Below are 57196 nucleotides of genomic sequence, written 5' to 3'. Positions count from 1 at the left end.
GTGTCGATGTCCTCCTCGGTCGCCACGCCCTTGGCCACGGCGTCGTGCGCCAGGTCGACGATCCGGGCGACCGTGCGGGCGACGATCATGCCGGGGGCGTCGCCGATGACGCTGACGTCCTTGCCGAGCGCCTGGAACAGGCCGGTGGCCTCCGCCAGGGTCTGCGGGGCGGTGTCCTGGGAGGCGGACAGGGCGATGCGGGTGGCCCGCCGGTAGTCGAGGGCGAGGTCGAAGTACACGACGTCCCGGAACTCGACGGAGGTCTGGCCGTCCGCGAGCACCAGCTGGCCGCCGCTGGGCAGCACCAGCCGGGTGCCGTGGTCCTCGTCCTCCTCGCGGACGGGGATGCCCGCCTCGCGGATCAGGCCGAGCACCTCGGACGCCGGGCCGAGATCGCCCTCGGCGACCACGTACGCGGGCGCCTGGGCGCGTTCGGCGGTGTGCGGCTCGGAGCGTTCGGCGTCGTCGGCGTAGTCGTACCAGCCGTGTCCGCTCTTGCGTCCCAGGCGGCCGGACTCCACCAGCCGGCGCTGGGCGAGCGAGGGAGTGAAGCGGACGTCCTGGAAGAACGACTGCCACACGGAGTGGGTGACGGACTCGTTGACGTCCTGCCCGATGAGGTCGGTCAGCTCGAAGGCGCCCATGCGGAAGCCGCCGGACTCGCGCAGCACCGCGTCGATGGTGGCCGGGTCGGCGGCCTGGGCCTCGTAGACGGCGAAGGCCTCGGCGTAGAAAGGGCGGGCGATGCGGTTGACGATGAAGCCGGGGGTGTCCGCGCAGGCGACCGGTGTCTTGCCCCAGGCACGGGCCGTCTCGTACGCGCGCGTGGCCGACGTGACGTCGGTGGCGAACCCGGAGACGACCTCCACCAGCGGCATGAGCGGAGCCGGGTTGAAGAAGTGCAGGCCGACCAGTCGGCCGGCGTTGCGCAGCCCGCCTCCGACGGCGGTCACCGACAGCGACGAGGTGTTGGTCGCGAGCAGGCAGTCGTCGCCGACGACGGACTCCAGGTCCCGGAACAGCTCCTGCTTGGCGTCCAGACGCTCCAGGATCGCCTCGACGACCAGCGTGCAGTCCGCGAGCTCGGCGAGGCTTGCGGCGGGCAGCAGGCGGGCGCGGGCCGCGTCCCGGTCGGCGCCGCCGAGCCGGTCCTTCTCGACGAGCCGGTCCAGTCGGGCACCGATCGCGGCGGCCGCCTCCTGGGCGCGCCCGGGCTGGGCGTCGTACAGCCGTACGGGGTGGCCCGCGACCAGCGCGACCTGGGCGATGCCCTGGCCCATGGTGCCGGTGCCGACGACGGCCACGGGGCTGCTGAGGTCGAGTGCTGTCATGAGCGCGATCCTCCCGCACGGGTCTTCCACAGATGCGGCGGACCCCCTTGTCCCGACCGATCGTTCGGTTACTCTAACTCTGTCCGCCTGTTCCTGCCCATGGTTCTGCCAGGTCAAGAACTCGAAGAAGAGTTCTCAAGACGAGGAGTTGGTCCCGCATGGCCGCCGAACTGACCGCGCACGAGCTGATCGCCAGGCATCGGCCCAGCCTGGACCAGGCGCTCGAGGCAATCCGCACACGCGCGTACTGGTCCCCGCACCCCGAGCACCCGAAGGCCTATGGGGAGAACGGCAGCCTGGACGCGACCGCGGGCAAGGCCGCCTTCGACGCCCTCCGGGGCACCCGCCTCGACCTCGGCCAGCCCGGCACGGACGACTGGGTGGGCGGCGAGGTCTCGCCGTACGGCGTCGAGCTCGGTGTGACCTACCCGCACGCGGACCTCGACGTGCTGCTGCCCGCCATGAAGGCCGGTCAGCGTGCATGGCGGGACGCGGGCGCCGAGGCCCGCGCCGTCGTGTGTCTGGAGATCCTCAAGCGGATCAGCGACCGGACCCACGAGTTCGCCCACGCGGTCATGCACACCTCCGGCCAGGCGTTCATGATGGCCTTCCAGGCGGGCGGTCCGCACGCCCAGGACCGCGGCCTGGAGGCGGTGGCGTACGCGTACATGGAGCAGGTGCGCACCCCGGACACGGCGGAGTGGACCAAGCCCCAGGGCAAGCGCGACCCGCTGGCGCTCACCAAGCACTTCACGCCGGTCCCGCGCGGGATCGCGCTGGTCATCGGCTGCAACACCTTCCCGACGTGGAACGGCTATCCGGGCCTGTTCGCGTCCCTGGCCACGGGCAACGCGGTCCTGGTGAAGCCCCACCCGCGCGCGGTACTGCCGCTGGCGCTCACCGTGCAGGTCGCGCGCGAGGTGCTCGCCGAGGCGGGCTTCGACCCGAACCTGGTGGCCCTGGCCGCCGAACGCCCCGGCGAGGGCATCGCCAAGACCCTGGCCACCCGGCCCGAGATCAAGATCATCGACTACACGGGCTCGACCGCGTTCGGCGACTGGCTGGAGGCCAACGCCCGCCAGGCGCAGGTCTACACGGAGAAGGCCGGCGTCAACACGGTGATCGTCGAGTCGACGGACGACTACAAGGGAATGCTGTCCAACCTGGCCTTCTCGCTGTCCCTGTACAGCGGCCAGATGTGCACCACCCCGCAGAACCTGCTGATCCCGCGCGACGGCATCCGCACCGACGAGGGCGCCAAGTCCTTCGACGAGGTGGTCGCCGACCTCGCCAAGTCGGTCGCCGGTCTCCTCGGCGACGACGCCCGGGCGAACGCGCTGCTCGGCGCGATCGTCAACCCGGACGTGAAGGCCCGCCTGGAGGCCGCGGCCGGTCTCGGTGAAGTCGCGCTCGCCTCCCGCGAGATCACCAACCCGGACTTCCCGGGCGCGGTCGTGCGCACCCCGGTGATCGTGAAGCTGGACGGCGCCAAGCCGGACGCCGAGGCCGCCTACATGAACGAGTGCTTCGGCCCGGTGTCCTTCGCCGTCGCCGTCGACTCGGCGGCCGACGCGGTGGACCTGCTGCGCCGCACCATCCGCGAGAAGGGCGCGATGACGGTGGGCGCCCACACCACCGACGACGAGGTCGAGCAGGCGGTGCGGGAGGCGTGCCTGGAGGAGGCCGCCCAGCTGTCGCTCAACCTCACCGGCGGGGTGTACGTCAACCAGACGGCCGCCTTCTCAGACTTCCACGGCTCGGGTGGCAACCCGGCGGCCAACGCGGCCCTGTGCGACGGCGCGTTCGTCGCCAACCGCTTCCGGGTGGTCGAGGTGCGCCGGGAGGCGTAGCGCCTCCTCAGGGCGCGCGATGCGCCCCCTCGGTCGCACTCCAGTGGTACAGCGTCATCGCCACACTGGTGGCGAGGTTGTAGCTGGAGACCTGGGGGCGCATCGGCAGGGCCACCAAGTGGTCGGTGCGGGCGCGCAGTCCGGCGGACAGACCGCTGCGTTCGGAACCGAAGGCGAGCACGGCGTCGTCCGGCAGCTTCAGCCCGCGGATGTCCTCGCCCTCCGGGTCGAGGGCGAACAGCGGGCCGAACGGCAGCTCGTCGAGGTCCAGCCGCTCCACCGCGGTGGCGAAGTGCAGTCCCGCCCCACCACGCACCACCGTCGGATGCCAGGGGTCGAGGGTGCCGGTGGTGACGACCCCGGTCGCCCCGAACCCGGCGGCCAGCCGGATCACCGCCCCGGCGTTGCCCAGGTTGCGCGGCTGGTCCAGGAGCACCACGGGCGCCGTACGCGGCCTGCGCGCCAGAACCCGCAGGTTCGCGTCCCGGGAGGGCCGTACGGCGAGGGCGGCCACCGCGGTGGGATGGGGCCGCGCAACCAGGGACGCGTACGTCTCCTGCGACACCTCGGTCAGCAGCGCGTCCAGCGTGTCCCGTACGTCGGGAGCCAGCTCGTCGGCGAGGGCGAGCGTCGCCCCGCGGTCGGCGGTGACCGCCACCACCACCTCGGCACCGAAACGCACGGCGTGCTTGAGGGCGTGAAAGCCGTCGAGCAGCACGGAGCCGTCCGCGCACCGGCGCCAGGTGGATACGGGATCGGTCATGCCGTGAAGCCTACGTGGGCGGGCTCGCTGTCCTCGGGAGAGCGTGGGCGCCCCACCCGGGCCCTCTGAGCGCGCGGAGGCAACCGGTCACGCGTGCGTGCCACCCAGGAGCCGGCACGGCGCAGGAACGACGTCGGCAGGAACACCGCGTCCGCCGCGATCATCGCCAGGGAGAAGAACGGCAGTCCCAGAACCACGGCGATCACGGCGTGCTCGGTCATCATCGCCGCCAGCAGGACGTTCTTGACGCGCCGGTTGAAGAGCGTGAACGGGAAGGCCACCTGCACGATCACCGTCCCGTACGTCACCAGCGTGACGAGCGTGCCACTGGCGGACAGCAGGCCGGCGAGCGCCGGCCAGGGTGAGAAAGAGGCCAGGTGGAGGGGGTAGTAGACCGCGGTACCGTCCTGCCAGCGGGAGCCCTGGATCTTGTACCAGCCGGCCGTCGCGTAGATGAGGCACGCCTCGGCCATGATCACGAACAGTGCGCCGTTGTGCGCGATGTTGGCGACCACGTCGAGCAGGATGCGCGGCTGCGCGGATCTGGCGCGCCGCCCGACCAGCCACCACAGGGCCGGCGCCAGCCACATGCCCCACAGGAGTGCCGGGACGAACCACTCGCCCTGCATCCGGCCCGCCGCGGTCACGCCCGCCAGGACCAGGCCGAGCACGCACCACAGCACGGGCCCCGTCCGGTCGCGCACCCACTCCCCACGCGCGCGTGCCGCCTCCGCGCGCGCGGAGCGCCGCGCGTCCAGTGACCACACCTGGCCGCAGCGCGTGAAGACCAGGTAGAGAGACATCAGGTGCAGGACGTTGTCACCGCCGTCCCCCACGAGGACGCTGCGGTTCTGCAGCGAGAGGACGCCCACCATGAACAGCACCGACATGGTGCGGGTGCGCCAGCCCAGCATCAGCAGCAGGCTCGACAGGACGGCCAGCGCGTAGACGGTCCCGAACCAGGCCTGGCTCCTGAACCACATCAGGACCGTGAAGGCGCCGTTGTCGGCGGTCAGCTGCTGGGCGAGGTCCCAGCTCCACGGCCCGTCGGGCCCGTACAGCTCCTGGCGGTGGGGGAACTCGCGCAGCAGGAACAGCAGCCAGGTCGCCGAGAGGCCGATGCGTATCACGGCCGTCTGGTAGGGGCCGAGGGCCGCTTCGGTGACCCGGGCGATCCCGCGGGAGACAAGGAGCGCAAGGCGGTTCACCGCACTCCCCCCTCGGCCTCGTCGGTCGGAACCGTCCACCACGGCAGCTCGCGGTACACGGGCGTGTCCGGCACCTTCTCCTCGCTCCACCTGGGCGGGGGAACGTTCGTGATGCGGCTGCGGAGCTGGACACGTTCGAGGACACCGCCGGGGGCGGCCGCGTGGTCGCGGTCCAGCCGCAGCACGACGATGCGGCGCAGATACTGCTCCGCCAGTGCGCCGCGCAGGCCCGCCGGGCGGTTGTCGCCGTCGTGGGTGGCGGTGAAGAAGTCCCAGGCCCGGCGCACCTCGTTCTGCTGGGTGTGGCTCGGCAGGAGATTGCCGTCGATGGCCCGGCCGTCCTCGGCGGACAGGTCGTACCAGCCGGTGGTGCGGGTGCTGCCGTCCGTCCCGCTGACCTCCGCTCGCGCCTGCACCGAGATGTTCTGCTGCAGCGGGTTCGGCGCGAAGAGCTTCCAGTTCTGCTCGAACTCCGGATAGACCCAGTCGTCGATGGCCTTGCCGTGCTGCTTGGTCACCGTGTTCGACGGCGCGACGTGGAGGAAGACCATGCCGAGGTGGACACAGGCGGTCACCGCGACCACCGCCAGCGCCAGCGCCGCGCCGACCTGGTAGCGCGGGGAGAGCGCGGCGACACCGGTCCGGCTCCCGGCCCGCGAGCCGTCGGCGCCGAACGCGGGCACGAACGAAGGCACGACAGGCGTGGCAGGCCCACCACTCGGCCTCGCGGACGCGGCAGGCCCACCACTCGGTCCCGCAGACGCGGCAGGCCCACCACTCGGTCCCGCAGACGCGGCAGGCCCACCACTCGGTCCCGCAGACGCGGCAGGCCCACCACTCGGTCCCGCAGGCCCAGGGGGCCCGGCACTCGGTCCGGCAGGTGCGGGGCCAGTGCCGGGCTGACCGGCAAAGGCCGGTCCGCTCTCGGGGTGTGCGTCTGCCGCCCGGCCGCTGCTCGGCTGCCCGGTGGACGTCTGTTGCGATCGTCGCGATGCGGGCCGACCGGCGGACGCCGGTCCGCTCTCGGGCTGCGCGGAGCTCTCGGCGGCGGCCGGCCCGTCCGGCTCGTCGGTGCCGTCGGGGGCGTGCTGCCCGTCGGGGGCCTGCCGCCCGTCGGGGGCGTTCGGGTCCTCGTCGTACGCGTCCATTCCGCCCCGTTTCCCGATCCCGTCTCTTCCTGCCGCCCGGCCGCAGGGCGCCGCACGCCACGGCCACCGGTGTCCCGGCGCCGCATCGGAACGGTACTCAGGCCCGCCCGCCGGGCACACCCCTGGCAGCCCGGTCGCTTCCCGAGCGGGGGCCGTCCGTCGTACCACCCGGCCGGTCCTCCCCCGGACGGCGCTCCTCGCGGCCCCCCGGCGCCGTACCGCCCGGGCCACGGCGTGGGGGACCCGGAGGCGCCGCAGGTCAGCCCCGCGGATGCGGCGGGAACCGGCCTGAGCGGGCGCACGGCGGTTTGTCCACAGGTGGCTCCGCCGGTTGTCCACAACGGTTGACACCTTACGGCGCCGCGGCCACCATGGAATCGCCGGACCGAACGATCGGTCGGGAGATGGGAAAGAAGCCGAGGTCGAGGGGGACCGCATGGCGACAGCAGCCGCCGACCGCACGGCCCGCACCCAGGCGTACGACGCCTCGGACGCGGCCGTGGACACCGACGACGCCCAGCAGCGTGCCTTCGACGCCGCGGTGGCCGCCGACGAGCGCATCGAGCCGCGGGACTGGATGCCCGACGCCTACCGCGCGACGCTCGTCCGGCAGATCGCCCAGCACGCCCACTCCGAGATCATCGGCATGCAGCCGGAGGCCAACTGGATCACGCGCGCACCCTCCCTGCGCCGCAAGGCCATCCTCATGGCGAAGGTCCAGGACGAGGCCGGCCACGGCCTGTACCTGTACAGCGCGGCCGAGACCCTCGGCACCGGCCGGGACGAGCTGCTCGACAAGCTGCACAGCGGCCGCCAGAAGTATTCCTCGATCTTCAACTACCCGACGCTGACCTGGGCGGACGTCGGCGCCATCGGCTGGCTGGTGGACGGCGCCGCGATCACCAACCAGGTCCCGCTGTGCCGCTGCTCCTACGGTCCTTACGCGCGCGCGATGGTCCGTATCTGCAAGGAGGAGTCCTTCCACCAGCGCCAGGGGTACGAGCTGCTGCTGGCCCTCAGCCGCGGCACCCCCGAGCAGCACGCGATGGCGCAGGACGCGGTGAACCGCTGGTGGTGGCCGTCCCTGATGATGTTCGGCCCGCCCGACGACGAGTCGCAGCACTCGGCCCAGTCGATGGCCTGGAAGATCAAGCGTCACTCCAACGACGATCTGCGTCAGCGCTTCGTCGACATATGCGTCCCCCAGGCCGAGTCACTCGGCCTGACCCTGCCCGACCCGGACCTCAAGTGGAACGAGGAGCGGGGTCACCACGACTTCGGCGTCATCGACTGGACGGAGTTCTGGGAGGTCCTCAAGGGCAACGGTCCGTGCAACGAGCAGCGGATCACCCAGCGCCGGCGGGCGCACGACGAGGGCGCGTGGGTACGCGAGGCGGCCGCGGCCTACGCGGTCAAGCACACCGGTGAGACAGGAGCGAGGCGAGCATGACGAACACCGACTGGCCACTGTGGGAGGTCTTCGTGCGCTCCCGGCGCGGCCTGTCCCACACCCACGCCGGCAGCCTGCACGCCCCCGACGCGGAGCTCGCCCTGCGCAACGCCCGCGACCTGTACACGCGGCGCGGGGAGGGAGTGTCGATCTGGGTCGTGCCGTCCTCGTCGATCACGGCCTCCTCGCCCGACGAGAAGGACCCGTTCTTCGAACCCGCGGCCGACAAGCCCTACCGGCACCCGACCTTCTACGAGATCCCGGAGGGGGTGAAGCACCTGTGACGACCACCGTCGCCACAACCGCCGCCCTCGCCCTGGGCGACGACGCCCTCGTGCTCTCCCACCGCCTGGGAGAGTGGGCCGGTCACGCGCCCGTCCTGGAAGAGGAGGTCGCCCTCGCCAACATCGCCCTGGACCTGCTGGGCCAGGCCCGGGTACTGCTGTCGATGGCCGGGAACGAGGACGAACTGGCGTATCTGCGCGAGGAACGCGCCTTCACCAATCTCCAGCTGGTGGAGCAACCGAACGCCGACTTCGCCCACACGATCGCCCGTCAGCTGTACTTCTCCACCTACCAGCACCTTCTGTACGCGGAACTGGCCGCCGGCGCGGGCGACTTCGCCCCGCTCGCCGGGAAGGCCGTCAAGGAGGTCGCCTACCACCACGACCACGCCGAGCAGTGGACGCTGCGGCTCGGCGACGGCACCGACGTCAGCCACGAGCGGATGCAGCGGGCCTGCCAGGCCCTGTGGCGGTTCACCGGTGAGATGTTCCAGCCGGTGGAGGGTCTGGACGTCGACTGGGCGGGGATCGGGGCGGCCTGGCAGGAGTCGGTCGAGGACGTCCTGCGCCGGGCCACGCTGACGCTGCCCGAGGGCCCCCGGTCCGGGGCGTGGTCGGCGGGCGCGGGCCGGCAGGGCCTGCACACCGAACCGTTCGGGCGGATGCTCGCCGAGATGCAGCATCTGCACCGCAGCCACCCGGGGGCGTCATGGTGACCACCACGACCACGGTGGAGGCCGAGCTGCTGCGGCTCGCGGGCTCGGTGCCCGACCCCGAGCTGCCCGTGCTCACCCTGGAGGAGCTGGGCGTGGTCCGCGCGGTGCATCTGCGCGGCGCGGACGCGGTGGAGGTCGAGCTGACCCCGACGTACACCGGCTGTCCGGCGATCGAGGCGATGTCGCTGGACATAGAGCGGGTGCTGCGCGAACACGGTCTGCGGGACGTCACCGTCCGCACGGTGCTCGCCCCGGCCTGGTCGACGGACGACATCACGGCCGAAGGGCGGCGCAAGCTGCGGGAGTTCGGCATAGCGCCCCCGCGCAGCGGCGCAGCCTCAGGGCCGGTCCCGCTGGAACTCGGCCCGACGCGCACGCACGCGCCGGTCCCCGTCCACTGCCCGCACTGCGGATCGGCCGACACCGAACTGCTCAGCCGGTTCTCCTCCACCGCCTGCAAGGCACTGCGCCGCTGTCTGGCCTGCCGGGAACCGTTCGACCACTTCAAGGAGGTGTGATGGCCCGCTTCCACCCGCTGCCGGTGACCGCGGTCGACCGGCTCACCGACGACTCCGTGGCCCTCACGTTCGCGGTGTCGCCCGAGCTGCGCGAGGAGTACCGGCACGCGCCGGGTCAGCACCTCGCACTGCGGCGCGTGGTCGACGGCGCGGAGATCCGGCGGACGTACTCGATCTGTTCCCCGGCTCCGGAGCCCGACGGCGACGGACCGCGGACGCTGCGGGTCGGGGTGCGGCTGGTGGAGGGCGGCGCCTTCTCCGCGTACGCGCTGAAGGAGATCAACGTCGGCGACGAGCTGGAGGTGATGACCCCGGCGGGCCGCTTCACGCTCCAGCCCGCAGCCGGTCTGTACGCGGCTGTGGTCGGCGGCAGCGGCATCACGCCGGTGTTGTCCATCGCCGCCACCCTGCTGGCACGCGAGCCCGAGGCCCGCTTCTGCCTGATACGCAGCGACCGGACGACCGCCTCGACGATGTTCCTGGAAGAGGTCGCCGACCTGAAGGACCGGTACCCCGAGCGGCTGCAGCTGGTCACGGTGCTCTCCCGGGAGGAGCAGCAGGCGGGACTGCCGTCGGGGCGGCTCGACCAGGAGCGGCTCTCGGGGCTGCTTCCGGCGCTGCTCCCGGTCACGGAGGTGGCCGGGTGGTTCCTGTGCGGGCCGTTCGGGCTGGTGCAGGGGGCCGAGCGGGCCCTGCGGGGACTGGGGGTGGCGCGTGCCCGGATCCACGAGGAGATCTTCCACGTGGACGCCGGTGCGGCAGCCGGCACGACGGCCAACGCCCCCGCGCACAGCACGGTGACCGTCCGGCTCGACGGCCGCGGCGGGACCTGGCCGGTCCAGGACGGGGAGACACTCCTGGAGACGGTCCTTCGCAACCGGCCGGACGCGCCCTACGCCTGCAAAGGCGGCGTGTGCGGGACGTGCCGGGCCTTCCTGGTGGCGGGCGAGGTGCGCATGGACCGCAACTTCGCGCTGGAGCCGGAGGAGACCGATGCGGGGTACGTGCTGGCGTGCCAGTCGCATCCGGCGACGGAGACGGTGGAACTCGACTTCGACCGCTGAGGCGGTGGGACCGAGGTATCGGTGACCGAGGTACCGGTGGCCGAGGTACCGGTGCGGGCGCTTGACGGGTCGGGCCGCGAGGCCGCTGAGAGCGCCAACCGGTACGGCCGCCGGGACCAGTGCCGGTACGGCCGCCGGGGCCGGTGCGCCCCGGGCCGTTCCCTTCTTCTAGAACCTGTTCTATCTTGACGCCCCGTCAGGTCAGCTCAGGCGCCGGGAGGACAGGGTCGTGGACTTCACCTTCACCGAGGAGCAGCAGGCGGCGGCCGAAGCGGCCATAGGGGTGTTCTCCCAGGTCACACCGGACGCTGTGCCCAGCCCGGCGCTCACCCCGGGTGCCGTGGCCGAGGACTTCGACCGTGTGCTGTGGGCCCGGCTCACGGAGGCGGACCTGCTGAGCCTGCTGCTCGACGAGGAGTTCGGCGGGCCGGGGCTGGACGCGATCGCACTGTGCCTGGTGCTGCGCGAGTCGGCGAAGGTGCTGGCCCGGGTGCCGCTCCTCGAACACAGCGCGGCCATGGTGACCGTCCAGGCCCACGGAGACAAGGAGTTGGCGTCGCGTCTGCTGCCCCGGGCAGGCCGGGGCGAGGCGGTGCTGACCGTGGCCGCGCACGGCAGCACGGGCCACGATCCCGCCGAACTCGCCGTCACCGCACGGCAGGACGGTGACGAGTGGGTGCTCGACGGGATGCAGACGGCGGTCCCGTGGGCGTACGGCGCGGACGTCGTTGTCGTTCCGGCACACACCGGAGCCGGCCGGAGCGTGCTCGCCCTGGTCCCCCGCGGCCACGACGGCGCGCTGCTCGCCGAGCAGGTCTCCACGTCCGGTGAGCGGCTCGGCGAGCTGCGGCTGGAGTCCGCGCGCATCCCGGACCAGGACATGATCGACGCCAACGGGGCCTGGGAACGGCTGCGCGAGCTGCTGACCACCGGGACGTGCGCGCTGGCACTGGGGCTCGGGGAACGTGTGCTGCGCATGACCGCCGACTACACCGGCAAACGGGAGCAGTTCGGTTTCCCGATCGCGACCTTCCAGGCGGTCGCCGTACAGACGGCGGACCGTTATATCGACCTGCGTGCCATGGAGGCCACGCTCTGGCAGGCCGCGTGGCGCATCTCTTCGGGCACGCAGGGCGCGCAGGGCGCACTGCCCGCCTCCGGCGACGTGGCCGTGGCCAAGATCTGGGCCTCGGAGGGGGTACGGCGGGTGGTGCAGACCGCGCAGCACCTGCACGGGGGGTTCGGCGCCGACACCGATTACTCCCTGCACCGGTACCACGCCTGGGCCAAGCACCTGGAACTGTCACTCGGCCCGGCTGCGGCCCACGAAGAGGCCCTCGGGGACCTGCTGGCCGCGCATCCGCTGGGCTGACGGGCGTCCCGCCCGCCGGACCGGCCGCCCTGAGCGGCCAGGAGCGACCTGCAGCGGGCCTGAAGCGGCCTGCTCAGAAGGTCACAGGACGTGGCCGGGCCGGCCCTGGTCCGTCACGACGGGCCGGCCCGAGGCCGCCCACACCTGCATGCCGCCGTCGACGTTCACCGCGTCGATGCCCTGCTGGACCAGGTACATCGCGACCTGCGCCGACCGCCCGCCGGAGCGGCAGATGACATGGACCCGTCCGTCCTGCGGCGCGGCCTCGGTCAGTTCGCCGTACCGGGCCACGAACTCGCTGATGGGGATGTGCAGCGCCCCTTCGGCATGACCCGCCTGCCATTCGTCGTCCTCACGGACGTCCAGCAGGAAGTCGCCGTTCTTGAGGTCCGTGACCCCGACCGTGGGCACACCAGCTCCGAAATGCATGACTCCGACGCTACCCGAAGACGGCGCCGCACCCGTGGGCACGGGCAGGCCGGGTCACGCCTGACCCAGCAGCACCGCCAGTTCCGCCTCCCGGGCCGCCACGTCGTTGCGCAGCTGCTCGGCGATCTCGTCGAACAGGCGGTCGGGGTCGTCGGGAGCGAGGCGGAGCATCGAGGCGATCGCGCTCTCCTCCAGGTCCTTGGCGACGAGGGTGAGCAGTTCCTTGCGCCGGGCGAGCCATTCGAGGCGGGCGTAGAGCTCCTCGCTGCGGCTCGGCCGCTGCTCCTTCGGCCGTGGACCCGCTGCCCACTCCTCGGCCAGTTCCCGCAGTTCCTGCTCGTCGCCGCGGGCGTAGGCGGCGTTGACCCGCGTGATGAACTCCTCACGCCGGGTGCGCTCGTCGTCCTCCTGCGCCAGGTCGGGATGGGCCTGGCGGGCCAGCTCGCGGTAGAGCCTGCGGGCCTCCTCGCTCGGCCGCACCCGCTGCGGGGGCCGCACCGGCTGGTCCGTGAGCATCGCGGCGGCCTCCGGGAACAGTCCGCTGCCGTCCATCCAGCCGTGCAGCAGCTCCTCCACGCCCGGGATCGGCTGCAGCCGGGCCCGTACCTCCTGTGCCCTGCGCAGGTCCTCGGGGTCGCCCGTGCGCGCGGCCCTGGCCTCGGCCAGCTGCGCCTCCAGCTCGTCGAGCCGGGCGTAGAGCGGGCCGAGCCTCTGGTGGTGCAGCCGGGAGAAGTTCTCGACCTCCACACGGAAGGTCTCCAACGCGATCTCGTACTCGATGAGCGCCTGCTCGGCGGCCCGTACGGCACGCTCCAAGCGCTCCTCGGGCCGTGCCGCAGCGTCCTCGGACGTCGCCCGGTCCGCGCCGGCGACGCCACCGTTCTCAGCTTCCGGGGTCGTCACGCGAGACAGCGTAGGCCACACGGGCGGTGCCCTCACCACGCCGAGGGCCTCGGCTGCGGTGCCGCTTGTGTCCGGGGCCCGCCGTCACACCCCCATCTCCGCCGCCACTCTCCCCGACCGCACCGCCGCCAGCAGGTCCGCGTGGTCCGCCTCCGTGCGGTCGGCGTAGGTGACCGCGAAGGCGGCGACGGCCTCGTCCAGCTCCTCGTTCTTGCCGCAGTATCCGGCGATGAGGCGCGGATCGGCGCTGTGGGCGTGGGCACGGGCCAGGAGGGCCCCGGTCATGCGGCCGTAGTCGTCCATCTGGTCGGCGGCGAGTGCGGCGGGGTCGACACTGCCCTTGCGGTTGCGGAACTGGCGTACCTGGAAGGGGCGTCCCTCGACCGTCGTCCAGCCCAGCAGGATGTCGCTCACCACCTGCATGCGCTTCTGGCCGAGCACCACCCGCCGCCCCTCGTGTGTCACCTCGGGCGTCTCGAAACCGGCCGTCGCCAGATGCGGCACCAGGGCGGAGGGCCTGGCCTCCTTCACCTGCAGGACCAGCGGCTCGCCGCGGTGGTCCAGCAGCAGCACGACGTACGACCGCGTGCCCACGCTGCCGGTGCCGACCACCCGGAAGGCGACGTCGTGCACCGCGTACCGGGCGAGCAGCGGGAGACGGTCCTCGGAGAGCGTGGCCAGGTAGTGCTCGAGCGACGCCGCCACCGCCGCGGCCTCGGCGTCCGGCACCCGCCGCAGCACCGGCGGCGCGTCCACGAAGCGGCGCCCGCCGTGCTCACCCGGCTCCGTCGACTTGGCCGCGAAGCGTCCGCTGGTGTTGGCCCGTGCCTTCTCCGAGACCCGCTCCAGCGTTCCGAGCAGGTCGTGGGCGTCGGTGTGGGAGACCAGCTCCTCGTCCGCGATGGCGTTCCACGCGTCCAGGACCGGAAGCCTGGCCAGCAGCCGCATGGTGCGCCGGTAGGCACCCACCGCGTCGTAGGCGGCCTGACGGCAGCGGTCCTCGTCGCAGCCCGCCTCCCGGCCGGCCAGCACCAGTGAGGTGGCGAGCCGTTTGAGATCCCACTCCCAGGGGCCGTGAACCGTCTCGTCGAAGTCGTTCAGGTCGATGACCAGACCGCCGCGGGCGTCGCCGTACAGGCCGAAGTTGGCGGCATGGGCATCTCCGCATATCTGCGCGCCGATCCGGGTCATGGGCGTGCGGGCCAGGTCGTGGGCCATCAGCCCCGCCGAGCCGCGCAGGAACGCGAACGGCGTCGCCGCCATGCGGCCCACCCGGATCGTGGTGAGCTCCGGTATCCGGCCGAGGTTGGACTCCTCCACCGCCGTCACCGCGTCGGGGCGGAAGGCGTCCACGTCGACGGCGGCGTGCGCCCTGCGCGGCACCCGGCGCCGCAGCGCCTTCCCCTCTTCCTTGGGCGACCCCTCGACGGGCCACTGCGCGAACCCCCGCACCCGGGGCAGTCGGCGCGTGCCGCCGGCGTCCGCCGCACACCGCTGGACCGGCAACGGCTCCGCCGCTTCCGCACCGACCGCACCTGCCTCGGTCACGCGACCGCCTCCCCCGTACCCGTACGAACATCAACTTCAGCCGACCGTACAGCCGAAGACGAAATCGCGTCAGACCCTGTGGACAACTCCGCCGGTTGTCGGGATCACCACGGCCATCACCAGGGCAGGGCCCGATGCGGCTGCCGGCCTTCGGGGCGGGAGTGGGCGAGCCAGGAAGTCGTCAACTGGCCCGCGCAAGGCGGCCGCAAGATCAGGGAACGGGCGGCACAACGCGGACAGGCCCCGCCCGTGAGATAGTTCACGCGCCGGGGGCCTGCCGTCTGTCTTGACCATGTTGTGCGATGTCTCACAACCGCCGGGCAACACAAGAAACGGGCCCCTGCTGTGACTTCCGTCACCTGCAGAGACCCGTTCTTCGCTGTGCGCGAGGGGGGAGTTGAACCCCCACGCCCTTGCGGGCACTGGAACCTGAATCCAGCGCGTCTGCCTATTCCGCCACCCGCGCATTGGGTGTGTCCTCCGGCTCCTGCCCCTTGGGGCCGGCGCCTTCCGACATCCAGAACATTAGCACGCCGGAAGGGGTGGGTTCACATCCCTTTCCCCGGGGCCGGGCACGGCCCACCCCTGCGACCTGCACCGGAGGCCCTCGTTCCGTATCGGTGTGTGTGCCTGTTCACGTATCGGCGTGTGTGCCTCTTCACGTCTCGACGTGTGCCTGTTCACGTATCAACCTCGTACCGGTCCCGCCCGTCTCCCCAGGAGCCGGGCGAGCTCCACAGTCAGGTGCGGGACACTGGTCTGCGGCCGCCTCTACGATCCTGGGCAGAAGTACGCGTGGGAGTACTTCCCGAACGAGTTCGAAGAGGAGCTCCGCAGGGAACCTCGGAGGCAGCCTTCGCAGGTGACCGGAGGAGGCGTCGACACCGGTCGACGGGGCCGACAGGGGGAACCAGCCGATTTACCGGCGCGTGGATACGATCAGTAAGCAGTACCAGGTAAACAGCACACAGCAGCACGACGTAAACGGCACACAGCAGCACGACGGCAAGACCCGCAGGGACGGCAACGACGGAGGAGGTGCCCCATGGGAGTCCTGAAGAAGTTCGAGCAGCGCCTCGAAGGTCTGGTCAACGGCACCTTCGCCAAGGTCTTCAAGTCAGAGGTCCAGCCCGTGGAGATCGCGGGTGCGCTGCAGCGCGAGTGCGACAACAACGCGACGATCTGGAACCGCGACCGGACCGTCGTCCCCAACGACTTCATCGTGGAGCTCAGCGCGCCCGACCACGAGCGCCTGAGCCCCTACTCCGGCCAGCTCGGCGACGAGCTCGCCGGCATGGTGCGCGACTACGCCAAGCAGCAGCGCTACACCTTCATGGGACCGATCAAGGTCCATCTGGAGAAGGCGGACGACCTCGACACCGGCCTGTACCGGGTCCGCAGCCGTACGCTCGCCTCCTCCAGCAGCCAGCAGGCTCCCTCGTCCCCGTCGGCCGGCCGGTCCGGCCCCGGCGCTCCCGGCGCCCCGGGCGGATACGGCTACCCGCCCGCGGCGGGGGCCTCGGGGGCCCCTCCGATGCCGTCCGCGCCGCCGCCCGGCGGCTACGGCTACCCGCAGCCCGCCGCCCAGCGGCCCGCGGCCGCTCCGTCGAGCGGCGGGCGCACCCGCTACTGGATCGAGATCAACGGCAACCGCCATCAGATCTCCCGCGCGACGCTGGTGCTGGGCCGCAGCACCGACGCCGACGTGCGGATCGACGACCCCGGCGTCTCCCGCCGGCACTGTGAGATCCGGACCGGAACGCCCTCGACGATCCAGGATCTCGGGTCCACCAACGGCATCGTGGTGGACGGGCAGCACACCACCCGCGCTACGCTCCGCGACGGCTCGCGGATCGTCGTGGGCAGCACCACCGTTATCTATAGGCAAGCCGAAGGGTGAAGCGGGGGCAATGTCAGAGCTGACCCTCACGGTCATGCGGCTGGGTTTCCTGGCCGTACTGTGGCTGTTCGTGATCGTGGCCGTGCAGGTCATCCGCAGCGACCTGTTCGGTACGCGTGTCACCCAGCGGGCAGCCCGCCGGGACGCCGCGCGGCCGCAGCAGCCCGCACGCCAGCAGTCCGCGCCCCCGCAGCCGCGCGGACAGCAGAGCGGCGGCCGCCAGCGCCGCAACGCCCCGACGAAGCTCGTGGTGACCGAGGGCACCCTCACCGGCACCACGGTGGCGCTGCAGGGCCAGACGATCACACTCGGCCGCGCGCACGACTCCACGATCGTGCTGGACGACGACTACGCCTCCAGCCGCCATGCCAGGATCTACCCGGACCGCGACGGCCAGTGGATCGTCGAGGACCTCGGATCCACCAACGGCACGTACCTGGACCGGTCCCGGCTGACGACCCCCACACCGATTCCGCTGGGCGCGCCGATCCGCATCGGCAAGACAGTCATCGAGCTGCGGAAGTAGTACGACAATGAGCGAGCGGAGCGAGCACGCAGTGGCGGCCGGCACCCCGGACCGCGGCGCGCTCCCGACCGGAGGGTGGGCACCGTGCGGATGTACCCGGAGCCGACGGGCGAGGTGCGCATGAGTCTGTCACTGCGCTTCGCCGCCGGATCGCACAAAGGCATGATCCGCGAGGGCAACGAGGACTCCGGTTACGCCGGTCCGCGCCTGCTCGCGATCGCCGACGGCATGGGCGGCCAGGCCGCCGGCGAGGTCGCCTCCTCCGAGGTGATCTCCACCATCGTCGCGCTCGACGACGACATCCCGGGCTCCGACATCCTCACCTCGCTCGGCGCGGCGGTGCAGCGCGCCAACGACCAGCTGCGCGCGATGGTCGAGGAGGACCCCCAGCTGGAGGGCATGGGCACCACGCTCACCGCCCTGCTGTGGACCGGGCAGCGGCTCGGCCTCGTCCACGTCGGTGACTCGCGCGCCTATCTGCTGCGCGACGGCGTCCTGACGCAGATCACACAGGACCACACCTGGGTGCAGCGCCTCGTCGACGAGGGCCGCATCACCGAGGAGGAGGCCACCACCCACCCGCAGCGCGCCCTCCTGATGCGCGCCCTCGGCAGTGGCGAGCACGTCGAGCCCGACCTGTCCATCCGCGAGGTCCGGGCCGGCGACCGCTACCTGATCTGCTCCGACGGCCTCAGTGGCGTCGTCTCCCACCAGACGATGGAGGAGACCCTCGCCAGCTACCAGGGCCCCCAGGAGACCGTGCAGGAGCTGATCCAGCTCGCGCTGCGCGGCGGCGGCCCCGACAACATCACCGTCATCATCGCCGACGTCCTCGACCTGGACACCGGCGACACCCTCGCCGGGCAGCTGTCGGACACCCCGGTCGTGGTCGGCGCGGTCGCCGAGAACCAGCACCACCTGCACGACAACGGCATCATGCAGACCCCGGCCGGCCGCGCCTCCGGCCTGGGCCGCCAGGTTCCGGGACAGGGAGGCGGAGGCGGCGAGTTCGGCCCGCCCGGCTCCGGCGACACCACCGGCTACGTCCCGGCGGACGGGTTCGGCTACAGCGACGAGGACTTCGTCAAGCCGCGCAAGGGCCGCAGGTGGCTGAAGAGATCCCTGTACTCCGCGCTGGCGCTCGCCGTCATCGGCGGCGGCCTGTACGGCGGCTACCGCTGGACGCAGACCCAGTACTACGTCGGCGCCAACGACGAGCACGTCGCGCTGTACCAGGGCATCAGCCAGGACCTGGCCTGGGTGAAGCTGTCGAAGGTGCAGAAGGACCACCCCGAGATCGAACTCAAGTACCTGCCGCCGTACCAGCAGAACCAGGTCAAGTCGACCATCGCCGCGGGCGGTCTCGACTCCGCGCAGAAGAAGATCGACGAGCTGTCGGTGCAGGCCTCCGCGTGCCGGAAGGAGGCCGAGCGCCGTACCGCGGAGAGCCAGAACAACGCCACGACGGGCCAGGGCCAGGCCGGCGGCACCACGGGAACCACCCGCACCTCCTTTACGTCCAAGGCGACACCGACGCCGAATCCGTCGACGTCGAAGTCCCCGTCGTCCCCGTCGTCCCCGTCCACGTCTCCTTCCAAGTCCGCGACCGCGCCCACTCCCAGCCCCGGCCCCACTCTCTCGGAGGAAGAGCAGAAGGTCGTCTCGCTGTGCGGTAAGCAGTAGGCAAGCCGTGAGAGGCCCTGTCACACGATGAGCAGTACTACCAACACGTCGACGCACCACACGTCCACGATCGGCGCGATCGGCGCACCGAGCAGACGCAACACCGAGCTCGCGCTCCTGGTGTTCGCCGTCGCCATCCCGGTGTTCGCCTACGCCAACGTGGGCCTGGCCATCAACAACGAGGTGCCGGCCGGCCTGCTGAGCTACGGTCTGGGCCTCGGCCTGCTGGCCGGCGTCGCCCATCTCGCCGTACGGAAGTTCGCCCCCTACGCGGACCCGCTGCTGCTGCCGCTGGCCACGCTGCTGAACGGGCTGGGCCTGGTCGTCATCTGGCGCCTCGACCAGTCCAAACTGCTGCAGCACATCAAGCAGGCGGGCGGCAAGGCGCCCACCCAGCTGATGTACACGGCCATGGGCATCGCGCTGCTCGTCGTGGTGCTGATCTTCCTCAAGGACCACCGCGTCCTGCAGCGCTACACCTACATCTCCATGGTGGGCGCGCTGGTCCTCCTGCTGCTGCCGCTCATCCCCGGCCTCGGGGCCAACATCTACGGCGCCAAGATCTGGATCTCGGTCGCCGGATTCAGCATCCAGCCCGGTGAGTTCGCCAAGATCGTGCTCGCCATCTTCTTCGCCGGCTACCTGATGGTGAAGCGGGACGCGCTGGCCCTGGCCAGCCGCCGCTTCATGGGCCTGTACCTGCCGCGTGGCCGCGACCTCGGTCCGATCCTGGTCGTCTGGGTGATCTCGATCCTCATCCTGGTCTTCGAGACCGACCTCGGCACGTCACTGCTGTTCTTCGGCATGTTCGTGGTCATGCTGTACGTCGCCACCGAGCGGACCAGCTGGATCGTCTTCGGTCTGCTGATGTCCGCCGTCGGCGCCGTCGGCGTGGCGAGCTTCGAGCCGCACGTGAAGATGCGTGTCCAGGCCTGGCTCGACCCGATGAAGGAGTACACCCTCAGCCAGCAGGGCGTGGCGGGCCACTCCGAGCAGTCCATGCAGGCGCTGTGGGCCTTCGGCTCCGGCGGCACCCTGGGCTCCGGCCTCGGCCAGGGCCACTCGGACCTCATCCGGTTCGCCGCCAACTCCGACTTCATCCTCGCCACCTTCGGCGAGGAGCTCGGCCTGGCCGGCATCATGGCGATCCTGCTGATCTACGGCCTCATCGTGGAACGCGGCGTGCGCACCGCCCTCGCCGCCCGCGACCCGTTCGGCAAGCTGCTCGCCATCGGCCTGTCCGGCGCCTTCGCGCTGCAGGTCTTCGTGGTGGCCGGCGGTGTGATGGGCCTCATCCCGCTGACCGGTATGACGATGCCGTTCCTGGCGTACGGCGGTTCCTCCGTCATCGCCAACTGGGCCCTGATCGGCATCCTGATCCGGATCAGCGACACCGCACGCCGCCCGGCGCCCGCCCCCGCCTCGAACCCCGACGCCGAGATGACCCAGGTGGTCCGCCCGTGAACAAGCCCCTGCGCCGGATCGCGCTCTTCTGCGGCCTTCTCGTCCTCGCGCTGCTCATCCGCGACAACTGGCTCCAGTACGTCAAGGCCGACAGCCTCAAGAACGACGACAAGAACCGCCGCGTGACCATCGCGCGCTACTCCACCCCGCGCGGCGACATCATCGTCGGCGGCAGCCCGATCACCGGATCCGCCGACACCAAGCGCAACGGGCTCAACGACCTGAAGTTCAAGCGCACGTACAAGGACGGCCCGATGTGGGCGCCGGTCACCGGGTACGCCTCGCAGGCCTTCGGCACCAACCAGCTCGAGTCGATCGAGGACGGCATCCTCACCGGCAACGACGACCGGCTCTTCTTCCGCAACACCCTCGACATGCTCACGGGCAAGCCCAAGCAGGGCGGCAACGTGGTCACCACGCTGAACCCGGCGGCGCAGAAGGCGGCCTTCGACGGCCTCAAGGGTCACGGCAAGGGCGCCGTCGTCGCCCTCGAACCGTCCACTGGCAAGATCCTGGCGCTTGCCTCGTACCCGTCGTACGACCCCTCGTCGTTCGCCGGTACGTCCGGCACGGACGCCGACGCCTGGAAGAAGCTGCAGAAGGACGCCGACCCCTCCGACCCGATGCTGAACCGGGCGCTGCGCGAGACCTACCCGCCGGGCTCCACCTTCAAGGTGGTCACCGCGGCGGCCGCGCTGCAGAACGGCCTGTACAAGTCGGCCGACGAGGCGACCAACTCGCCGCTGCCGTGGACCATGCCGGGCACCGTCACCGAGCTGAAGAACGAGGGCAACCTGCCCTGCAAGAACGCCACCATGCGCGTCGCCCTGCAGGTCTCCTGCAACACGGTCTTCGGCAAGATCGGCTCCGACCTCGGCAAGGACAAGATGCGCGCCGAGGCGGAGAAGTTCGGCTTCAACGCCCAGCAGTTCACCCCTGTGCGCTCCAGCGCCTCGGTGTACCCCAGCAAGATGAACGCGTCGGAGACCGAGCTGTCCTCGATCGGCCAGTTCGACACCGCCGCCACCCCGCTGCAGATGGCCATGGTGGCCTCGGCCGTCGCCAACGACGGCAAGCTGATGAAGCCGTACATGGTCGACAAGCTCCAGTCGCCCAACCTGGACACCCTCGAGCAGACCCAGCCCGAGCAGCTGAGCCAGCCGCTGACGTCGAACAACGCCCAGGTGCTGCAGTCGATGATGGAGGAGGTCGTCAAGTCCGGAACGGGTACGAGCGCGCAGATCGGCGGTGGCATCACCGTGGGCGGCAAGACCGGTACCGCCCAGCACGGCGTCGCCAACAGCGGAAAGCCGTACGCGTGGTTCATCTCCTACGCCAAGCTCCCCGACGGCAGCTCGCCGGTCGCGGTCGCCGTGGTGGTCGAGGACGAACAGGCCAACCGTCAGGACATCTCCGGCGGCGGCCTCGCGGCGCCGATCGCGAAGAGCGTGATGGAGGCGGTCATCAACTCCAGGAAGTGAGCCCTGTCACGCCCCCTTCACATCGGTGCACGTTGTGATACCGGTCCTGTATCGGGTGACGGGCTTGGCCAGGTCACACAAAGAGAGCCGGGTACGGTAGGCCCGGACAGCAGCCTCCGGCGGCACACGTCGTGCCGGTCGGGACCGATGGAGAGGGCTGGTAGGTAGCTATGGAAGAGCCGCGTCGCCTCGGCGGCCGGTACGAGCTGGGCCAGGTGCTCGGCCGTGGTGGCATGGCGGAGGTGTACCTCGCGCATGACACCCGTCTGGGACGCACCGTGGCAGTGAAGACGCTGCGCGCCGACCTGGCGCGCGACCCTTCCTTCCAGGCCCGGTTCCGCCGGGAGGCCCAGTCGGCCGCCTCGCTCAACCATCCCGCGATCGTCGCGGTCTACGACACGGGCGAGGACTACATCGACGGGGTCTCGATCCCGTACATCGTGATGGAGTACGTCGACGGCTCCACGCTCCGTGAGCTGCTTCACAGTGGCCGAAAGCTGCTGCCCGAGCGGGCCATGGAGATGACCATCGGCATCCTCCAGGGCCTGGAGTACGCCCACCGCAACGGAATCGTCCACCGCGACATCAAGCCGGCGAACGTCATGCTGACGCGCAACGGCCAGGTCAAGGTGATGGACTTCGGCATCGCCCGCGCCATGGGCGACTCCGGGATGACGATGACGCAGACCGCGGCGGTGATCGGCACCGCGCAGTACCTGTCACCGGAGCAGGCCAAGGGCGAGCAGGTCGACGCGCGCTCGGACCTGTACTCGACGGGTTGCCTGCTGTACGAGCTGCTGACGGTCCGCCCGCCCTTCGTGGGTGACTCCCCGGTCGCGGTGGCCTACCAGCACGTCCGCGAGGAGCCGCAGCCGCCGAGCGTCTTCGACCCCGAGATCACGCCCGAGATGGACGCGATCGTGCTGCGGGCGCTGGTCAAGGACCCCGACTACCGCTACCAGTCCGCGGACGAGATGCGGGCCGACATCGAGGCCTGCCTCGACGGCCAGCCGGTCGCGGCCACGGCCGCGATGGGCGCGGTGGGTTACGGCGGCTACCACGGCGACGACCAGGCGACGACCGCTCTGCGCTCGGACGGCGGGGCCGGCGCGACTACGATGCTGCCGCCCATGAACCCGGACGACGGCGGCTTCGGCTACGACGACCGCCCCGACCGGCGCCGTCAGAAGAAGTCCAGCACCTCGACGATCCTCCTGGTCGTCGCGGGCATCCTGGTCCTCGTCGGCGCGATCCTGATCGGTAAGTGGATCTTCAGCGGGAACGGAGTCGGCAACGACAAGGTGGCCGTGCCGAACTTCGTCGGGCAGACCCGGGCCGAGGCCAGAAGCACGGCGGACAACGTCAGCCTGAAGCTGACCTTCACCCCGAAGACCTGCGACGACCAGCCCAAGGGCAAGGTCTGCTCGCAGAGCCCGCAGAGCGGCGAGGTCAAGAAGGGCTCCACCGTCGACCTGGTCCTCTCGACCGGGGCACCGAAGGTGCAGGTGCCCAGTGTCGTCGGTCTCAGCCTCGCCGACGCCAAGGCGAAGCTGGAGGGCGACGCCTACCAGTTCAAGGTCACCACGAAGGCCAGGGAGTCCACGGAGGCCCCGGACACGGTTCTGGAGCAGAACCCCGTGAACGGCACGGAGCTGCAGAAGGGCTCGCCGGTCACCCTCGTCATCGCCAAGGCCGCCGAGAAGGCCACCGTCCCCGACGTCACCGGCCAGGCCTGCGACGCCGCCAAGCAGCAGATGCAGGCCAACAACCTCGTCGGCAACTGCACCGAGGTGGACACGAGCGACCCCAACCAGGTCGGCAAGGTCATCCAGACCAGCCCCCAGGCCGGATCCCAGGTCGACAAGGGCTCGGCGGTGAACATCCAGATCGGTAAGCAGGCGCAGCAGAAGACGCAGGTGCCGCCCGTCGTCGGTCAGACCGTCGCGCAGGCCAGGCAGACCCTGCAGGCGGCCGGCTTCACCAACATCCAGTTCACTCCTGGCAGCAACCAGAGCGACAACGCGCTCGTGATCAGGCAGGACCCGAGGGGCAACCAGCAGGTCGACAACCCCGGCGGGACGACGATCACCCTGACGACCCTCGGCGGCGCCAACAACGGCGGCAACGGCAACGGCGGGAACGGCAACGGAGGCATCATCGGCGGCAACTTCGGCTGACGCCCCCGCCCCGGCGAACCGAGCCCCGGCCCCTCTTCAGGGCGCCGGGGCTCCGTCGTGCTGCGGGATCAGCGCAGTTCCTCGGGCGGGGTCCGCCTGTTGTCCACCTTCTGTACGCGGACCAACTCGCCCCACACCACGTAGCGGTAGCGGCTCGTGTACACCGGCGTACAGGTGGTGAGCGTGATGTAGTGACCCGGCTTGGTCACGCCCGAGTCCTTCGGGACCGGCGAGAGGACCTTGACGTTGTACTTCGAGGTCTCGTCGAGGATGTCGTAGACCTTGTAGACGTACCACTTGTCCTTGGTCTCGAAGACGATCGCATCGCCCACGCGCACCTTGTCGATGTTGTGGAACTTCGCGCCGTGCCCGTCCCGGTGGGCGGCGAGGGTGAAGTTCCCGGTCCGTCCGGTCGTCGGCAGGGTCGCCTTGACGGGGTCCGTGTAGTAGCCGGCCACGCCGTCGTTCAGGACGTCCGTCGACGTGCCCTTCTTGACCAGGACCTCGCCGTTCTTCATCGCGGGCACGTGCAGGAAGCCGATGCCGTCCCTGGTGTCCAGGGCACCGGGGCCGCTGGGTGCGGAGTGGGCCCATTCGTCGCGGACCTTGTCGGCCTGCCGGTCGGCCTTGCGGTCCGCTATCACGTTCGTCCACCACAGGGAGTACACGACGAACAGGCCCAGGATCAGACCTGCTGTGATGAGGAGTTCCCCGAAGACACTGACCGCCAGGGCCGGTCGGCCCCTGCCGCGGCCGCGCGGTGCGGTGCCCGCGGCGTACGCGTCACCGTGCCCTTCGGTGCCCTCGGTGTGTTCTTCGGTGTCGCCCGTGGTCGCTGCCACTGTTCATCTGCCCTTTAACTGACGAGCGCATCCGGCTTGCCCTTGCTGCGCGGACGTTCCTCGACCATCCTGCCCCAGACGATCAACCGGTAGGTGCTGGTGAACTCCGGCGTGCAGGTGGTCAGCGTGATGTAGCGGCCGGGTTGGGTGAAACCCGACCCCTTGGGTATCGGGTCCAGCACGCCGGTGTTCGCCGGCGATGTGACCGGCAGCATCGACGTCATCTTGTAGACGAAGTAGGTGTCCTGTGTCTCCACCACGATCGCGTCGCCCGGCTTGAGCCGGTTGATGTACCGGAACGGCTCACCGTGCGTGTTGCGGTGGCCCGCCAGTCCGAAGTTGCCCGTCTTCGCGTCGGGCATCGCCGTGTTGAGGTCGCCGCGGCCGTAGTGCCCGACCATGCCCTTGTCGAGGACCTTCGTCTTGCTGGTGCCCTCGGCGATCGGAACGACCACGTCCAGCTTGGGGATGTCCAGGATGGCGAAGCCCTGGCCCGGTTCGAAGGTCCCCGGATTCCGCTTGCCGCTCGCCCAGTCGTTCTGCAGCTGGTGCGCCTCGCTGCCCGCCTGTGCGTGTGCCCGTACGTTGGTCCACCACAGCTGGTAGGTGACGAACAGCAGCATTACCACGCCGGTGGTGATGAACACCTCGCCGATGATCCGGCTGGCGAGCACCCCGGGGCTCGGTTTGCGCGCCCGCGCCTGCCGCCGGGCCTCCACGCGGGACAGCGGCGCTCGGGGCGCGGAGGAGCCCGGGGCGCCTTCCCGTGACGTCGTGGGCGGCGTGCCGCCGTGCCGCCCGTGACGGCCCCTGGCGGCCTTTCTGCGGGCCGCACGGCCGCCGGGCGTGGTTGGTGTGGCCGAGGGGGTCGACGGGGCTGTGGAGGCCCATGAGGCGTTTCCGGCGGACGACTGACCGGGGAGCCGCAGGGCCACCGTCTCGTCGTCGACGGGCGCTACCGGAGCGGCTGGAGGGGCCGGAGTGGCAGCAGAGACAGGAGGTACGTACGCCGCTTCGGAGGCGTACGTGTCGTACGGCGTCCCGGAGACGCGCGTGTCGTACGGCACCGCGGCATACGGCTGCGGAGAGGCGTCGTACCCCTCCGAGCCGTACCAGTCGGCGCCGGACTCGCGCTCGGGGCGCAGCGCGGTCACGCCGTGGCCCTGCCCACCACCGGGGCGAGCCCCGCCGACCTCGCCACGGCACCGTGGTCGCCGCACTCCACCAGCCAGTTGGCCAGCATCCGGTGCCCGTGCTCGGTCAGTACCGACTCGGGATGGAACTGCACGCCCTCCACGGGAAGTTCACGGTGCCGCAGTCCCATGATGATGCCGTCGTGCGTGCGGGCCGTGACCTCCAGCTCGGCCGGCACCGTGGCCGGCTCGGCGGCCAGGGAGTGGTAGCGGGTCGCGGTGAAGGGCGACGGCAGACCGGCGAAGACGCCCCTGCCCTCGTGCTCGACCGGCGAGGTCTTGCCGTGCAGCAGCTCCGGCGCGCGGTCCACGACCCCGCCGTACGCCACCTGCATCGACTGCATGCCGAGGCAGACACCGAAGACGGGAACCCCGGTCGCCGCGCAGTGCCGCACCATGTCGACGCAGACGCCGGCCTCCTCCGGGGTGCCCGGGCCGGGCGAGAGCAGCACGCCGTCGAAGCCGTCCTGGGCGTGCGCGGTCGACACCTCGTCGTTGCGCAGCACTTCGCACTCGGCACCGAGCTGGTACAGGTACTGCACGAGGTTGAAGACGAAGCTGTCGTAGTTGTCGACGACGAGAATCCGCGCACTCACTGGTTGTTCACCGTCACATCGTTGAAGGGAAGCAGCGGTTCGGCCCACGGGAACACGTACTGGAAGAGGACGTAGACCACGGCCAGCGCCAGCATCAGTGAGATCAGCGCTTTCACCCACGCGTTGCCCGGCAGATGCCGCCAGATCCAGCCGTACATGCCGTCCCTTCCGTTTCGCCACGGCACCGGACTCACGCCGTACCGTCACCAGACTAACGGCGCAGCGCCTCAGGTTTCCCGGCCTCCACGGGCTGCGTGGCGTCCAGGTGCGCCCAGACGATCAGACGGTGACTGTGCCCCCATTCCGGATCGCACGTGGTCAGCGTCAGATAGCGGCCGGGCCGCGTGTACCCGGACATACGTGGCACAGGGTCGATCACCTCAATGTCCGTCGGCACGGTTTTGTAGGGCCCTTTGTCGATCCGATACGTGAACCAGGTGGTGCCGTCGGTAAGTACGACCGGGTCTTCGGGGCGCAGTTCGGGGAAGTCCTTGAAGGGGTCGCCGTAGGTGCGGCGGTGGCCGGCGACCGCGAAGTTGCCCGTCTGCCCGAGCCGGGCGGTGCCCGCGTAGTGGGCGAGGCCCTTCTTCAGCGTGTCGGTGGCCGTGCCCTCGAGCACGGGTTTGTTCCACGTGAAACCCAGCCGCGGAATGTACATGATCGCGAAGGGCCGGCCGCCGCGGTAGGGCACGGGCCTCGCGGGGCCCGCGGAGACGGCACCGGAACCGCCGCCCGCCGGCTGCTGCACCGCCCCCTTCGACCACTGCCGCTGCAGCTGGTCGATCTGGTCCTGCATGACGCTGTCGGCCTTCACCCCGGTCCAGAACAGCACGTAGACGACGAACAGCACGATCACGGCGCCGACGGTGATGCAGAGCTCGCTGACGGTCCTGACGATCACGCGCACCGGCGGCTCCTGTAACGGCACCTACTGCACGGGCTTCGCGTAGTGCAGGTCCACTGTGCCCGAGTAGCCGGGAAGAGTCACCGTTCCGTCCTCGGTGACTTTCCAGCCGAGGCCGTAGACGTTGACGTAGACCATGTAGTTCTGGATGGCCGGGGAGTCGGCGAGCGCCTTCTGGAGCCGGTCCGGATCGCCGACCGCCGTGATCCTGTACGGCGGTGAGTAGACCCGGCCCTGCAGGATCAGGGTGTTGCCCACGCAGCGCACCGCGCTGGTGGAGATCAGCCGCTGGTCCATGACCCTGATGCCCTTCGCGCCACCGTTCCACAGCGCGTTGACCACGGCCTGCAGGTCCTGCTGGTGGATGACGAGATAGTCGGGCTGCGGCTCGGGGTAGCCGGGGAGCTTGGCGGTGGCGTTCGGCGGGGCGTCGTTGAGCGTGACGGTGACGGCCCTGCCCCTGAGCGGCTGTGTGCCGGTGTTCTGCTCCAGCTGCGTGAGCTTCTCGTCCTGGGCCTTGGTGCTGCCGTCGTCCCGCTCGGCGAGCGACTCGACGTCGTCACGCAGGGTGGCGTTGGACTCGTCCAGCTCCTTGTTCTTGCGGCTGCGCTCCTGGATGAGGTCGGACAGCTTGAGCAAGGACGTGTCCGTGCGGATGTTGGTGCCCTTGGCCGTGTCGAAACTGGTGAAGAAGATGAGGCCGGCCAGGGCGAAGACGGCCGCCGTGAGGACCCGGACCGGCCGGAGACGGCGGGGGCCGGCGGGACTGGAACCCGTCCCCGGGGAGTCGGCAGAATTGCTCAACGTACCCTTATCTCCTTCGGCGCCGCGGAAGCACTACGCTAACTGACGCCCGGGGGAGCGCTCAGTGTCCCCTTGTACGCTGCCCCGAGCCACCCGTTCCCTGCGCGGCCACGCAGCGCATCGACAGGAGAGACCCTCGTGCCGAAGTCACGTATCCGCAAGAAGGCCGACTTCACGCCGCCGCCGGCGAAGCAGGCCACGAGCATCAAGCTGGAAAGCCGCGGCTGGGTGGCGCCCGTGATGCTGGCCATGTTCGTCATCGGCCTGGCCTGGATCGTCGTCTTCTACGTGACCGACGGCTCACTGCCCATCGACGCCCTCGACAACTGGAACATCGTGGTGGGCTTCGGCTTCATCGCGGCCGGATTCGGCGTCTCCACTCAGTGGAAGTGACGTCTGCTTCCCGGTGAACGCAGCTCTGCCCAGGGCTATCCGCTGAGTTATCCACAGCTTGGTGCAATTTCCACAACTGACCTGGGGAAAAGAACGACGATCTGTGGATAACCAGTCGGCCGTTGACGCCGGTATGACTGTCAGACCACTCGCCGGAAGTATGTTCGCCCCCTGCCTGACCTGCACAAACGCGGGTCGACGGCAGGGGGCACAGCTGTTCCCACACCGTATGCACAAGATCCGCCACGCGCTGTGGACAAACAGCACGTCAGGTGAGCTGCGCGGTCCTCAGGAGAGTCATGACCACGACGACGGCGAGGACGAGCGCACAGGTCCCGTACTGCACCAGGGCCCGCCGCTCACGCGGGGCGTGCACCATGGCATAACCGACGACGACACCGGCGACCAGGCCGCCGATGTGGGCCTGCCAGGCGATGTTGCCCCAGCCGAAGGTGAAGATCAGGTTGATCACCAGCAGGGCGATGATCGGCCGCATGTCGTAGCGGAGCCGGCGCATCAGGACGGCGGTCGCGCCGAAGAGGCCGAAGATGGCGCCGGAGGCCCCCAGCGAGGCCTGGCTCGGCGAGGCCAGCAGATAGGTCAGCGCGCCGCCCGCCAGCCCCGAGACGAAGTAGAGCGTGACGTAGCGCACACGGCCGAGGGCTGCTTCGAGGGGGCCGCCGAGCCACCACAGGCTGAGCATGTTGAAGGCGATGTGCCACACCGCCTGGTGCGCGAACATCGAGCTCACCAGGCGGTACCACTCGCCGTCGGCGACGCCCGAGGTGGTGGTGAAGGGCTTGGGGGGCCACGCGCCGATGAGGACCAGGCGCTCCAGGAGCGAGGAGTCGGCGTGGATCGCGATGAACACCGCGATGTTGATCCCGATGAGGATCTTGGTGATGAGCCGGGGATCGGAGGCCATCGTGCCGCCCGCGAGGGTGCGGGGCCGGCTCGCGGCGGGCGCCGGGCCGTGGCCGGAACCGCCGCGGACGCACTCCGGGCACTGGAAGCCCACGGACGCGCTGACCATGCACTCGGGGCAGATCGGCCGCTCGCAGCGGGTGCAGCGGATGCCGGTCTCGCGGTCCGGGTGGCGATAGCAGGTGGGCAGGCGCTGGGCGTCCTGCCGGCTCTGGTCCGTCGGACCCTGCGGGCTGCCTGGTGCCTGTTCCATGGGGTCCTCTCACTTCGTCGTGGGCCGTGCACCGCAGTGTGCCGTGCGCAATGCACCGCCCCGCTCATCCTTACGGACGAGCGGGGCGTTTGGTTCCCTCGGGGAGCCTTCGGGCTCAGCCCTCGCGGGTCTCCACGACGACCGACTCGATGACGACGTCATTGAGGGGGCGGTCGGTACGCGGGTTGGTCTGCGTGGTCGCGATGGAGTCGACGACCTTCTGACTGGCCGCGTCGGTGACCTCGCCGAAGATGGTGTGCTTGCGGTTCAGCCAGGCCGTCGGGGAGACCGTGATGAAGAACTGCGAGCCGTTGGTGCCGGGGCCGGCGTTGGCCATCGCCAGCAGGTAGGGCTTGTCGAAGGAGAGGTCCGGGTGGAACTCGTCCTTGAACTGGTAACCGGGACCGCCGGTGCCGTTGCCCAGCGGGTCGCCGCCCTGGATCATGAAACCGCTGATCACCCGGTGGAAGACCGTGCCGTCGTAGAGCTTCGCCGTGGACTTCTGCCCGGTGGCGGGGTTGGTCCACTCACGCTCGCCCGTGGCGAGCTCGACGAAGTTCCGGACCGTCTCGGGGGCATGGTTCGGCAGGAGCCGGACGTCGATGTCGCCGTGGTTGGTCTTCAGGGTGGCGTGGAGCTGCTCAGCCACGATCTGCCTTCCGTTGTCTTCCTGTGACTCCCCGATCCTCGCACGGCCCGCGCCGTGCGTCGCCCGACGACTGCTTCTGGGCGGAGATCCGCCGGATTCGTTGCGGAAATCCGGGCCTGTCGTTCCGGGTCGGGAGCGCGGAGCAGCGATCCGTGGCATTGTCGACGACAAGCTCCTGTTGCCCCGTATTCATCCGCTATTTCACTTGATCGTCTTTCGGCGGGGCTCTTGACCGGAAGGGTCTCGGCGCCGCTCCCCAGGAGGGCGTCCGTCCACCGGACCGGAAAGAGCCGCTCGGAGACCGGAGAGACCCGAGTCACCGCCCGTGACCCGGATGCCCGTCGGCGCATGCCCCCGGGCGCGTTGGCAGGCATGATCCGTAAAAGGGTGGAAAGTCGAATTACCGTACGCCACCGAGGAGGAGGAACCCGTGACCCGCATCGACAGCGTGCGCGCCGCGACCGGCTCGGCGAAGGACAGCGTGCTGCACGCCGCGGAAGTGGTGGCGCCCTACGCCGACACGGCCAAGGAAAGGGCCGCGTACTACGCACATGAGGCACGCGTACGGCTCGCGCCCAAGGTGTCGCTGGCCGCCGACCAGGCCCGCGTCCAGTACGACGCCTACGTCGCCCCCCGGCTCGAGCAGGCGCGGGCGCAGGCCATGGCCCACGTGCCGCCGAAGGTCGACCATGCCGCGCAGGAAGCCGCCGACCGTGCGCGCAAGGCCGCTCGCCAGGCCGCCGAGTACTCCCGGCCGAAGATCGAGCAGGCCGTGGCCGCCGCCACCCCCGTCGCCGACGAGGCTGCCGCGCGCGGTGCCGCCGCGCTGGTCGCACTGCGCGGCCAGGTCCCGGCGGAGAAGATCCAGAAGCTCGCCCGCAAGCACCGGCGGCGGGGCCGGACCGGCCGTGTCGTGAAGGCGCTGGCAGTGGTGGGCGCGGTCGCCGCCGGTGCCTTCGCCGCCTGGAAGTGGTGGGACAAGCAGGCCAACCCCGACTGGCTGGTGGAGCCGCCCGCGGCGACCGAGGTCCCCGAGTCGGGCCGGCTGACGTCCGTCGACGGCAGCGGCCAGTCCGTGCTGGATCCCGAGGTCCAGGCCAAGGAGGCCGAGGAGGAAGCGGCGGACCGCGACGACCAGGGCTGACCACCGCAGGCCGGCATGACAGAAGCTCCCCCGCGATCCGTGTTCTCGTGGATCGTGGGGGAGCTTCTCGCGTCCGTGGAGCCTAGGGGAGTCGAACCCCTGACATCTGCCATGCAAAGACAGCGCTCTACCAACTGAGCTAAGGCCCCGAAAGGGGAGCATCCGGCCGGAGGAACCACTCACCGGTCGGGTGTCGCAGACCAGAGTACCGGGTCACCCCCGGGATATCGCAAAAAGATTGGGGGTCCCCGTGGCCGACCACTCTCCGTAAGATGCTCCGCGTGGTTCGCTACAGCGAACCGCGGTTCTCGGGGAAGCGATGGGGAGACGCAATGGACGCCGCACAGCAGGAAGCCACCGCAAGAGCGCGGGAACTGCAGCGGAACTGGTACGGGGAGCCGTTGGGGGCGCTCTTCCGTAAGCTCATAGACGACCTCGGGCTCAACCAGGCTCGTCTTGCGGGGGTGCTGGGACTGTCCGCGCCGATGCTGTCGCAGCTGATGAGCGGCCAGCGCGCGAAGATCGGCAATCCGGCGGTGGTCCAGCGGGTGCAGCTGCTGCAGGAGCTCGCGGCCCAGGTGGCGGACGGCAGTGTGAGCGCGGCCGAAGCGACCGAGCGCATGGAGGAGATCAAGAGGTCGCAGGGGGGCTCTGTGCTCAGCAACACCACGCAGACGACGAGCAGTTCGGGGGCGCCGACGGTCAAGCGGGTGGTCCGCGAGATCCAGTCGCTGCTGCGCTCCGTCGCCGCCGCCGGGGACATCATCGAGGCGGCGGACACCCTCGCCCCGACCCACCCCGAACTGGCCGAATTCCTCCGGGTCTACGGTGCCGGCCGCACCTCCGACGCCGTCGCGCACTACCAGTCCCACCAGAGCTGAAGCCCACGGTCCGGTCACCGCGAGGGGGTTCGTGAACCGGGCCGGGCGGCCGAGGGGGACATCCGCGCGGCGAGTGGCGCACCACTTGCCCGGGCCGGGAGTCGTATCGCTCGCCGCGGGGGAGGCAAGGGGGGTAACCGCAGGGGGAGGAGCGACGCACAGCCATGGGTGAGGTCTTCGCCGGCCGGTACGAGCTGGCCGACCCGATCGGGCGTGGCGGGGTCGGCGCGGTCTGGCGCGCCTGGGACCACCGGCGCCGGCGTTATGTGGCCGCAAAGGTCCTGCAGCAGCGCGACGCGCACTCCCTGCTGCGGTTCGTCCGGGAACAGGCGTTACGGATCGACCATCCCCATGTGCTGGCACCGGCCAGCTGGGCCGCCGACGACGACAAGGTCCTGTTCACCATGGACCTCGTGGCCGGCGGCTCGCTGGTCCACCTCGTGGGGGACTACGGTCCGCTCCCGCCGGCCTACGTCTGCACCCTGCTCGACCAGCTGCTGTCGGGGCTCGCCGCGGTGCACGCGGAGGGCGTCGTGCACCGCGACATCAAGCCCGCCAACCTCCTGCTGGAGGCCACCGGCACGGGCCGGCCCAAGCTGCGCCTGTCCGACTTCGGCATCGCGATGCGGCTCGGCGAGCCGCGGCTGACCGAGACCAACCTCGTGGTGGGGACGCCGGGTTACCTCGCCCCGGAGCAAATGCTCGGCGCGGAACCGGACTTCCCGGCCGACCTGTTCGCCGTCGGCGTGGTGGCCCTGTATCTGCTGGAAGGCGCCAAGCCGGACGCCAAGGCGCTCGTGGAGTACTTCGCGGAGCACGGGACACCGGGTGCGCCCAAGGGCATCCCCGAACCGCTGTGGCAGGTGGTGGCCACGCTGCTGCAGCCGGACCCCGACTGCCGGTTCCGCACGGCCACCGGTGCGCGCAAGGCCCTCGCCGCGGCTGCCGAACTCCTCCCGGAACCCGGCCCCGACGACGAACTCATCGAGATCTTCGACCAACTCGGCCCGCTGCCCCCGGGTTTCGGCACCGACGGCCCCCTCAGGCGGAGCCCCGGCGTGGCGGTCGTGACCAGGCCGGGAACAGGCGATGCATCCCGAACGGACAGCACCGCGACGCCTGGCGACGGGGTGGACGGGAGCGAGGGGGGCGAGGGGCACGAAGAGCTGGAGGGGCCTGAGGGGCGCAAGGGACTGGAGGGGCTTGAGGGGCGCGCGGGCAAGGACGCGAGCGACGGCGACGGTACGGGCGAGCGTCACGGCAACGGCCCGGGCGAGCGTCACGGCAACGGCACCAGCGGGCGTGCCGGCAATGGCCCGAGCGGGCGCGAGGGCCACGGCGCGAACGAGCGTCACGGGGACGGCAAGAGCGAAGGGGCCGGCGGTGTGGTGCCCTCCGTCGCCGTCCCGCCGGTCAACCGGTCGTCCGCCGACCCGGCCCGGCCGGCCATGATGTCGGACACCGGGAGCTTCCACCTGCCGCCGCCACAGGCCGCGTCGACACCCACCCCGGCGCGTCCCAGCGCCACCCCGCACCCCCCGGCGCACCAGCCCGCGCCGACCGGTCATGTCTCCCCCCACGACGTGACCCATGCGCTGCCCTCCGCCCAGCCGCACCAGCCGCGTCAGCACCCACCGCGTCCGCACCAGCCGCGCTCGCAGCAGCCGCGCTCGCAGCAGGTCGCCGGGGCACCGGCCCCGGCCGTGTGGCAGCGCGCCGACGCCTCCACCGCCTCGTACACCGCTCAGGTCCCGCAGGTCCCACAGGTCCCACAGGTTCCGCGTCCGGGGGAGGGGACGGCGCGTCATCGCGCGGAGCGGCCCCGGCGCCCCGGTCCGCCCGCGAAAGTGGTGGTCCCGCTCCTGCTGCTGGCGCTGGCCTGCTACGCCGTCGGATTCTGGGCGCTGACCCGCATCTGAGGCCTCCCTACCAGGCGCCCGCCCGCCGCCGGGCCGCCACCGTCCACACCCCGAGGGCGACCAGCAGTACGGTCCCGGTGCCGATGCCGCCCACAGCGAGGGCCCGCAGTGCGGTGTCGCCGCTGCCCGGCAGCCCGGCCGGTGTCGCCGCCGCCCGGTCCCCCGCCGTCATCTCGAAGAGATCCCGCGGCCGCGACTGCCCCGCGTACCCCGGCCCGGACCGCGCCGCGTCACCCACCCTGACCCGCAGGGTCAGGCCGAGGAGGCCGTCGCCGAACGTTCCGGCCGTCTGCGCGGCCAGGTGCACGACCAGGTAGTACGAGCCGGCGAACCGCGTCGCCTTCACGTGGTCGGCGAAGCCGTAGCGGTTGGCGTAGTCGACGGGCGGCAGGGGCGCCGGCGCGGCGGAGGTCCGCCTGCCGTCGTAGCCGGCGCTGGTCTCCTCGACGAACCCGCGGACCGGGTTGTAGAGGGACACGGTCAGCGCGCCGCTCGCATAACCACTGCCACCGTGCGAACCCGCCAGCTCGGCAACGGCGTTCAACTGCTGTCCCCAGTCGACGGGCACCCGGTAGAAGAGGGTCTGTCCGGGGCGTACCCGGTCCTGCCACACCCCTGGTCCGATCGGGCTCGCCGCCGCGAACCCCGTGCCGCCGGTCCGCTCCACCGCCGTGCCGGTGGCGGGTTCCGGGGAGGCCGAGTCCCACGTCTCGGGCGCTCTCGTCGCGCCGGTGTGCTTCAGCGGCGGCTCCGAGACGGCGGCCAGTTCCAGGGGCCAGGTGTCCGGCGAGGAGCCGGTGGCGTCGGCCCGCTCGATCACGACGTAATACCTTCCGGCCTTCTGGCACAGCACCCTGCCGGGAGAGGCCTCGCGCGCTCCCCATGCGGCGATCGGGTGGGGGCTGCGGCTCGCCCCGAAACGGGTGGCCTGGAAGGAGCAGGAGGTGCCACCGGCGTCCTGCACCGAGACCTTCAGCCCGTCGGTGGCGGCGACCGTGGTGCCGGCTTCGGGGACGGCCGTGGCGGAGACGTAGGCGGTCGACGTGGCGTCGAGGTCCAGGCGGTAGTAGAGCTTGCCGTTGTGCGGCAGCGCGCTCCGGTACGTACGGCCGGGCTCCAGGGGTGCGGCGTCCGCGGGGCTCGTCGCTCCGGCGACGGACCGTGCGCCCGGCGAGAAGGCGTAGGGACTCGGCGCGTCGGCCGCCACCGCGGTCTGTCCCGGCCCGGCGGCCGTCAGACACAGGGCCACGACGGGAATCGCGGCACGTAGGACACGTAGGACTCGCGGGACACATGGGACACATGGGACACGTAAGCCGCGGGTGGCACGTACGGCGGCACCGGTCGGACGTGGACCGACAGCCGCCATGCGCACACCGGCGCCCACGGCGCGCACACCGGCGTAAGACGGACCAAGCCCTTGCCGCGCATGCTCCCGGTCGCGTGCGCCGTACCCTGCCGCGCCCGCCGCTCCCGCCGGCCGTTCCGCCGTGCGCCGCGCCATCCGCGCCCCCACGCCGCCCCCTCGTCGTTGTTCCGGACGTCGCCCATCCTGCCCCGTGCGCCCCTGGGCCATCCGCGTAATCCGGACGAGCGTCCGAAACGCCCGGCTCGCGAGCCGGCGCGCTACCCCACCCCGCCCGGCCGCGCAACACAAGCCCACGGCCACCGCCGCGGCAACCCCCGGAAGCCCCGGAAGCCCCGGAAGCCCCGGAAGCCCCGGAAGCCCCGGCAACACAAAACCCCGACCGCTCCGGCGGTCGGGGCCTGCTCAGTTTCGGTTGTCGGTGCTCACGAACCCGTGGGCACGGAGTCAGTCGCCTCCGTCCACAGATCCTGCTCGGCGCGATCCGCCTGGATCTGGCGGTACACGAGGAGCCCGCCGATGGCGGCCAGTGCGACCAGGAGAAGCTTCTTCACCGCGCGACCTCGTCTTTCCTTGACGTAGGGGACCTCTGGCGCCCGACTATACACACCGATCGATATCGATCGGTGACCTGCGTCCGCGCCCAACTGCCGCCCGGCGCGGCGCATTCGGGGCAGAGGCCGTAGCGGCGATCAGAGGGTGATCGGTCCTCGACGCGCGGTGACTTTGCCCGCCCTCCACCCACCTCGGCAGTTTTTCTCACCTCTTGCGTCCATACGAGTGGTGTTCATCCGAAGATCCACGCGTCATGGGCGTTGGTCCACCACTTTGCGGCCCTCATACACATCATGAGCAAAGTACGCAAATCGCCCAACCCGAAAGTGAGGGGACATGGACCAGAGCAAGGCCATGAAGTTGTGGACCGCCATCGTGACCGCCTTCCTCGCGCTCTGCACGGCACTCGGACTCATCACGACGACCGCCGCCACGGCGACGGCCGCCCCGCAGCCCGAGACGGCACCGAAGAACGCCGCCCCCGTACCGGCGCCGGCGACGTCCCCATGGTCCAGACTCTCCGGCAGGTCCCTGCCCCCCACGATGAAACAGCGCATCCGCGCGGAGGCCCACGGCAAGACGCCGGGCTGCCGTCACCGCCCAGTCGCCGACACCTCCTCGGTGGCGATCAGCGACCCGGAGTGCGCGCCCGCGGTCCCACCGGCCAGGCCGACCATCCCCCTCCAGCGCTGACAGCCCTGGCACGGCACCGCCCGTGCCGTCTCCCGCACCCATGACGTAACGGCGAATTGCGTACCGCCCGAACCGAATGTCTCGAAGGTCCCCGGTCGACACCGACCGGGGACCTTCACTTTGCCCGCACTCATCAGGACCTCTTGAGGAGTCGTAGGCTGGTGCCGTGCCCAAGGCGTACGAGGAGATCGCGGACGACATCCGCCGGTCCATCCGCGAGGCCGAGCGCGGGCCGGGCGAGCAGCTGCCCTCGGAGACCGAACTGGCCAAGACGTACCGGCGCAGCGTGCCGACCGTGCAGAACGCGCTCCGGTTGCTGGTGGCCGAGGGGCTGATCGACAAGCAGCACGGCCGCGGCACCTTCGTCCGGCGCCCGCGCACCCCGGCGGTGCGGGACAACAGGCGGCACCAGTGGGAGAAGGACCGTGCCCGGCAGTCGTTCGTCCGGCGGGCCGAGACCGGGGCCACCGAGCACGACACGGGCCTGGAGCCGAACGATCTCGTCTTCCACGCGAAGTACTGCGAGATCAGGGCGTCCAGGGAGCTCGCTCAGGCGTTCGGCGTCCCGGAGGGCACGGCGCTCGTCGAGCGCACCTACCGCACCCGGCACACCGCGGAGACGGCTCCGTTCAGTCTCGTGACCTCCCGCCTCGTCCGGGACATGATCGCGGCCAACCCCGACCTCCTGGACGACTCCAAGGAGCCCTGGCCTGGAGGCACGCAGCACCAGCTGCACACCGTGGGCATCGAGGTGGGCCGCATAGAGGAACGTTTCACCGCCCGGCCGCCCACGCCGGAGGAGGCCAAGCAGCTGGAGCTGCCGACCGGCACCTCGGTGATCCTCCTGCACAAGACCTCCTACGACACTCAGGACCGCGTCGTGGACATCACGGACGTCACGCTGCCCGGCGACCGCACCGAGCTGTGCTTCACCACTCGACTGGAAAGGTGGTGAGTGCGGCCGTGACCCCGAGCCGGCGCATCACCGTCGTCACCTGCGTCCACGCCCCGTCGGCCGGCTTCCTGCCGGAGGCGTACAAGTCCCTGTGCGAGCAGCAGCTCCCGGAAGGCTGGGAGTGGCAGTGGCTGATCCAGGAGGACGGCCGGACCGACGACGTACGCCCGCACGTCCCCGACGACGAGCGAGTGACGTTCCGGCAGGGCCGTCCGGGCGGCCCGGGCGTCGCCCGCACGATCGCCCTGGCCCACGCCGACGGCGAGTACGTCAAGGTCCTGGACGCGGACGACCAGCTTCCGCCTGGTGCGCTGGCGCGTGACCTCACCGTGCTCGAGGCCGACCCCACCATCGGATGGGCGGCCTCCCGGGCCCTGGACCTGCTGCCCGACGGCTCGACGGCCGGCTTCCCGGGCGATCCGGACGACGGCCCGATCGAGCGCGGGGCCGTGCTCGCCTTCTGGGCGGCGAACGACTTCCGTGCGCAGGTCCACCCGGCCACCCTCTGCGTACGCCGGGACCTCCTGGTGGCCCTCGGCGGCTGGATGGCGCTGCCGGCGTCCGAGGACACCGGCCTGCTGCTCGCGCTGAACGCGGTGAGCCGCGGCTGGTTCTCGCGGGACGTGGGCCTCTTCTACCGGAAGTGGGAGGGTCAGGCGACGGGCCAGTCGGCCCACGTGGACCCGGCCGAGCGCGCTGCCAGGATGGCCGTCGTGGAGGCACGGGCGAGAGCGCTGGCGCAGCTCGGGTGGCGCTGTCCGGTGACGGACCGACCGTCAGCAGGACTGTCCTCCAGGTAAGACGGACCCCCAGGTAAGGCCGCCAGGTAAGGCCGACGCCAGGTAGGGCCGACCGTCAGTGAAGCGTGTCCGCGTCCACCCGGGAAAAGATCAGGTCGGTCTCGTCGACGACTGGTCCCCGCCAGCGGACCGGGACGCTCGGCGCACCGCTCAGGGCGCGCGGGTAGCTCTCCGGGGCGTAGTCGTTGGCCAGGCGATAGACGTGGAAACCGGCGTCGGTCATGGTCCGCAGCAGTTCATCGGCACTGTCCCCGAGTTGCGCCATGCGGTGGGGAGTCACTTCCACGGTGATCTCCGCGTCCGGCCGGAGCTTGTCCAGCAGGGGCGCCAGCCCGCGGACCACGCTGCCCTCGGCACCCTCCACGTCGATCTTGATGAGGCGGGCGTTCGTGATCTCCGCCGGGTCGAGCAGGTCCGGCAACGGCAGGGCGTCGATCTCGAAGGTGGACTCGGCCGGCCCTTCGTACGGAACGATGCTGTTCGCGCCCATGTTGCGCGAACTGGCCAGCACAAAGGTCAGGCGCTTGGGGCGGTCCGACACCGCGGCGTTGACCGCACGCACGTTCCGGCAGTCGTTCAGGCGCAGTTGCTGCACCAGCCGCCGGTGGAAGGCCGGGGACGCCTCGATCGCCGTGACCCTGCCCGCGTCGCCGACGAGTTGCGAGGCCAGCACGCTGAAGACACCCATATTGGCCCCGACGTCGATGAAGCCGTCCCCGGGCCTGAGCCGGCGCTGGATCCAGCCGGTCATGTGCGGCTCCCAGACCCCGAAGAGATACAGGTACCGCTGGATCAGGTCCTGGGTGTCGACCGCGAACCGGGCGCCCGAGCGGGTACGGACCACTCGCCGCCGGGGGTGGTCCCGCAGGTACGGGTTCAGCCAGCGGGCGGCCAGCGGTGCCTTGCCCAACGCTCCCGGAGCATCCCGCACGTACCAGCGGCCCAGCGTGGCGAAGGTCTCCGACATGTCCGAGAGGGAACTGCTCACTCTGCTCCGCCTTCCACCGACCCGCTCTGGCTGCCGCCGCCGGCTTCACCGGGACGGAGGCCGCCACTACCGGTGACCATGATGGCCTGGGACGGGCACTTCTCCGCGGCCTCCCGCACCTCCGGGTCGCCGCCGGTGCCCACCCGTCCCGGCAGGACGGCGCCGAATCCGTCGCGCACGGTGAAGACGGACGGCACCCTGAAGGCACACTCGCCGGAGCCGTAGCAGAGATCACGGTCAACGGATACCTTCATACACCCTCCAGTCACGCCACCGGCCCGAGGCCACACGGCTTGACTGCCCGGCCGACGGATCGCCGAACCGGCCTTTTCCGGTGCTCAGTCGAGGTGTCAGTGTGTCAGTGTGTCAGTGTGTCAGTGTGTCAGTGGCCGGCGGATACGCCGAGCCAGTGTGCCACCCTGCGGACGGTGGCCTCATCCAGCCCGTCGACGAGCGCCTGTACCGCCGCGTCGTCCTCGGGAGCGAGGTCGTAGAGACCTGCCTTGCCCAGACCCGCCATGAGCACCTGGTGCCTGCGGTCGGACATGCGTTCCGCGAGCTTCGACGGCGGGACGGCGCCGGCCGCGGGGGTCCGTACCGCACCGGTGACGGCGCCGCCGCGGGCCGGGTCGCCGCTGCCCCCGCTCTCCGGGACGTCGAACAGATGCCACGTGTCGTTCTTCGGACCCCACAGAGCGACCGTCACGTCCTGTCCGCGCGCCCGCAGGGTCTGGGCCATCTCCCCTACCGCGTAAAGGACGGGCGAGCGACAGGACGACTCCGCGGCCACCCGCCACGAAACCGTGTCCGGCTGGTAGAACATCGCGACCCAGCGGGGCGTGCCCGGTGGTTCAGGACTCAGGGGACGTGTCTGACGTGTCTCCACTTCACCCACCCTTCGGAAGCGGCACGGGAGGCCGACCGCGACGATAACTGACGGTCCGTCAGCGGCGACCTGCCGTCACCTCGGCATAGACCCCGCATCCGCCGAACTCGTGCCGAGGACCCCGGCCGGACGGGCCGCCAACGCCCTGCGGTTGTCCGCCCAGTCGATCGAGGCACTCGCGACGAGCACGCCCGACCCCGCGGCGGACGCCCGCTGCGCCCGCAACGCCGCCGCCGCAGCGGCCCTGGCCGCTCAGGTGGCCCAGCCGCACGAAGGCGGGGCGGGGCCGTCCGCCGTCGCGTTCCGGGCGGCTCTCGCGGCCTCGCAGACGGCCGCGTCCGCCGCCGGCGGGGCCGCCGCGGGCAGGGATCCGGCACGCAACACCGCCGCCGAAGAGGCCGAGAAGAACGCGGTCGCCGCGGCACGCGCGGCGGGATGGATCTGACCTGACGTCTGACCTGTACGCCGACTTCGGCCGCGTGCGGGTGCGTCGGGCGCGTCGGGCGCGTACTGCGTGTGCCTGCGTGGTGCGCGTCCTGCGTGTGTTGGCGTCGGGCAGCGTGATCCGTGCGCCTGATTCGTACGCCTGATTCGTGCGCGTGATCCGTACGCGTGATTCGTACGGGCGCTCGGTGCGCGCACGCTTCGCGAGGCGCGTCGTTCGGCACCGGTCCCTCCCCTCGTGGGGACCGGTGCCGAACGCTCGGGTGACACCGATCCGCGCCGCACCGGCGCGGATCGGGGAAAGGACGGATCCGTGGCGACGCGCGGCGGTCCGTACGGGACCGGCTCCACGGATCTCTCCGAGCGCTGAACTGGTGGTGTCCGAGCGGCGCGCCGTTGGTGCGCTGCTGCGTCGTGATCCTGCCAGCTGGGGCTGCAACCGAGGAGGTTCCCGTACGGACCGGACGACTTAGCCGCAGGTCAGCCGTATAGAGTGAGTTTTCCGGTCCGGACATCCATGCGCGGGGGAAGTAAGGGGTGGGACCTTGAGTTCCGACTCAGGGGCACGCACAGCCTTCGCGGAGCGTCTCGCGTTGCTGTACAAGGAGGCCGGTGATCCGCCGCTCAAGCGGGTGGCCGAGGGGGTCGTCCGGCTGCAGCGGGTCGACGAACGAGGGCGGCCAGTACGGGTGTCCGCGCAGCGCATCAGCGACTGGCGGCGCGCCAGGAACGTGCCCGCACAGTTCGCCGCCCTCGCGGCCGTGTTGCACATCCTGATCCCCGAGGCACGGCGCTCCCGGCCCTCTCCGGTGTCCAAGGGCCTGTACGACCTGGCCCATTGGCAGCGCCTGTGGGAGCGTGCGGTGGCCGACCCGGTCGGCGAGCGACCGGCGACCGCAGCGGGCCAGGAGGAGGGCCTCGCGGTCGACGCCCCGGCCGTCTCCGGCGTGTGCCCCTACCGGGGGCTGGCCTCGTACCGTCGGCAGGACGCCCGGTGGTTCTTCGGCCGGGAACGGAGCACGGACGCCCTCGTGGCTCAGCTCCGCGCGGTGCAGGACACGGGCGGCCTGGTCATGCTCGTGGGCGCTTCGGGGGCGGGGAAGTCCTCGCTGCTGAACGCGGGCCTGGTGCCCGCGCTGCGCAACGGCGCGCTGGGTGACGGGGACACCCCGGCGGGAGAGGTGGTACAGCTCGTACCGGGAAGCGATCCTCTCGGGGAGCTGACCCGCCTGATCCCCGAGCTCGCACACGTCGTCTCCACCGCGCAAGAGCCGAGAGCGCGGGGAACGCAGGCGCAGGAGACACAGGCGCAGGAGACACAGGCGCAAGGGACGCAAGCGCAAGGGACACAAGCGCAAGGGACACAAGCGCAGCACCCGGCGGCGGAAGGGCAGACGCACGGCCCCAATCGGGCAGCGTCCGCCGCTCAAGGTCCGGTGGCGGAGGCACCGGCCGCGCAGGGACCCACCGCGCCGGCGCCCGCGGCCCAGGAGCCCGATCCCGGTACTCCGCAGTTCGCGCGCGCGGTGAGAGCGGCCGTCACGGCCTGGGCGTGGCGCGAGGCGCCCTCCGCCACCCGACCCGTCGTCATCGTGGACCAGTTCGAGGAGGCGTTCACCCTCTGCACCGACGAGGCGCAAAGGCGCGCCTTCATCCAGCTCCTGCACGCCGCCTGCTCGCCCGCCGGCCCCGGTGAGCCCGCTCCCGTACTGGTGGTCCTCGGCATACGCGCCGACTTCTACGAGCAGTGCCTCGGATATCCGGAACTGGCCGACGCGCTGCAGCACCGGCACATGGTGCTCGGACCGCTGACCACCGCGGAACTGCGCGAGGCGGTGACCGGCCCGGCCAAGGCCGTGGGTCTGGAGCTGGAACCGGGCCTCGCTGAGCTGATCGTGCGTGAGGTCAGCGCCGACGGCCCCCGCGGCGCGCACGACGCCGGGGTGCTGCCGCTGCTGTCCCACGCCCTGCTCGCCACCTGGCAGCGACGGAAGGCGGGCCGGCTGACGCTGGCCGGTTACCGCGCGGCGGGCGGCATCCAGGGGGCGGTGGCGGCGACCGCGGAGCGTGCCTGGTCCGGTCTCGACCCGGCGGCCCGCACGGCCGCGCGGCTGCTGCTGCTCAGGCTGGTGCGGCTGGGCGAGGACACCCAGGCCACCCGCAGGCGCGGGACGCGGCGCCAACTGGCGGAGGAGTCGACGGACCCCGGCAAGACGGAGGAGTCGCTCGAGGCGCTCGTCCGCGCCCGGCTGGTGACGCTCGACGCGGAGACCGTGGAGATCACCCACGAAGCGCTGCTCCACGCCTGGCCGCGGCTGCGCGACTGGATCGACGAGGACCGGAACGACAACCTGCTGCGCCAGCGGCTGGAGGAGGACGGCAGGGCCTGGGAGGACTCCCACCGGGACACGTCACTGCTGTACCGGGGCTCCCGTCTGGAACACGCCCACACATGGGCGAGTTCCGCGGGTGACACCTTCCTGACCCGCACCGCGGTCGAGTTCCTGGCCGCTTCGGTCAGGCTCCGCAGGCGCACTGTCTGGATCAGCCGTGGTGCCGTGGCGGCTCTGGTCGCCCTGGCGATGGTGGCGGTCGGCTCGGCGGTGGTCGCCCGGCAGCAGCGGGACGACGCCGTGTTCGAGCAGGTGGTCGCCGAGGCCGATCGGGTCCAGTACACGGATCCGTCGCTGTCCGCTCAACTCGACCTGGTGGCGCACCAGCTGCGGCCGGGCGACAAGGGTACGAACAACCGGCTGATCTCGATCGTGAACGCGCCGCTGGCCACGCCGCTGCTCGGCCACACCGGCGCGGTCTACCTGACGTCGTTCAGCCCGAACGGGCGGGTCCTGGCCACCGCCAGCTACGACCGGACCGTGCGGCTGTGGGACGTGACGGACCCGACGCGCCCGAAATCCCTGGGCAAGCCCCTCACCGGACACGCGAGCTGGGTGAGCAGCGCGGTCTTCAGCCCGGACGGCCACACCCTGGCCAGCGCCGGGGACGACGGCACCGTACGGCTGTGGAACGTCACCGACCCCCGGCACCCACGCTCCCTGGGCAGGCCCCTGGCCGGCCACAACGGCACGATCTTCCTGGCCGCCTTCAGCCCCGACGGTCACACGCTGGCCACCGCCGACGAGGATCACACCGTACGGCTGTGGAACGTGACCGACCCGCGGCATCCGGTCTCGCTCACCACGCTGACCGGCCACACCAACACCGTACGGTCCATCGCGTTCAGCCCCGACGGCAAGACGCTGGCGTCCAGTGGCGACGACGCCACGATCCGGCTGTGGAACGTCGCCGACCCCCGCCACCCCAGCGGCCTCGGCGAGCCCCTGACCGGCCACACCCACACCGTGCACTCCGTGGCCTTCAGCCCGGACGGCAGGACCCTCGCCAGCGGCAGCTCGGACGCCACGATCCGGCTGTGGAACGTCGCCGACCCCCGGCACCCGAGCGCCCTCGGCGAGCCCCTGACCGGCCACACCGGCCCCGTGTGGTCCGTGGCCTTCAGCCCGGACGGGTCCCTGCTCGCCGCGGGCAGCGCGGACAGCACGGCGAGCCTGTGGAACGTCAGCAACCCGGCCTATCCCTCGCAGGTCGGCGAACAGCTCGCGGGCAGCAGCGGCGAGATGTACGCCATCGGCTTCCGGCCCGACGGGCACACCCTGGCCACCGGCAGCGGCGACAGCAAGGTCCGGTTGTGGACGATACCGGGGTCGGACATGATCGGCCGGATCGGGGCGTTCAGCCCGGACGGGGAGGTCATCGCGACGGCCGCGGGCGACAGCCGCATCCGGCTGTGGAAGGTGACGGATCCGAAGCGGCCCGCGGCGCTGGGCAGGCCGTTCACCACCGGGGACCGGGACCTGCGGTCGCTGGTGTTCTCGCCCGACGGCCGCACCCTCACCGTTCTGACCGGAACCAGCAACACGGTCCAGCTGTGGAACGTCGCCGATCCCGCCCACCCCGTCGCCTACGGCCCGTCCGTCCCGCTGCACACCCGGTACGCGGGCGCCGACGCGCTGGCGCTCAGCCCCGACGGACGCACACTCGCCGTCGACTACGACGACCGGACCGTACAGCTGCTGGACATCACCGACCCGGCCCGTCCCAAGCGCCTGGGCAAGCCCCTCACGGGCCACACCGGCTACGTCAACAGCCTCGCCTACAGCCCGGACGGCCACACCCTCGCCAGCGGCAGCGCCGACGGCACCGTACGGCTGTGGAACGTCACCGACCCCCGGCACCCGCGCTCCCTCGGCAAGCCGCTCACCGGGCACCTGGGACCCATCAACACGCTCGCCTACAGCCCGGACGGCCATACGCTGGCCAGCGGCAGCGACGACGACACCGTCCGCCTCTGGAACATCGCCGATCCCCTCAGGGCGACCCGGCTGGGCGCTCCCCTCACGGGCCACACCGAGGCGGTCGTCTCCCTGACGTTCAGCCAGGACGGCCGCACCCTGGCCAGTGGGGGCAACGACAACACGGTCCGGCTCTGGAACGTCACCGACCCCTCCGACGCCGCTCCGATCGGTCAGTCGATGAGCCCCAACGCCAAAACGGGCAACTTCCTGTCGTTCAGCCCCGAGAACCACATGCTCGGGGTGTCCAGCGGCGTCGACACCGTGCGGCTGTGGAACCTGGACGTCGACCAGGCCATCGCCCGTATCTGCTCGACCACCCGGGGCGTTCTGACGCCGGAGAAATGGCACGAGTACCTGCCCCGTCTCTCCTACGACCCCCCGTGCGGCCGGTGACGCAGCCGGGGTGCGACCCACTGCACACGCACAGAGTCTTGCGTGATCCGGCTCACAACTGATCCCTGTGGCCGAGGGAGCGCTCCCGGGGCGCAGCCAGGCTTGTTACTCTTGGCTACAGCCCGATCGCTGGTGCATCCCCCGTCGCCAGCGATCGGGCCCTTTCATGCCCGGAGCCCCTCGGGCCGCAGCCCGCCCCTGACCAGCCGAACCCCGCCTCACGACCAAATGAAAAGCGGACGCTTCCCGTATGGGAAACGCCCGCTGTTTCGATCTTCAACTGTGGGGCTAACAGGATTTGAACCTGTGGCCTCATCCTTATCAGGGATGCGCTCTAACCAACTGAGCTATAGCCCCGCCGCGCTCTGCGGTGTGTGTCCCGCGCGCTGACTCCTGAAGATTAGCGCACGACGTGGGCAGTCCCAAAATCGGTTACCGGGGGCCGCTGCCCGCAGCTCTCACTCGTCCTCGGCCAGTGTCAGTTCGATGCCTCCGACGAAGCCGGAGGAGAGGTTGTAGATGAACGCGCCGAGGGTCGCGAGGGCCGTCGCGAGGACCACGTCGATGACCGCGATGATCGTCGAGAACATCAGGACGTGCGGGAGGGACAGGAAGGACTGCAGGTCGAAGCCGTTCGACTCGTTCGAGCCGGTCGCCTCCGAGATCGTGCCGCCGACCGTCGAGAAGACTCCCATGGCGTCCATGACCATCCACAGCACGGCGGCCGCCACGATCGTGCAGATGCCCAGCGCGATGGAGAGCAGGAAGCTGACCTTCATCACCGACCACGGGTCGGCCCTGGCCACGCGCAGCCGGGCCTTGCGGGTGCGCGGCGTCGTCCGGGCGCCCGTCCGCGGCCGCCGTACGCCGGCTGCGGGGGCCCCGCCCGCCTGGTAGGCCTGCGGCGGGTGGTACGGCCCGGCCGGCTGCTGGGGCTGCCGTTCGCCCGGCAGGGGGGAGGCGGAGCCCGGCTCGGCCCCGCCCTGGTGCGGCGGTGCGGGGACGGTCGGCTGGCCGGCGGCGGGAGGCTGCGCCTGAGCACCCGGCACGGCAGCCGCGCCCTGCGGCGCGGCCTGGGCCGCTCCCGCCGCGTACTGCTGGGTCTGGGAGCCTCGGGTGTCCGTCACAGTTCCCCCCTGGGATCCATGAATGTCAGGCGAGTGCGAGTCCGTCGCGGGCGACTTGATCGCTTTCAGGTTGGTTGTGTGCGAATCCGTCGCACGCGCGGCCGAGCCACGGCCGCCGCCGTCCGTTTCCGTACCAGTGGAGGTCCCGGCCGATCCGGCGCCCGTGGCTCCGCTCACGATGACTCACTCCTCGTGCTACTCGGCCGAGGGCGCCTCACCCTCGTCCATGCCGGTGGTCGGGGAACCCTCGGCGAGGTCGTCCACGGCCACGTCGCCGTCGACTTCCTCCGCCTCGCGTCCCGCCTCGGCGTTACGAGCGATACCGACCACGGCATCGCGCTTGCCCAGGTTGATCAGTTGGACGCCCATGGTGTCACGGCCCGTCTCCCTGACCTCGCTGACTCGCGTACGAATCACACCGCCGGAGAGTGTGATCGCGAGGATCTCGTCGCTCTCCTCGACAATCAGCGCGCCGACGAGCGATCCGCGGTCCTCCACGATCTTGGCGGCCTTGATACCGAGGCCGCCACGGCCCTGGACGCGGTACTCGTCGACACGGGTCCGCTTCGCGTACCCGCCGTCGGTGGCAGTGAACACGAACGTACCGGGTCGAACAACATTCATCGAGAGCAGTTCGTCGCCCTCCCGGAAACTCATCCCCTTGACACCCGAGGTGGCACGCCCCATGGGCCGCAGGGTTTCGTCCGAGGCGGTGAACCTGATCGACTGTGCCTTCTTGCTGACCAGCAGGAGATCGTCGTCGGCCGAGACGAGCTCGGCTCCGATCAGTTCGTCGTCGGAAGCGTCCTCCCGCTCCCGGAGGTTGATGGCGATCACACCACCGGAGCGCGGGGAGTCGTAGTCCTTCAGTGGCGTCTTCTTCACCAGGCCGCCCTTCGTGGCGAGGACCAGGTACGGGGCCGCCTCGTAGTCGCGGATCGCGAGGATCTCGGCGATCGCCTCGTCCGGCTGGAAGGCCAGCAGGTTCGCCACGTGCTGCCCGCGCGCGTCCCGGCCGGCGTCCGGCAGCTCGTAGGCCTTCGCGCGGTAGACCCGGCCCTTGTTGGTGAAGAACAGCAGCCAGTGGTGGGTCGTGGACACGAAGAAGTGGTCGACGATGTCGTCCTCCTTCAGCTTCGCGCCGCGCACGCCCTTGCCGCCGCGCTTCTGGGCGCGGTAGTCGTCGGTCTTGGTGCGCTTGATGTAGCCGCCCCGGGTGACCGTGACGACGATGTCCTCCTCGGCGATCAGGTCCTCGATGGACATGTCGCCCTCGTAGGGGATCAGCTTCGTCTGACGGTCGTCGCCGTACTTCTCGACGATCGCGGCGAGCTCCTCGCTCACGATCCCCCGCTGGCGGACCGGAGAGGCGAGGATCTGGTTGTACTCGCTGATCTTCGCCTGGAGCTCGTCGTGCTCCTGGACGATCTTCTGGCGCTCCAGGGCGGCCAGGCGACGCAGCTGCATCTCCAGAATGGCGTTGGCCTGGATCTCGTCGATCTCCAGCAGACCCATCAGGCCGGTGCGCGCGACCTCGACGGTCTCGCTGCGCCGGATCAGCGCGATGACCTCGTCGATGGAGTCCAGGGCCTTGAGCAGACCGCGCAGGATGTGTGCCCGCTCCTCCGCCTTGCGCAGGCGGAAGCGGGTCCGGCGGACGACGACCTCGATCTGGTGCGTCACCCAGTGGCGGATGAACGCGTCCAGCGACAGCGTGCGCGGCACACCGTCCACCAGCGCCAGCATGTTGGCGCCGAAGTTCGTCTGCAGGTCGGTGTGCTTGTACAGGTTGTTCAGGACGACCTTGGCGACCGCGTCCCGCTTCAGCACGATGACCAGGCGCTGGCCGGTGCGCGAGCTCGTCTCGTCGCGGACGTCCGCGATGCCGCCGATCCTGCCGTCCTTCACCAGGTCGGCGATCTTCTGGGCGAGGTTGTCCGGGTTGACCTGGTACGGGAGCTCGGTGACCACCAGGCACTGGCGGTTCTGGATCTCCTCGACCTCGACGACGGCACGCATGGTGATGGAGCCGCGGCCGGTCCGGTACGCCTCCTCGATGCCCTTGCGGCCGACCACCAGGGCACCGGTCGGGAAGTCCGGGCCCTTGATGCGCTCGATGAGGGCGTCCAGGAGTTCCTCGTGCGAGGCCTCCGGGTTCTCCAGGTACCACTGGGCGCCGGACGCGACCTCGCGCAGGTTGTGCGGCGGGATGTTGGTCGCCATGCCGACCGCGATACCGGCCGAGCCGTTGATCAGCAGGTTCGGGAACCGGGAGGGCAGGACGGTCGGCTCCTGGGAGCGGCCGTCGTAGTTGTCCGTGAAGTCGACGGTGTCCTCGTCGATGTCACGGACCATCTCCATGGACAGCGGCGCCATCTTGCACTCGGTGTAGCGCATGGCCGCCGCCGGGTCGTTGCCCGGAGAGCCGAAGTTGCCGTTGGAGTCCACCAGCGGCATCCGCATCGACCACGGCTGGGCCAGGCGGACCAGCGCGTCGTAGATGGAGGAGTCGCCGTGCGGGTGGTAGTTGCCCATGACGTCGCCGACGACACGGGCGCACTTGTAGAAGCCGCGCTCGGGGCGGTACCCGCCGTCGTACATGGCGTACAGCACGCGGCGGTGGACGGGCTTGAGGCCGTCCCGGACGTCGGGCAGCGCACGCGACACGATGACGGACATCGCGTAGTCGAGGTAGGAGCGCTGCATCTCCGTCTCGAGCCCGACGGGCTCGACGCGCAGGGTGATGTCGCCGCCCTCTTCAGGCGTGACTGGAGTGTTCTCGTCGGCCATTGCTGGTGAAGATCCTTCCTGGTGCGGTCAGCTGAGACCGACTCAGATGTCGAGGAAGCGGACGTCCTTGGCGTTGCGCTGGATGAACTGGCGACGGGCCTCGACGTCCTCGCCCATGAGGACCGAGAACAGGTCGTCGGCCTGGGCGGCGTCGTCGAGGGTGACCTGGCCCAGGACCCGGTGCTCCTGGTCCATGGTGGTCACCCGCAGCTCCTCGGCGTTCATCTCACCGAGACCCTTGAAGCGCTGGATCGAGTCCTCCCTGACGCGCTTGCCACGCTGGCGGCCCATCTCGAGGAGCGCGTCGCGTTCGCGGTCCGAGTACGCGTAGTCGATGTCGTCCTTGCCCCACTTGATCTTGTACAGCGGGGGGCGGGACAGGAAAACGTGCCCGGCCTCGACCAGCGGCCGCATGAAGCGGAACAGGAAGGTCAGCAGCAGGGTGTTGATGTGCTGGCCGTCGACGTCGGCGTCCGCCATCAGGATGATCTTGTGGTAGCGGAGCTTCTCGATGTCGAAGTCCTCGTGCACACCGGTGCCGAACGCGGAGATCAGCGCCTGGATCTCCTGGTTCTGCAGGATCTTGTCGATCCTGGCCTTCTCGACGTTGAGGATCTTGCCGCGGATCGGGAGGATCGCCTGGTACTCCGGGTTGCGGCCCGACTTGGCCGAGCCGCCGGCGGAGTCACCCTCGACGATGAAGATCTCGCACTTGATCGGGTCGTTCGACTGGCAGTCCGACAGCTTGCCCGGCAGGGACGCCGACTCCAGCAGGCCCTTGCGGCGGGTGAGGTCGCGGGCCTTGCGGGCCGCCACGCGCGCGGTGGCCGCCTGGATGCCCTTGCGGACGATGTCCGCGGCCTCGTTCGGGTTGCGGTCCAGCCAGTCGTTGAGGTGCTCGTAGACCGCCTTCTGGACGAAGGTCTTCGCCTCGGTGTTGCCGAGCTTGGTCTTGGTCTGGCCCTCGAACTGCGGCTCGCTGAGCTTGACCGAGATGATCGCGGTCAGGCCCTCGCGGATGTCGTCACCGGTGAGGTTGTCGTCCTTGTCGCGCAGCAGCTTCTTGTCCCGCGCGTACTTGTTGATCAGGGAGGTCAGCGCGGCCCGGAAGCCCTCTTCGTGCGTACCGCCCTCGTGGGTGTGGATGATGTTGGCGAAGGAGTACACGCCCTCGCTGTAGCCGCTGTTCCACTGCATCGCGACCTCGAGGGACAGGCTCTTGTCGCGGTCCTCGGCCTCGAGGTCGATCACGGTCGGGTGCACCACGTCTCCCTTGCGGGAGTTGAGGTACTTCACGAAGTCGACGATGCCGCCCTCGTAGTGGTACGTGACGGTCTTGACCTCGTCCTTCTCGTCCGCACCCGCCTCGTCCGCCCCGGCGGTGGCCTTCGCCGACTCGCGCTCGTCAGTGAGTTTGATCGTCAAACCCTTGTTGAGGAACGCCATCTCCTGGAAGCGCCGCGAGAGCGTCTCGAAGGAGTACTCGGTGGTCTCGAAGATGTCCGGGTCGGCCCAGAAGGTGACCGAGGTGCCGGTCTCGTCCGTGGCCTCGTGCTTGGCGAGGGGTGCCGTCGGGACGCCGAGCTTGTAGTCCTGCGTCCAGCGGTGGCCGTCCGTCCTGATCTCGACGGACACCTTGGTCGACAGGGCGTTCACGACGGAGACGCCGACGCCGTGCAGACCACCGGAGACCGCGTAACCGCCGCCGCCGAACTTGCCGCCCGCGTGCAGCACGGTCAGCACGACCTCGACGGCCGGCTTGCCCTCGGAGGGCACGATGCCCACCGGGATGCCTCGGCCGTTGTCGACGACCCGGACGCCGCCGTCGGCGAGGATCGTGACCTCGATGGTGTCCGCGTGGCCGGCCAGCGCCTCGTCGACGGAGTTGTCGACCACCTCGTACACGAGGTGGTGCAGGCCGCGCTCACCGGTGGAACCGATGTACATACCGGGGCGCTTGCGGACCGCGTCCAGTCCCTCGAGGACGGTGATGGCGCTGGCGTCGTACGAGGCCGTGACCTCACCGTTCGAGGATGCGGGCCCGTTCGCGCCGGCGTCGGTGGACGGGATGTTCTCGTTGGGGTTGCCGGAATCGGCCACGAAGCGCCCTTTCTGGCACAGCACGAGCCAGGCTCCTGGGGTGCCCCCTCTGAGGGAGGGTTGCCGGAGCGGCTGCGGCATGTTGCGTTGGTAAGCCTTGATCAGCGTTGCTCAGCTTTTCCCGAACGGTCCCCACGTTCGGGGCGGGATTGTCTTCCAGTCTACCGGTAGCGCCGACAGTGATGGGGGTTTGCCGGTACCTGAGTCCGCATGTGGCGCCCTGAACCGGTCTCTCCCGACTCCCGATATGCGGATGGGGGCTCCAAGAGGCTCACAGAGGCGCTCAGCGCTTCGAGACGTCAACCCGTCGCTACTCAGGGCGCAGGCCGGGATTCGCAAGCGCGTGCGGTTGCACGACAGGGCGCCGCCGACGCACGGACGACGCGGCCACCGCGGGAGTTGTGTGTGAGGTCTGTCACCCGTAGGTGTCACCGGGGCCGGAACTGCCCGGAGCGCGCAGCGGGCCGTAGCGGCGGGCGGTGCCGCCGGGACCGTAGACCTTGATCAGCCGGACCCTGCCCTGGCCGAGGTCCTCGTTCAGGCGGGCGACCAGCGTCGGCGCGAGCAGGCGCAGGTTCGTCGCCCAGGCCGTGGAGTCGCAGCGCACGACCAGCACGCGCTCGTCCTCGTCGTACTTCTCCGGCACACAGTGCTTCGCCACGTCCTCGCCGACGATCTGCGGCCAGCGCCCCATCACGCCGCCCACCGCGGCCGGGGCCTCCCAGCCGCGCTCGTTGATCAGCCGGTTGATCGCCGCACCGAGCGCCATGGGATCGCGTCCGTCGGCACGCGCGCCGGAGCGCAACCCGCCGCGCCGCGCCTGCTTCTTCTGCTGCGCCGCGTCGCCACGCGCGCGTGCCGCCTCCTTGGCGGCGCGCAGCGCCACGCGCGCGAGGTCGACGCCGGAGGGCTCGGGGCTCCGCTTCGGCTGCTTCGGGGCCGGCTCGTCGCTGCTCATACCCGCGCCACCGTGCCGTCGGACACCGCGAACCGTGTCCCCGCCAGGACGTTCGGTACGTCGTCGTCGACCGCGGCGGTCACCAGGACCTGCTCGCCGGGCGCCACCAGCTCGGCCAGGCGTTCCCGGCGGCGGGTGTCCAGCTCGGCGAAGACGTCGTCCAGGATCAGCACCGGCTCGTTGCCCTCCGCGCGCAGGAGGTCGTACGACGCCAGACGCAGCGCCAGCGCGTAGGACCAGGACTCGCCGTGCGAGGCGTATCCCTTGGCGGGCAGCGGGCCCAGTTTGAGCACCACGTCGTCCCGATGCGGTCCCACCAGGGTGACGCCCCGCTCGATCTCCTGTTTGCGGGCCTCGGCGAGCGCCGTCATCAGCTGCTCGAAGAGGTCCTCCCGCGTGTGCGCCTCGCCGGGCGCCGACGGCCGGTACTCCAGCAGGACGGGGCCGCCGCCCGGCGCGAGCTGCTCGTAGGCCTTGTCGGCGAGCGGCTGGAGCGCGGCGACCAGGTCCAGGCGCTGGGCGAGCAGCTCGGCTCCCGCGCGCGCGAGGTGCTGGTCCCACACGTCGAGCGTGGACAGGTCCGCCCCCGTCCGGCCGCCGTGCCGCCGGGCCAGCGCGGCCGACTTCAGAAGGGTGTTGCGCTGCTTGAGGACCCGGTCGTAGTCGGAGCGCACACCGGCCATGCGGGGGGACCGGGCGGTGACCATCTCGTCGAGGAAGCGGCGCCGTTCGCCGGGGTCGCCCTTGACCAGGGCGAGGTCCTCGGGCGCGAACAGCACGGTCCGTACGATGCCGAGCACGTCGCGGGGCCGGACCTGGGAGGACCGGTTGATGCGGGCGCGGTTGGCCCGGCCGGGGTTCAGCTCGAGCTCGACCAGCTGCTGCCGCTCGCCCTGCCGGACCTGCGCCCGGATGATCGCCCGCTCGGCGCCCATGCGGACCAGGGGGGCGTCGGAGGCGACCCGGTGGCTGCCGAGCGTGGCCAGGTAGCCGATCGCCTCGACGAGGTTCGTCTTCCCCTGGCCGTTGGGGCCGACGAAGGCGGTGACGCCCGGGTCGAGCGGGACCTCGACCCGGGCGTACGAGCGGAAGTCGGCCAGCGACAGATGCGTCACGTGCATGGTCGTTCGCCGACCTCCCCCAGGGTTGTGGACCGCCGGGCGGTCCTTTGGACTACTTCTTCTCCACGGCGTGGCCGCCGAACTGGTTGCGCAGCGCGGCGATCATCTTCATCTGCGGCGAGTCCTCCTGGCGGGAGGAGAACCGCGCGAAGAGCGAGGCCGTGATCGCCGGGAGCGGCACGGCGTTGTCGATGGCGGCTTCCACAGTCCACCGGCCCTCACCGGAGTCCTGTGCACAACCCCTCAGCCGCCCCAGGTGCTCGTCCTCGTCGAGGGCGTTCACCGCGAGGTCGAGCAGCCAGGAGCGGATGACCGTGCCCTCCTGCCAGGAGCGGAAGACCTCGCGGACGTTGTCCACGGAGTCGACCTTCTCCAGGAGTTCCCAGCCCTCGGCGTAGGCCTGCATCATCGCGTACTCGATGCCGTTGTGGACCATCTTCGCGAAGTGGCCCGCGCCGACCTTCCCGGCGTGCACCGAGCCGAAGTCGCCCTCCGGCTTCAGAGCGTCGAAGACCGGCTGCACCTTGGCCACGTTCTCCTCGTCGCCGCCGTACATCAGCGCGTAGCCGTTCTCCAGGCCCCAGACGCCGCCGGAGACCCCGCAGTCGACGAAGCCTATGCCCTTGGCCGACAGCTCCTCGGCGTGCTTCTCGTCGTCCGTCCAGCGGGAGTTGCCGCCGTCCACGACCACGTCGCCGGGCTCCAGCAGCTCGGCCAGCTCGTCGATCGTGGTCTGGGTGGGCTCGCCGGCCGGGACCATCACCCACACCACGCGCGGGCCGGTGAGCTTGCCCACAAGCTCTTCCAGGCTGTGGACATCGGCGAGGTCCGGGTTGCGGTCGTATCCGATGACGGTGTGGCCCGCGCGGCGGATCCGCTCGCGCATGTTGCCGCCCATCTTGCCGAGGCCGACGAGACCGAGCTCCATCAGTTGAGTTCCTTAGGTCGCTGTGTGGCAGGTCAGGCACTTTCGTACCTGCGTCCGAGCCTAAACCCGGACGCTCCCGCACAGCTGTGGGCATACGCGCTCATACGTACACCCTCACCTGCGGCTTCACCGCACGGGCCCGGTTCTCCACCGGGCCCGTGGGGCATGTGGACAACGGTCGGCCGCTCAGCCGCTCAGCCGCACCGGCATGATCAGGTACTTGTACGCCTCGTCCGCCTCGGCGTCCACGGCGGGCTTGCCGCTGAGCAGTGCGGGCTTGGTGGACGTCGTGAAGGACAGCTGAGCCACCGGGGAGTCGATGGCGCTCAGGCCGTCCAGCAGGAACGTCGGGTTGAAGGCGATGGAGATGTCGTCGCCCTCCAGGTGGGCGTCCACCCTTTCCACAGCCTGTGCGTCGTCGCTGGAGCCGGCCTCCAGGATCAGCACGCCCTGCTCGAAGCTGAGGCGCACCGGGGTGTTGCGCTCGGCGACGAGGGCCACACGCTTGACGGCCTCCACGAAGGGGGCGGTCTCGATGGTGGCGACCGAGTTGAACTCCGTCGGGAACAGCGTGCGGTACTTGGGGAGGTCACCCTCGAGCAGGCGCGTGGTGGTGCGCCGTCCGGCCCCCTCGAAACCGATCAGGCCCTCGCCGGCCCCCGAGCCGGACAGCGCCAGGATCACGCTGTCGCCGCTGGTCAGCGCCTTGGCGGTGTCCAGGAGCGTCTTGGCGGGCACCAGGGCGACCGCGGAGGCGTCCGGGTTCTCCGGCTTCCACAGGAACTCGCGGACCGCGAAGCGGTAGCGGTCGGTGGAGGCCAGCGTGACGGTGTCGCCCTCGATCTCGATGCGCACACCGGTGAGGACGGGCAGCGTGTCGTCGCGGCCGGCGGCGATCGCGACCTGCTGCACGGCGGAGGCGAAGACCTCACCGGGGACCGTGCCCGTGGCGTTCGGCATCTGGGGCAGGGACGGGTACTCCTCCACAGGCAGCGTGTGGAGTGTGAACCGCGACGAGCCGCAGACCACCGTCGCCCGTACACCGTCTGTGGAAATCTCCACCGGGCGGTTGGGCAGGGCGCGCGAGATGTCGGCGAGCAGGCGGCCGGATACGAGGACCGTGCCCTCCTCCTCGACCTCGGCCTCCACGGAGACGCGGGCGGAGACCTCGTAGTCGAAGCTGGAGAGGCTCAGCTGGCCGTCCTCGGCCTTCAGCAGCAGGCCGGCGAGGACAGGCGCCGGCGGACGGGCCGGGAGGCTGCGTGCCGCCCAGGCCACTGCCTCCGCGAGTACGTCGCGTTCCACCCGGATCTTCACCGTAAGCCGCCTCCTGCTGTTGCTACTGAGTCCTCCGACTCGGTGTCACCGCCCACTGCGACGGGAAGGACACCGGGGACCAGTCTGACGCACCGCACTGACAGTAGGTGCCTGTCGGGGTCAAGTCGCTCCGAGGGGCGGTCGGGGCCGAGAGGGCGAGTTGTGCACAGGTCCCGCTTCGAAACGGATTCCGCACTCTCTCTAGTCGGGAGTAGTAGTAGGGCCTGTGGATACCGTGGATAACCACGTTTGCCCAGCTCAGGGCCGAGATTTTGTCCACGGGCCCTGTGGGCGGCGGCGGTGGACAACCAGGCGGTTCTGTGGAGAACAGGAAGTTCTGCACACCCCGCCCACAGCCCGAGGGCACTTCTCCCCAGCTGCGTCCCCAGATTTACCCACGTTTCCCACACCCCAACCCGGCACCTTGGTGTGACGCCTTTCACTCGACCCGGTGATCAGGCGCGTCGCGTTGCCGAACAGTGGACAGGGATGTGGAGAAGCGGCCGATCACTGGGGACAACCGGCCCCAGCCTGTGGGCAGCCCGTGGACAACTCCGTGCACACCCTGTGGATCTCCGGTTCGTCCACAGTCTGTGGAGGAGGCTCGTCCACGATTCCACAGGCGGTTGAGCTGGGCTGATGGTCTTTCAAGAGCACAGCCTGTGGATGCGATCTGGACAACTCCGCGGTCCCCAGCATGTGGACGGGAGAAAGTCCCCCAATCTGTGGAGAGCACCCGTAACGCGACCCCTATTCGAACAGCCGACGACATCGGACGGAGGGGCGACCTGTCCGGGGGGACGTCGCGAAGGGAACGGGGGGATGGCTGGGAAGACGAGGGGGCCTCTTCGGGAGACGACGGGACGCCTTGCGGCTGGGCGGCGCCGGCCCCTGGCGAGGCGGCGGCTGCTGGAGAGGACGGGTCCTTCGGGAGACGACGGACGGACGGGGCGTGGGAGAGGACGAGACTCCCTGTGGGAGAGATGACCTCGGCCCCTGGCGAGGCGGCGGCTGCTGGAGAGGACGGGTCCTTCGGGAGACGACGGACGGACGGGGCGTGGGAGAGGACGAGACTCCCTGTGGGA

The 57196-nt window shown here is 70.6% G+C and carries 49 protein-coding genes and 3 tRNA genes (1 of these 52 only partly in view); 22 read left to right on the top strand and 30 right to left on the bottom strand.

The window, feature by feature from the left end; translation table 11 throughout:
- On the bottom strand, positions 1-1331 hold the 5' portion of the coding sequence (locus tag AB0A61_RS00885) for a 3-hydroxyacyl-CoA dehydrogenase (protein ID WP_361283974.1). It extends 184 nt beyond the left edge of the window; 1331 of the gene's 1515 nt are visible here — the first part of the coding sequence; it begins with the start codon at positions 1329-1331; its stop codon lies off the left edge, out of view.
- A gap of 158 nt (positions 1332-1489) precedes the next feature.
- Between AB0A61_RS00885 and paaN the strand changes: the two genes are divergently transcribed.
- Positions 1490-3181 carry a phenylacetic acid degradation protein PaaN gene (gene paaN / locus AB0A61_RS00880; RefSeq protein WP_361283971.1) on the top strand — a complete coding sequence of 564 codons (1692 nt, stop codon included), beginning with the start codon at positions 1490-1492 and terminating at the stop codon, positions 3179-3181.
- A 7-nt stretch (positions 3182-3188) separates the two neighbouring features.
- Here the strand turns inward: paaN and AB0A61_RS00875 are convergent, their stop codons facing one another.
- Genes AB0A61_RS00875 through AB0A61_RS00865 form a run of 3 tightly spaced genes read right to left on the bottom strand, consistent with a single transcriptional unit; the run spans position 3189 to position 6300 of the window.
- Complete coding sequence (locus AB0A61_RS00875; RefSeq protein ID WP_361283968.1) at positions 3189-3944, bottom strand: TrmH family RNA methyltransferase; 756 nt, start codon at positions 3942-3944, stop codon at positions 3189-3191.
- Positions 3941-5152, bottom strand: coding sequence for an HTTM domain-containing protein (locus AB0A61_RS00870; protein WP_361283965.1), 1212 nt, complete (start codon positions 5150-5152; stop codon positions 3941-3943). Before AB0A61_RS00870 ends, AB0A61_RS00875 begins: the two co-directional genes overlap by 4 nt.
- Positions 5149-6300: a DUF5819 family protein gene (locus AB0A61_RS00865; RefSeq protein ID WP_361283962.1), complete on the bottom strand. Its 1152-nt coding sequence runs from the start codon at positions 6298-6300 to the stop codon at positions 5149-5151. Before AB0A61_RS00865 ends, AB0A61_RS00870 begins: the two co-directional genes overlap by 4 nt.
- A 436-nt stretch (positions 6301-6736) precedes the next feature.
- On the opposite strand from AB0A61_RS00865, the gene paaA reads away from it, so the two are divergent.
- From paaA to AB0A61_RS00835, 6 genes are all read left to right on the top strand, one after another.
- Positions 6737-7750, top strand: a complete 1014-nt coding sequence (gene paaA / locus AB0A61_RS00860) for a 1,2-phenylacetyl-CoA epoxidase subunit PaaA (RefSeq protein ID WP_361283959.1) — start codon at positions 6737-6739, stop codon at positions 7748-7750.
- Complete coding sequence (gene paaB / locus AB0A61_RS00855; RefSeq protein ID WP_361283956.1) at positions 7747-8034, top strand: 1,2-phenylacetyl-CoA epoxidase subunit PaaB; 288 nt, start codon at positions 7747-7749, stop codon at positions 8032-8034. The genes paaA and paaB overlap by 4 nt, the downstream gene beginning before the upstream one ends.
- Entirely contained in the window at positions 8031-8750 is a 720-nt protein-coding gene (gene paaC / locus AB0A61_RS00850) for a 1,2-phenylacetyl-CoA epoxidase subunit PaaC (protein WP_361283953.1), read from the top strand. The genes paaB and paaC overlap by 4 nt, the downstream gene beginning before the upstream one ends.
- On the top strand, positions 8744-9268 hold the full coding sequence (gene paaD / locus AB0A61_RS00845; protein WP_361283950.1) for a 1,2-phenylacetyl-CoA epoxidase subunit PaaD: 525 nt from the start codon (positions 8744-8746) through the stop codon (positions 9266-9268). Before paaC ends, paaD begins: the two co-directional genes overlap by 7 nt.
- Positions 9268-10332, top strand: a complete 1065-nt coding sequence (locus tag AB0A61_RS00840) for a 2Fe-2S iron-sulfur cluster-binding protein (RefSeq protein WP_361283947.1) — start codon at positions 9268-9270, stop codon at positions 10330-10332. Before paaD ends, AB0A61_RS00840 begins: the two co-directional genes overlap by 1 nt.
- 229 nt (positions 10333-10561) lie before the next feature.
- Complete coding sequence (locus tag AB0A61_RS00835) at positions 10562-11704, top strand: acyl-CoA dehydrogenase family protein (RefSeq protein WP_361283944.1); 1143 nt, start codon at positions 10562-10564, stop codon at positions 11702-11704.
- 81 nt (positions 11705-11785) lie between these two features.
- Here AB0A61_RS00835 and AB0A61_RS00830 read toward each other — a convergent pair whose 3' ends face one another.
- The 4 genes from AB0A61_RS00830 to AB0A61_RS00815 all read right to left on the bottom strand — a co-directional run bounded on the left by AB0A61_RS00830 (position 11786) and on the right by AB0A61_RS00815 (position 15050).
- A complete protein-coding gene (locus tag AB0A61_RS00830; RefSeq protein WP_361284966.1) occupies positions 11786-12115 on the bottom strand; it encodes a rhodanese-like domain-containing protein in 330 nt (109 codons plus the stop codon).
- A 72-nt stretch (positions 12116-12187) separates the two neighbouring features.
- Positions 12188-13036 (bottom strand): hypothetical protein, encoded by an 849-nt coding sequence (locus AB0A61_RS00825; protein ID WP_361283941.1) that lies wholly within the window; start codon positions 13034-13036, stop codon positions 12188-12190.
- An 84-nt stretch (positions 13037-13120) separates the two neighbouring features.
- Positions 13121-14542, bottom strand: a complete 1422-nt coding sequence (locus tag AB0A61_RS00820; protein WP_361284963.1) for a DUF2252 domain-containing protein — start codon at positions 14540-14542, stop codon at positions 13121-13123.
- A gap of 424 nt (positions 14543-14966) precedes the next feature.
- A tRNA-Leu gene (locus tag AB0A61_RS00815) sits at positions 14967-15050 on the bottom strand.
- Between the two features lie 579 nt (positions 15051-15629).
- Between AB0A61_RS00815 and AB0A61_RS00810 the strand changes: the two genes are divergently transcribed.
- The 6 genes from AB0A61_RS00810 (at position 15630) to pknB (ending at position 23815) form a co-directional block, all read left to right on the top strand.
- Positions 15630-16484, top strand: a complete 855-nt coding sequence (locus AB0A61_RS00810; RefSeq protein ID WP_361283938.1) for a DUF3662 and FHA domain-containing protein — start codon at positions 15630-15632, stop codon at positions 16482-16484.
- Positions 16485-16494: 10 nt separating this feature from the next.
- Positions 16495-17010, top strand: coding sequence for an FHA domain-containing protein (locus tag AB0A61_RS00805; RefSeq protein ID WP_361283935.1), 516 nt, complete (start codon positions 16495-16497; stop codon positions 17008-17010).
- A 90-nt stretch (positions 17011-17100) separates the two neighbouring features.
- Positions 17101-18693 (top strand): Stp1/IreP family PP2C-type Ser/Thr phosphatase, encoded by a 1593-nt coding sequence (locus AB0A61_RS00800; protein WP_361284961.1) that lies wholly within the window; start codon positions 17101-17103, stop codon positions 18691-18693.
- 27 nt (positions 18694-18720) lie between these two features.
- Positions 18721-20157, top strand: coding sequence for an FtsW/RodA/SpoVE family cell cycle protein (locus tag AB0A61_RS00795; protein ID WP_361283932.1), 1437 nt, complete (start codon positions 18721-18723; stop codon positions 20155-20157).
- A complete protein-coding gene (locus tag AB0A61_RS00790; RefSeq protein ID WP_361283930.1) occupies positions 20154-21638 on the top strand; it encodes a penicillin-binding transpeptidase domain-containing protein in 1485 nt (494 codons plus the stop codon). The genes AB0A61_RS00795 and AB0A61_RS00790 overlap by 4 nt, the downstream gene beginning before the upstream one ends.
- A 170-nt stretch (positions 21639-21808) precedes the next feature.
- Complete coding sequence (gene pknB / locus AB0A61_RS00785) at positions 21809-23815, top strand: Stk1 family PASTA domain-containing Ser/Thr kinase (protein ID WP_361283927.1); 2007 nt, start codon at positions 21809-21811, stop codon at positions 23813-23815.
- A gap of 68 nt (positions 23816-23883) precedes the next feature.
- Here pknB and AB0A61_RS00780 read toward each other — a convergent pair whose 3' ends face one another.
- From AB0A61_RS00780 to AB0A61_RS00755, 6 genes are all read right to left on the bottom strand, one after another.
- Positions 23884-24546, bottom strand: coding sequence for a class E sortase (locus AB0A61_RS00780; protein ID WP_361284958.1), 663 nt, complete (start codon positions 24544-24546; stop codon positions 23884-23886).
- Positions 24547-24671: 125 nt separating this feature from the next.
- Positions 24672-25811 carry a class E sortase gene (locus tag AB0A61_RS00775; RefSeq protein ID WP_361283924.1) on the bottom strand — a complete coding sequence of 380 codons (1140 nt, stop codon included), beginning with the start codon at positions 25809-25811 and terminating at the stop codon, positions 24672-24674.
- On the bottom strand, positions 25808-26446 hold the full coding sequence (locus AB0A61_RS00770) for an aminodeoxychorismate/anthranilate synthase component II (protein WP_361283921.1): 639 nt from the start codon (positions 26444-26446) through the stop codon (positions 25808-25810). Before AB0A61_RS00770 ends, AB0A61_RS00775 begins: the two co-directional genes overlap by 4 nt.
- Positions 26443-26604 (bottom strand): hypothetical protein, encoded by a 162-nt coding sequence (locus tag AB0A61_RS00765; protein ID WP_361283918.1) that lies wholly within the window; start codon positions 26602-26604, stop codon positions 26443-26445. The genes AB0A61_RS00770 and AB0A61_RS00765 overlap by 4 nt, the downstream gene beginning before the upstream one ends.
- 53 nt (positions 26605-26657) lie before the next feature.
- A complete protein-coding gene (locus tag AB0A61_RS00760) occupies positions 26658-27353 on the bottom strand; it encodes a class E sortase (RefSeq protein WP_361283915.1) in 696 nt (231 codons plus the stop codon).
- 21 nt (positions 27354-27374) lie between these two features.
- Positions 27375-28154 (bottom strand): DUF881 domain-containing protein, encoded by a 780-nt coding sequence (locus tag AB0A61_RS00755; protein WP_361283912.1) that lies wholly within the window; start codon positions 28152-28154, stop codon positions 27375-27377.
- A 138-nt stretch (positions 28155-28292) separates the two neighbouring features.
- On the opposite strand from AB0A61_RS00755, the gene crgA reads away from it, so the two are divergent.
- Positions 28293-28547, top strand: a complete 255-nt coding sequence (gene crgA / locus AB0A61_RS00750; protein ID WP_361283909.1) for a cell division protein CrgA — start codon at positions 28293-28295, stop codon at positions 28545-28547.
- A 268-nt stretch (positions 28548-28815) separates the two neighbouring features.
- Here crgA and AB0A61_RS00745 read toward each other — a convergent pair whose 3' ends face one another.
- Both AB0A61_RS00745 and AB0A61_RS00740 read right to left on the bottom strand, forming a co-directional pair.
- Positions 28816-29724, bottom strand: coding sequence for a rhomboid family intramembrane serine protease (locus AB0A61_RS00745; protein ID WP_361283907.1), 909 nt, complete (start codon positions 29722-29724; stop codon positions 28816-28818).
- Positions 29725-29839: 115 nt separating this feature from the next.
- The gene (locus AB0A61_RS00740; protein WP_361283904.1) at positions 29840-30373 is read right to left on the bottom strand and encodes a peptidylprolyl isomerase; all 534 of its coding nucleotides are present in this window, start codon (positions 30371-30373) and stop codon (positions 29840-29842) included.
- Positions 30374-30803: 430 nt separating this feature from the next.
- Here AB0A61_RS00740 and AB0A61_RS00735 point away from each other — a divergent pair, with 430 nt between their 5' ends.
- On the top strand, positions 30804-31517 hold the full coding sequence (locus AB0A61_RS00735) for a DUF5324 family protein (RefSeq protein WP_361283901.1): 714 nt from the start codon (positions 30804-30806) through the stop codon (positions 31515-31517).
- A 76-nt stretch (positions 31518-31593) separates the two neighbouring features.
- Here the strand turns inward: AB0A61_RS00735 and AB0A61_RS00730 are convergent.
- Positions 31594-31666 (bottom strand) — tRNA-Ala (locus AB0A61_RS00730).
- A gap of 183 nt (positions 31667-31849) precedes the next feature.
- Between AB0A61_RS00730 and AB0A61_RS00725 the strand changes: the two genes are divergently transcribed.
- Complete coding sequence (locus AB0A61_RS00725; RefSeq protein WP_361283898.1) at positions 31850-32398, top strand: DNA-binding protein; 549 nt, start codon at positions 31850-31852, stop codon at positions 32396-32398.
- 164 nt (positions 32399-32562) lie between these two features.
- A complete protein-coding gene (locus AB0A61_RS00720) occupies positions 32563-34317 on the top strand; it encodes a protein kinase (RefSeq protein WP_361283895.1) in 1755 nt (584 codons plus the stop codon).
- Between the two features lie 7 nt (positions 34318-34324).
- Here the strand turns inward: AB0A61_RS00720 and AB0A61_RS00715 are convergent, their stop codons facing one another.
- Complete coding sequence (locus AB0A61_RS00715; protein WP_361283892.1) at positions 34325-35566, bottom strand: hypothetical protein; 1242 nt, start codon at positions 35564-35566, stop codon at positions 34325-34327.
- 542 nt (positions 35567-36108) lie between these two features.
- On the bottom strand, positions 36109-36237 hold the full coding sequence (locus tag AB0A61_RS00710; RefSeq protein WP_003999697.1) for a DLW-39 family protein: 129 nt from the start codon (positions 36235-36237) through the stop codon (positions 36109-36111).
- Between the two features lie 337 nt (positions 36238-36574).
- Between AB0A61_RS00710 and AB0A61_RS00705 the strand changes: the two genes are divergently transcribed.
- The 3 genes from AB0A61_RS00705 to AB0A61_RS00695 all read left to right on the top strand — a co-directional run bounded on the left by AB0A61_RS00705 (position 36575) and on the right by AB0A61_RS00695 (position 38686).
- Positions 36575-36931, top strand: a complete 357-nt coding sequence (locus AB0A61_RS00705; protein WP_361283890.1) for a DUF6344 domain-containing protein — start codon at positions 36575-36577, stop codon at positions 36929-36931.
- A 166-nt stretch (positions 36932-37097) separates the two neighbouring features.
- A complete protein-coding gene (locus tag AB0A61_RS00700; protein ID WP_361283887.1) occupies positions 37098-37886 on the top strand; it encodes a GntR family transcriptional regulator in 789 nt (262 codons plus the stop codon).
- Positions 37883-38686, top strand: coding sequence for a glycosyltransferase family 2 protein (locus AB0A61_RS00695; protein ID WP_361283885.1), 804 nt, complete (start codon positions 37883-37885; stop codon positions 38684-38686). The genes AB0A61_RS00700 and AB0A61_RS00695 overlap by 4 nt, the downstream gene beginning before the upstream one ends.
- A gap of 55 nt (positions 38687-38741) precedes the next feature.
- Here AB0A61_RS00695 and AB0A61_RS00690 read toward each other — a convergent pair whose 3' ends face one another.
- From AB0A61_RS00690 to AB0A61_RS00680, 3 genes are all read right to left on the bottom strand, one after another.
- A complete protein-coding gene (locus AB0A61_RS00690; protein ID WP_361284955.1) occupies positions 38742-39653 on the bottom strand; it encodes an FkbM family methyltransferase in 912 nt (303 codons plus the stop codon).
- Between the two features lie 17 nt (positions 39654-39670).
- Entirely contained in the window at positions 39671-39928 is a 258-nt protein-coding gene (locus AB0A61_RS00685; RefSeq protein ID WP_361283882.1) for a ferredoxin, read from the bottom strand.
- A 128-nt stretch (positions 39929-40056) separates the two neighbouring features.
- The gene (locus AB0A61_RS00680) at positions 40057-40413 is read right to left on the bottom strand and encodes a hypothetical protein (RefSeq protein ID WP_361283879.1); all 357 of its coding nucleotides are present in this window, start codon (positions 40411-40413) and stop codon (positions 40057-40059) included.
- A gap of 256 nt (positions 40414-40669) precedes the next feature.
- On the opposite strand from AB0A61_RS00680, the gene AB0A61_RS00675 reads away from it, so the two are divergent.
- Together AB0A61_RS00675 and AB0A61_RS00670 are read left to right on the top strand one after the other, a co-directional pair.
- On the top strand, positions 40670-41005 hold the full coding sequence (locus tag AB0A61_RS00675) for a hypothetical protein (RefSeq protein WP_361283876.1): 336 nt from the start codon (positions 40670-40672) through the stop codon (positions 41003-41005).
- A 544-nt stretch (positions 41006-41549) separates the two neighbouring features.
- Positions 41550-45770: a hypothetical protein gene (locus tag AB0A61_RS00670; protein WP_361283873.1), complete on the top strand. Its 4221-nt coding sequence runs from the start codon at positions 41550-41552 to the stop codon at positions 45768-45770.
- Between the two features lie 283 nt (positions 45771-46053).
- Here AB0A61_RS00670 and AB0A61_RS00665 read toward each other — a convergent pair.
- The 8 genes from AB0A61_RS00665 to dnaN form a co-directional block, all read right to left on the bottom strand.
- Positions 46054-46127, bottom strand: a tRNA-Ile gene (locus tag AB0A61_RS00665).
- Between the two features lie 101 nt (positions 46128-46228).
- Complete coding sequence (locus AB0A61_RS00660) at positions 46229-47074, bottom strand: DUF3566 domain-containing protein (protein ID WP_361283870.1); 846 nt, start codon at positions 47072-47074, stop codon at positions 46229-46231.
- Positions 47075-47092: 18 nt separating this feature from the next.
- Positions 47093-49687, bottom strand: coding sequence for a DNA gyrase subunit A (gene gyrA / locus AB0A61_RS00655; RefSeq protein ID WP_361283867.1), 2595 nt, complete (start codon positions 49685-49687; stop codon positions 47093-47095).
- Between the two features lie 42 nt (positions 49688-49729).
- A complete protein-coding gene (gyrB, locus tag AB0A61_RS00650; protein WP_361283864.1) occupies positions 49730-51811 on the bottom strand; it encodes a DNA topoisomerase (ATP-hydrolyzing) subunit B in 2082 nt (693 codons plus the stop codon).
- 391 nt (positions 51812-52202) lie between these two features.
- Positions 52203-52745, bottom strand: a complete 543-nt coding sequence (locus tag AB0A61_RS00645) for a DciA family protein (RefSeq protein ID WP_361283861.1) — start codon at positions 52743-52745, stop codon at positions 52203-52205.
- Complete coding sequence (gene recF, locus AB0A61_RS00640) at positions 52742-53866, bottom strand: DNA replication/repair protein RecF (protein ID WP_361283858.1); 1125 nt, start codon at positions 53864-53866, stop codon at positions 52742-52744. Before recF ends, AB0A61_RS00645 begins: the two co-directional genes overlap by 4 nt.
- A gap of 52 nt (positions 53867-53918) precedes the next feature.
- Positions 53919-54794: a phosphogluconate dehydrogenase (NAD(+)-dependent, decarboxylating) gene (gene gnd, locus AB0A61_RS00635; protein WP_361283855.1), complete on the bottom strand. Its 876-nt coding sequence runs from the start codon at positions 54792-54794 to the stop codon at positions 53919-53921.
- Positions 54795-54980: 186 nt separating this feature from the next.
- On the bottom strand, positions 54981-56111 hold the full coding sequence (dnaN, locus tag AB0A61_RS00630) for a DNA polymerase III subunit beta (protein ID WP_361283852.1): 1131 nt from the start codon (positions 56109-56111) through the stop codon (positions 54981-54983).
- Positions 56112-57196 lie beyond the last annotated feature (1085 nt).

The organism is Streptomyces sp. NPDC046197 (assembly GCF_040646295.1).
In the GTDB taxonomy this organism is placed as follows: Bacteria; Actinomycetota; Actinomycetes; order Streptomycetales; family Streptomycetaceae; genus Streptomyces.
This window is presented reverse-complemented; position numbering and strand designations above follow the sequence as displayed.

Bases quoted from the DNA above. Each gene is read 5' to 3' on its own strand.
- paaN (WP_361283971.1), top strand. From the start codon at position 1,490: ATGGCCGCCGAACTGACCGCGCACGAGCTGATCGCCAGGCATCGGCCC.
- AB0A61_RS00875 (WP_361283968.1), bottom strand. From the start codon at position 3,944: ATGACCGATCCCGTATCCACCTGGCGCCGGTGCGCGGACGGCTCCGTG.
- AB0A61_RS00865 (WP_361283962.1), bottom strand. From the start codon at position 6,300: ATGGACGCGTACGACGAGGACCCGAACGCCCCCGACGGGCGGCAGGCC.
- paaA (WP_361283959.1), top strand. From the start codon at position 6,737: ATGGCGACAGCAGCCGCCGACCGCACGGCCCGCACCCAGGCGTACGAC.
- paaB (WP_361283956.1), top strand. From the start codon at position 7,747: ATGACGAACACCGACTGGCCACTGTGGGAGGTCTTCGTGCGCTCCCGG.
- paaD (WP_361283950.1), top strand. From the start codon at position 8,744: ATGGTGACCACCACGACCACGGTGGAGGCCGAGCTGCTGCGGCTCGCG.
- AB0A61_RS00840 (WP_361283947.1), top strand. From the start codon at position 9,268: ATGGCCCGCTTCCACCCGCTGCCGGTGACCGCGGTCGACCGGCTCACC.
- AB0A61_RS00810 (WP_361283938.1), top strand. From the start codon at position 15,630: ATGGGAGTCCTGAAGAAGTTCGAGCAGCGCCTCGAAGGTCTGGTCAAC.
- AB0A61_RS00805 (WP_361283935.1), top strand. From the start codon at position 16,495: ATGTCAGAGCTGACCCTCACGGTCATGCGGCTGGGTTTCCTGGCCGTA.
- AB0A61_RS00800 (WP_361284961.1), top strand. From the start codon at position 17,101: ATGTACCCGGAGCCGACGGGCGAGGTGCGCATGAGTCTGTCACTGCGC.
- AB0A61_RS00795 (WP_361283932.1), top strand. From the start codon at position 18,721: ATGAGCAGTACTACCAACACGTCGACGCACCACACGTCCACGATCGGC.
- pknB (WP_361283927.1), top strand. From the start codon at position 21,809: ATGGAAGAGCCGCGTCGCCTCGGCGGCCGGTACGAGCTGGGCCAGGTG.
- AB0A61_RS00765 (WP_361283918.1), bottom strand. From the start codon at position 26,604: ATGTACGGCTGGATCTGGCGGCATCTGCCGGGCAACGCGTGGGTGAAA.
- AB0A61_RS00745 (WP_361283907.1), bottom strand. From the start codon at position 29,724: ATGGAACAGGCACCAGGCAGCCCGCAGGGTCCGACGGACCAGAGCCGG.
- AB0A61_RS00725 (WP_361283898.1), top strand. From the start codon at position 31,850: ATGGACGCCGCACAGCAGGAAGCCACCGCAAGAGCGCGGGAACTGCAG.
- AB0A61_RS00720 (WP_361283895.1), top strand. From the start codon at position 32,563: ATGGGTGAGGTCTTCGCCGGCCGGTACGAGCTGGCCGACCCGATCGGG.
- AB0A61_RS00705 (WP_361283890.1), top strand. From the start codon at position 36,575: ATGGACCAGAGCAAGGCCATGAAGTTGTGGACCGCCATCGTGACCGCC.
- AB0A61_RS00690 (WP_361284955.1), bottom strand. From the start codon at position 39,653: ATGTCGGAGACCTTCGCCACGCTGGGCCGCTGGTACGTGCGGGATGCT.
- AB0A61_RS00685 (WP_361283882.1), bottom strand. From the start codon at position 39,928: ATGAAGGTATCCGTTGACCGTGATCTCTGCTACGGCTCCGGCGAGTGT.
- AB0A61_RS00680 (WP_361283879.1), bottom strand. From the start codon at position 40,413: ATGGCCCAGACCCTGCGGGCGCGCGGACAGGACGTGACGGTCGCTCTG.
- gyrA (WP_361283867.1), bottom strand. From the start codon at position 49,687: ATGGCCGACGAGAACACTCCAGTCACGCCTGAAGAGGGCGGCGACATC.
- AB0A61_RS00645 (WP_361283861.1), bottom strand. From the start codon at position 52,745: ATGAGCAGCGACGAGCCGGCCCCGAAGCAGCCGAAGCGGAGCCCCGAG.
- recF (WP_361283858.1), bottom strand. From the start codon at position 53,866: ATGCACGTGACGCATCTGTCGCTGGCCGACTTCCGCTCGTACGCCCGG.
- gnd (WP_361283855.1), bottom strand. From the start codon at position 54,794: ATGGAGCTCGGTCTCGTCGGCCTCGGCAAGATGGGCGGCAACATGCGC.